General features: G+C 72.6%; 50 protein-coding genes (1 of these 50 running past the window's edge). 26 read left to right on the forward strand and 24 right to left on the reverse strand.

Going from position 1 to position 56,489, the window contains the following annotated elements; genetic code table 11:
- Positions 1-123: 123 nt before the first annotated feature.
- The 9 genes from ACIHEI_RS05415 to ACIHEI_RS05455 form a co-directional block, all read right to left on the reverse strand.
- A complete protein-coding gene (locus ACIHEI_RS05415; protein WP_396605697.1) occupies positions 124-2,421 on the reverse strand; it encodes an SDR family oxidoreductase in 2,298 nt (765 codons plus the stop codon).
- Between the two features lie 2 nt (positions 2,422-2,423).
- The gene (locus tag ACIHEI_RS05420) at positions 2,424-3,383 is read right to left on the reverse strand and encodes an aromatase/cyclase (RefSeq protein WP_396605698.1); all 960 of its coding nucleotides are present in this window, start codon (positions 3,381-3,383) and stop codon (positions 2,424-2,426) included.
- Positions 3,384-3,431: 48 nt separating this feature from the next.
- Complete coding sequence (gene fabG / locus ACIHEI_RS05425) at positions 3,432-4,217, reverse strand: 3-oxoacyl-ACP reductase FabG (RefSeq protein WP_387636208.1); 786 nt, start codon at positions 4,215-4,217, stop codon at positions 3,432-3,434.
- Between the two features lie 119 nt (positions 4,218-4,336).
- Positions 4,337-4,609, reverse strand: a complete 273-nt coding sequence (locus ACIHEI_RS05430) for an acyl carrier protein (RefSeq protein WP_392950366.1) — start codon at positions 4,607-4,609, stop codon at positions 4,337-4,339.
- A 36-nt stretch (positions 4,610-4,645) separates the two neighbouring features.
- Positions 4,646-5,863, reverse strand: a complete 1,218-nt coding sequence (locus tag ACIHEI_RS05435) for a ketosynthase chain-length factor (RefSeq protein WP_392950363.1) — start codon at positions 5,861-5,863, stop codon at positions 4,646-4,648.
- Positions 5,860-7,128, reverse strand: coding sequence for a beta-ketoacyl-[acyl-carrier-protein] synthase family protein (locus ACIHEI_RS05440; RefSeq protein ID WP_396605699.1), 1,269 nt, complete (start codon positions 7,126-7,128; stop codon positions 5,860-5,862). The genes ACIHEI_RS05435 and ACIHEI_RS05440 overlap by 4 nt, the downstream gene beginning before the upstream one ends.
- 37 nt (positions 7,129-7,165) lie before the next feature.
- Complete coding sequence (locus ACIHEI_RS05445) at positions 7,166-7,495, reverse strand: TcmI family type II polyketide cyclase (RefSeq protein WP_387636218.1); 330 nt, start codon at positions 7,493-7,495, stop codon at positions 7,166-7,168.
- A 30-nt stretch (positions 7,496-7,525) separates the two neighbouring features.
- Positions 7,526-8,182 (reverse strand): TetR/AcrR family transcriptional regulator, encoded by a 657-nt coding sequence (locus tag ACIHEI_RS05450; RefSeq protein ID WP_392950357.1) that lies wholly within the window; start codon positions 8,180-8,182, stop codon positions 7,526-7,528.
- 46 nt (positions 8,183-8,228) lie between these two features.
- Positions 8,229-9,704: an FAD-dependent monooxygenase gene (locus tag ACIHEI_RS05455; protein WP_387636223.1), complete on the reverse strand. Its 1,476-nt coding sequence runs from the start codon at positions 9,702-9,704 to the stop codon at positions 8,229-8,231.
- 277 nt (positions 9,705-9,981) lie between these two features.
- Here ACIHEI_RS05455 and ACIHEI_RS05460 point away from each other — a divergent pair, with 277 nt between their 5' ends.
- On the forward strand, positions 9,982-11,442 hold the full coding sequence (locus ACIHEI_RS05460; RefSeq protein ID WP_396605700.1) for an FAD-dependent monooxygenase: 1,461 nt from the start codon (positions 9,982-9,984) through the stop codon (positions 11,440-11,442).
- A 129-nt stretch (positions 11,443-11,571) separates the two neighbouring features.
- Here ACIHEI_RS05460 and ACIHEI_RS05465 read toward each other — a convergent pair whose 3' ends face one another.
- Positions 11,572-12,261: a ScbR family autoregulator-binding transcription factor gene (locus ACIHEI_RS05465; RefSeq protein WP_392950348.1), complete on the reverse strand. Its 690-nt coding sequence runs from the start codon at positions 12,259-12,261 to the stop codon at positions 11,572-11,574.
- 449 nt (positions 12,262-12,710) lie between these two features.
- Here ACIHEI_RS05465 and ACIHEI_RS05470 point away from each other — a divergent pair, with 449 nt between their 5' ends.
- Positions 12,711-13,391: a response regulator transcription factor gene (locus ACIHEI_RS05470; protein WP_396605701.1), complete on the forward strand. Its 681-nt coding sequence runs from the start codon at positions 12,711-12,713 to the stop codon at positions 13,389-13,391.
- Between the two features lie 105 nt (positions 13,392-13,496).
- A complete protein-coding gene (locus ACIHEI_RS05475) occupies positions 13,497-13,985 on the forward strand; it encodes a nuclear transport factor 2 family protein (protein WP_396605702.1) in 489 nt (162 codons plus the stop codon).
- Between the two features lie 313 nt (positions 13,986-14,298).
- On the opposite strand, the gene ACIHEI_RS05480 is transcribed toward ACIHEI_RS05475, so the two are convergent.
- Positions 14,299-14,466 carry a hypothetical protein gene (locus ACIHEI_RS05480; RefSeq protein ID WP_396605703.1) on the reverse strand — a complete coding sequence of 56 codons (168 nt, stop codon included), beginning with the start codon at positions 14,464-14,466 and terminating at the stop codon, positions 14,299-14,301.
- Between the two features lie 201 nt (positions 14,467-14,667).
- Positions 14,668-15,213, reverse strand: coding sequence for a PadR family transcriptional regulator (locus tag ACIHEI_RS05485; protein WP_396605704.1), 546 nt, complete (start codon positions 15,211-15,213; stop codon positions 14,668-14,670).
- Between the two features lie 115 nt (positions 15,214-15,328).
- Between ACIHEI_RS05485 and ACIHEI_RS05490 the strand changes: the two genes are divergently transcribed.
- Positions 15,329-16,093: an alpha/beta fold hydrolase gene (locus ACIHEI_RS05490; RefSeq protein WP_396605705.1), complete on the forward strand. Its 765-nt coding sequence runs from the start codon at positions 15,329-15,331 to the stop codon at positions 16,091-16,093.
- Positions 16,094-16,186: 93 nt separating this feature from the next.
- On the opposite strand, the gene ACIHEI_RS05495 is transcribed toward ACIHEI_RS05490, so the two are convergent.
- From ACIHEI_RS05495 to ACIHEI_RS05530, 8 genes are read right to left on the reverse strand one after another with little or no spacing between them, the layout of a single operon-like run.
- Positions 16,187-17,476 carry an acetyl-CoA carboxylase biotin carboxylase subunit family protein gene (locus ACIHEI_RS05495; protein WP_396605706.1) on the reverse strand — a complete coding sequence of 430 codons (1,290 nt, stop codon included), beginning with the start codon at positions 17,474-17,476 and terminating at the stop codon, positions 16,187-16,189.
- Positions 17,473-19,113, reverse strand: coding sequence for a condensation domain-containing protein (locus tag ACIHEI_RS05500; protein WP_396605707.1), 1,641 nt, complete (start codon positions 19,111-19,113; stop codon positions 17,473-17,475). The genes ACIHEI_RS05495 and ACIHEI_RS05500 overlap by 4 nt, the downstream gene beginning before the upstream one ends.
- Positions 19,110-20,402, reverse strand: coding sequence for a cytochrome P450 (locus ACIHEI_RS05505; protein WP_396605708.1), 1,293 nt, complete (start codon positions 20,400-20,402; stop codon positions 19,110-19,112). The genes ACIHEI_RS05500 and ACIHEI_RS05505 overlap by 4 nt, the downstream gene beginning before the upstream one ends.
- Complete coding sequence (locus ACIHEI_RS05510) at positions 20,399-22,168, reverse strand: amino acid adenylation domain-containing protein (protein ID WP_396605709.1); 1,770 nt, start codon at positions 22,166-22,168, stop codon at positions 20,399-20,401. The genes ACIHEI_RS05505 and ACIHEI_RS05510 overlap by 4 nt, the downstream gene beginning before the upstream one ends.
- Positions 22,165-22,941, reverse strand: coding sequence for a thioesterase II family protein (locus ACIHEI_RS05515; RefSeq protein ID WP_396605710.1), 777 nt, complete (start codon positions 22,939-22,941; stop codon positions 22,165-22,167). Before ACIHEI_RS05515 ends, ACIHEI_RS05510 begins: the two co-directional genes overlap by 4 nt.
- Positions 22,942-22,943: 2 nt before the next feature.
- A complete protein-coding gene (locus tag ACIHEI_RS05520) occupies positions 22,944-24,206 on the reverse strand; it encodes an MFS transporter (protein ID WP_396605711.1) in 1,263 nt (420 codons plus the stop codon).
- Entirely contained in the window at positions 24,203-24,487 is a 285-nt protein-coding gene (locus ACIHEI_RS05525) for an MbtH family protein (protein WP_396605712.1), read from the reverse strand. Before ACIHEI_RS05525 ends, ACIHEI_RS05520 begins: the two co-directional genes overlap by 4 nt.
- A complete protein-coding gene (locus tag ACIHEI_RS05530; protein WP_396605713.1) occupies positions 24,484-30,222 on the reverse strand; it encodes an amino acid adenylation domain-containing protein in 5,739 nt (1,912 codons plus the stop codon). The genes ACIHEI_RS05525 and ACIHEI_RS05530 overlap by 4 nt, the downstream gene beginning before the upstream one ends.
- Before the next feature lie 696 nt (positions 30,223-30,918).
- Between ACIHEI_RS05530 and ACIHEI_RS05535 the strand changes: the two genes are divergently transcribed.
- Entirely contained in the window at positions 30,919-32,178 is a 1,260-nt protein-coding gene (locus tag ACIHEI_RS05535; protein ID WP_396605714.1) for a helix-turn-helix domain-containing protein, read from the forward strand.
- The gene (locus ACIHEI_RS05540) at positions 32,171-32,860 is read left to right on the forward strand and encodes an alpha/beta fold hydrolase (RefSeq protein ID WP_396605715.1); all 690 of its coding nucleotides are present in this window, start codon (positions 32,171-32,173) and stop codon (positions 32,858-32,860) included. Before ACIHEI_RS05535 ends, ACIHEI_RS05540 begins: the two co-directional genes overlap by 8 nt.
- A gap of 66 nt (positions 32,861-32,926) precedes the next feature.
- Here the strand turns inward: ACIHEI_RS05540 and ACIHEI_RS05545 are convergent, their stop codons facing one another.
- Positions 32,927-33,829, reverse strand: coding sequence for a LysR family transcriptional regulator (locus tag ACIHEI_RS05545; RefSeq protein ID WP_396605716.1), 903 nt, complete (start codon positions 33,827-33,829; stop codon positions 32,927-32,929).
- 175 nt (positions 33,830-34,004) lie between these two features.
- Between ACIHEI_RS05545 and ACIHEI_RS05550 the strand changes: the two genes are divergently transcribed.
- From ACIHEI_RS05550 to ACIHEI_RS05605, 12 genes are all read left to right on the forward strand, one after another.
- A complete protein-coding gene (locus ACIHEI_RS05550; RefSeq protein WP_396605717.1) occupies positions 34,005-34,925 on the forward strand; it encodes a DMT family transporter in 921 nt (306 codons plus the stop codon).
- Between the two features lie 74 nt (positions 34,926-34,999).
- Positions 35,000-35,260 (forward strand): acyl carrier protein, encoded by a 261-nt coding sequence (locus ACIHEI_RS05555; RefSeq protein ID WP_396605718.1) that lies wholly within the window; start codon positions 35,000-35,002, stop codon positions 35,258-35,260.
- Between the two features lie 86 nt (positions 35,261-35,346).
- The gene (locus ACIHEI_RS05560) at positions 35,347-36,468 is read left to right on the forward strand and encodes a beta-ketoacyl-[acyl-carrier-protein] synthase family protein (RefSeq protein ID WP_396605869.1); all 1,122 of its coding nucleotides are present in this window, start codon (positions 35,347-35,349) and stop codon (positions 36,466-36,468) included.
- Positions 36,461-37,045, forward strand: a complete 585-nt coding sequence (locus ACIHEI_RS05565) for a beta-ketoacyl synthase N-terminal-like domain-containing protein (protein ID WP_396605719.1) — start codon at positions 36,461-36,463, stop codon at positions 37,043-37,045. The genes ACIHEI_RS05560 and ACIHEI_RS05565 overlap by 8 nt, the downstream gene beginning before the upstream one ends.
- Positions 37,046-37,058: 13 nt before the next feature.
- Positions 37,059-38,468: a class I adenylate-forming enzyme family protein gene (locus ACIHEI_RS05570; RefSeq protein ID WP_396605720.1), complete on the forward strand. Its 1,410-nt coding sequence runs from the start codon at positions 37,059-37,061 to the stop codon at positions 38,466-38,468.
- A 47-nt stretch (positions 38,469-38,515) separates the two neighbouring features.
- On the forward strand, positions 38,516-39,241 hold the full coding sequence (locus ACIHEI_RS05575; protein ID WP_396605721.1) for a thioesterase II family protein: 726 nt from the start codon (positions 38,516-38,518) through the stop codon (positions 39,239-39,241).
- The gene (locus tag ACIHEI_RS05580) at positions 39,238-40,272 is read left to right on the forward strand and encodes an aldo/keto reductase (protein WP_396605722.1); all 1,035 of its coding nucleotides are present in this window, start codon (positions 39,238-39,240) and stop codon (positions 40,270-40,272) included. The genes ACIHEI_RS05575 and ACIHEI_RS05580 overlap by 4 nt, the downstream gene beginning before the upstream one ends.
- Before the next feature lie 17 nt (positions 40,273-40,289).
- Complete coding sequence (locus tag ACIHEI_RS05585) at positions 40,290-41,051, forward strand: AfsA-related hotdog domain-containing protein (protein WP_396605723.1); 762 nt, start codon at positions 40,290-40,292, stop codon at positions 41,049-41,051.
- A 168-nt stretch (positions 41,052-41,219) separates the two neighbouring features.
- On the forward strand, positions 41,220-41,840 hold the full coding sequence (locus ACIHEI_RS05590; RefSeq protein WP_396605724.1) for a hypothetical protein: 621 nt from the start codon (positions 41,220-41,222) through the stop codon (positions 41,838-41,840).
- Positions 41,837-43,795 carry a GMC family oxidoreductase gene (locus ACIHEI_RS05595; RefSeq protein ID WP_396605725.1) on the forward strand — a complete coding sequence of 653 codons (1,959 nt, stop codon included), beginning with the start codon at positions 41,837-41,839 and terminating at the stop codon, positions 43,793-43,795. Before ACIHEI_RS05590 ends, ACIHEI_RS05595 begins: the two co-directional genes overlap by 4 nt.
- Entirely contained in the window at positions 43,792-44,976 is a 1,185-nt protein-coding gene (locus ACIHEI_RS05600; protein ID WP_396605726.1) for a ferritin-like protein, read from the forward strand. The genes ACIHEI_RS05595 and ACIHEI_RS05600 overlap by 4 nt, the downstream gene beginning before the upstream one ends.
- 47 nt (positions 44,977-45,023) lie before the next feature.
- Positions 45,024-45,710, forward strand: coding sequence for a ribonuclease H (locus ACIHEI_RS05605; RefSeq protein WP_387858917.1), 687 nt, complete (start codon positions 45,024-45,026; stop codon positions 45,708-45,710).
- Positions 45,711-45,722: 12 nt separating this feature from the next.
- On the opposite strand, the gene ACIHEI_RS05610 is transcribed toward ACIHEI_RS05605, so the two are convergent.
- Positions 45,723-46,214 (reverse strand): flavodoxin family protein, encoded by a 492-nt coding sequence (locus ACIHEI_RS05610; RefSeq protein ID WP_396605727.1) that lies wholly within the window; start codon positions 46,212-46,214, stop codon positions 45,723-45,725.
- Positions 46,215-46,334: 120 nt separating this feature from the next.
- Positions 46,335-48,863 carry a glycoside hydrolase family 65 protein gene (locus ACIHEI_RS05615; RefSeq protein WP_396605728.1) on the reverse strand — a complete coding sequence of 843 codons (2,529 nt, stop codon included), beginning with the start codon at positions 48,861-48,863 and terminating at the stop codon, positions 46,335-46,337.
- Between the two features lie 141 nt (positions 48,864-49,004).
- On the opposite strand from ACIHEI_RS05615, the gene ACIHEI_RS05620 reads away from it, so the two are divergent.
- From ACIHEI_RS05620 to ACIHEI_RS05630, 3 genes are all read left to right on the forward strand, one after another.
- Positions 49,005-50,048 (forward strand): zinc-dependent alcohol dehydrogenase family protein, encoded by a 1,044-nt coding sequence (locus ACIHEI_RS05620; protein ID WP_396605729.1) that lies wholly within the window; start codon positions 49,005-49,007, stop codon positions 50,046-50,048.
- A gap of 20 nt (positions 50,049-50,068) precedes the next feature.
- The gene (locus ACIHEI_RS05625; RefSeq protein WP_396605730.1) at positions 50,069-50,752 is read left to right on the forward strand and encodes a pyridoxamine 5'-phosphate oxidase family protein; all 684 of its coding nucleotides are present in this window, start codon (positions 50,069-50,071) and stop codon (positions 50,750-50,752) included.
- A 136-nt stretch (positions 50,753-50,888) separates the two neighbouring features.
- Positions 50,889-51,641, forward strand: coding sequence for an extracellular solute-binding protein (locus ACIHEI_RS05630; RefSeq protein ID WP_396605731.1), 753 nt, complete (start codon positions 50,889-50,891; stop codon positions 51,639-51,641).
- Here the strand turns inward: ACIHEI_RS05630 and ACIHEI_RS05635 are convergent.
- Positions 51,523-52,587: an NAD(+)/NADH kinase gene (locus tag ACIHEI_RS05635; RefSeq protein ID WP_392950298.1), complete on the reverse strand. Its 1,065-nt coding sequence runs from the start codon at positions 52,585-52,587 to the stop codon at positions 51,523-51,525. The genes ACIHEI_RS05630 and ACIHEI_RS05635 overlap by 119 nt on opposite strands.
- A 238-nt stretch (positions 52,588-52,825) precedes the next feature.
- On the opposite strand from ACIHEI_RS05635, the gene ACIHEI_RS05640 reads away from it, so the two are divergent.
- The 5 genes from ACIHEI_RS05640 to ACIHEI_RS05660 form a co-directional block, all read left to right on the forward strand.
- Positions 52,826-52,981: a hypothetical protein gene (locus ACIHEI_RS05640; protein WP_387636306.1), complete on the forward strand. Its 156-nt coding sequence runs from the start codon at positions 52,826-52,828 to the stop codon at positions 52,979-52,981.
- An 87-nt stretch (positions 52,982-53,068) separates the two neighbouring features.
- Positions 53,069-53,407 (forward strand): hypothetical protein, encoded by a 339-nt coding sequence (locus tag ACIHEI_RS05645; RefSeq protein WP_396605732.1) that lies wholly within the window; start codon positions 53,069-53,071, stop codon positions 53,405-53,407.
- 331 nt (positions 53,408-53,738) lie between these two features.
- A complete protein-coding gene (locus ACIHEI_RS05650) occupies positions 53,739-54,902 on the forward strand; it encodes a radical SAM protein (RefSeq protein WP_396605733.1) in 1,164 nt (387 codons plus the stop codon).
- Between the two features lie 50 nt (positions 54,903-54,952).
- A complete protein-coding gene (locus tag ACIHEI_RS05655; protein ID WP_392950287.1) occupies positions 54,953-55,756 on the forward strand; it encodes a class I SAM-dependent DNA methyltransferase in 804 nt (267 codons plus the stop codon).
- 15 nt (positions 55,757-55,771) lie between these two features.
- A protein-coding gene (locus ACIHEI_RS05660; protein ID WP_396605734.1) for an MFS transporter crosses the window boundary here: on the forward strand, positions 55,772-56,489 show its 5' portion. Its footprint extends 545 nt past the window's final position; 718 of the gene's 1,263 nt are visible here — the first part of the coding sequence; the start codon lies at positions 55,772-55,774; the stop codon falls past the right edge of the window.

Here is a 56,489-nt window from a genome sequence, read left to right on the forward strand (position 1 = left end):
GCCGGGGGGGGGGGGGGGGGGGGGGGGGGGGGGGGGGGGGGGGGGGGGGGGGGGGGGGGGGGGGGGGGGGGCCGGCCCGGGGGGGGGGGGCCCCGGGGCCGGCCCCGATGGGGTGGCCCGGCCTCAGCCGAGCAGGGTGCCGCCGGTGGCGTCGACGAACGAGCCGGTGATCCAGCGGGCCTCGTCGGTGGCGAGGAAGGCCACCACGTCGGCGACGTCCTCGGGCTCGCCGACCCGGTTGAAGGCGGACAGCTGCGCCATCGCCTGCACCGCCTCGGGGATGGCGAAGACCGGGTTGCTGTTGCGGGTGATGCCCGGTGCCACCGAGTTGATGGTGATGTTGCGCGGGCCGAGGTGCTTCGCGAAGTGCAGCGCCAGCTGGTCGACGGCGCCCTTGGTCATCGCGTAGGCGATCTCGTCGGGGTTCGCGAACCGGGTGAGGCCGGAGGTGATGTTGATGATGCGTCCGCCGTCGGGCATGTTCTTCAGCGCCCGCTGGATGAGGAAGAACGGCGCCTTGGCGTTGACCGCGAACAGTTCGTCGAACTTCTCCGGGGTGGTCTCCTCGGGCTTGACCCCGCCCATCACACCGGCGTTGTTGACCAGGATGTCCAGGTCGGTGCTGCCGGTGCGCTCGCGCAGTCCGGCCTCCAGGGCGAGGAACAGCTCGTGCACGTCGCCGGGGACACCGAGTTCGGCGCGCACGGTGAAGGCGCGGCCGCCGTCCTTCTCGATGGTTTCGACGACCTCTTCGGCCGCCTCCTGCTTCGCGGTGTAGTGGACGGCGACGAGTGCGCCTTCCCGCGCCAGCCGGATCGCCGTCGCGCGGCCCATGCCGCGGCTGGAACCCGTGACGAGCGCCGTCTTGCCGGTGAGCCTTCCCATGTCTGTACTCCACTTCGTGGCCGGCGCGGTGGCCGGTGTCGTCGTCCTGGTGGTGGCCGCGGGCTTCCCGAACCAGCGGGTCAGCGCCTGCGGCAGGTCGGCGGCGTCGGCGGTGTCGGCCCAGACGACGTAGCCGTCCGGTCGCACCAGCAGGGCGCCGCCGCCCGGCGCGGGGGTGTCGGGCAGCGCGGTCGCGCGGACCGTGCGCACCAGCGGTGCCCACGGTGCGGCGGCGGCCGCCGCGGCCGTGCGGCGCGCTTCGTCGCCGGGCAGGAGCAGTAGCAGGCCCTGCCCGCCGCGCAGTGCCTGCGCGGTGGTCGACGTGCCGTCGTCGGTGGTCAGTTGCCAGTGCGGCAGGCGTCGTCCGAGCAGGGGGTGGGCGCCCGGCCCGACGTCGTAGCGGATGTCGAGGCCGGAGATCATTCCGGCCAGGTGGGTGCGGACGTTCTCGCTGCCGCCGATCAGTTCGGCGAACACTTCGCGGGTGGCGTCGGTCCCGCCGTCGCCGAGCAGCAGCAGGGACTGCGCCCCGATGTTGCCCAGCACCTGCCGGCCGACGGCGTGCCGCTCGGTGTGGTAGCTGTCCAGCAGCCCGTCAGGGCTCCGACCGGCGACCTGTGCGGCGAGTTTCCAGCCGAGGTTGGCGGCGTCCTGGAGGCCGAGGTTGAGGGCCTGTCCGCCGATCGGCATCTGCTGGTGGGCGGCGTCGCCGGCCAGCAGGAGCCGTCCGTCGCGGTAGTGGGTGGCCTGCCGGGAGGCGTCGCCGAAAGAGTTCACCCACAGCGGGGTGCCGCCGCCGATGTCCTCGCCGGTGACGCGCTTCCAGGCGTCGGCGACGTCCGTGAACTCCGGCTGCGTTCCGCGCGGCGCCGCACCGAACTCGTGCACCATCACCCGGGTCACTCCGTCGGGACGCCGGGCGGCGATGGCCAGTCCCCCCGCGAGCCGCTGGAAGCGGCGGTTGGGGATGTCGATGCCCGCCACGTCGGCGCGCAGCAGTTCGCGGCCGGCGTCGGCGCCGGGGAAGTCGAAGCCTCCCAGGCGGCGCACGGCGCTGGTCTCGCCGTCGCAGCCGACCAGGTACGCGGCCCGGAGGAACTCCGTCGTCCCGCCGGCCGTCCGTACCTCGGCCTCGACGTGATCGGCCGTCACGGTGAGGCCGGTCAGCTCGTGGCCGCGCCTGATGTCCGCGCCGAGGTCCGCCGCCCACTGGCCGAGGAGTTCCTCGATGCGGGTCTGCGGGACCTTCCACTGCCCCGGGTGGGGGCCGGGCAGGGTGAGGTCGAGCGGGATGCCGCCGAAGTGGCCCATCGGGTCGGACGGGATCTCGCCGAGCGGCGCGAGCAGGCCGCGGCCGTCGAGGAGTTCCATGGTGCGGGCGTGCAGGGTGGACGCCCGCGATTCGGTGGTCGGTGCGGTGAGCCGGTCGAGGACCACCACGTCCGCGCCTCCGAGCCGGAGCTCGCCGGCCAGGAACAGCCCGACCGGGCCCGCGCCGACCACGACCACCTGGGTCCCGGTGTGGTCCCCGGCCATGGTCAGGCCGCCTTGCTCTTCGCGAGGTTCTCGGCGTGCTCCTTGGCGTGGCCGAGGGTGGCGCGGCTGTTGGTGCTCAGCGCGGTGTGGACGTAGAACCGGGCGTCCTCGACCGTGGCCTGCCCGCCGAGGATCTTCTCGATGTTGGCGGTGTTCAGGGTGACGGTGTGCTGCGAGGAGGCGGCGACGCCGTCGGCGTTCTCGGTGAACGTCCAGTAGCCGGTGTGCAGCGTCATCAGCGCCGGCAGCGTGACCTGCTTGTAGGCGATCTTCTGGTGCGGGAAGGCCACCCGGTACGACTTGGTGGTGTGCACCGAGCCGTCCTTGGCGCGGGTGTCCATCTCCAGCTCCTGGAGGCCCGGGTAGGGCTCCTCGAAGCGGACGGTGGCCACGTGCGGGAGGCGCTCGGACCACAGCTGGGCCTCGTTGACGAAGTCGAAGACGTCCTTGGCCGAGCCGTTGATCTGGACGGTGTCCTCGAAGGAGAACGTCAGGTACTCGGCGGCGTGCGCGGCCTCGACGTTGGTCTTCAGGGCGGCGAGTTCGGAGCGCGAGTTGCGGTCCACGGCCTCGTCGATCCACTTCAGCGACTCGGGGTCGTCGTCGACGGCCCGGTAGTCGTGCAGCAGCCGCACGCGGGACGAGTCGGCGGAGAGCGGTTCGATGATCCAGGTGCCGCCCATGGCGGCGACCGGCGGGGCGGAGACCTCCTGGCGGAAGGTGATCCGGAGGTTCTCCTGGTCCAGGGTGCGGTGCGAAGTCCAGTTCTTGGCCTCGCCGTTGGCGGTGGCCCAGATGCGGATGCGCTCCTCGTTCGCGGACTTCTCCACGTGGTCGACGAAGATCGTCGGCGGGAAGATCCGCGGCCAGTTCTGCACCTCGGCGATCAGCCGGTACACGGCGGCGGCCGGGGCCGAGATCGTGATCTCGTGCTCCACCTCGCGCAGGCCGGGCTGCGACATGCTGGTGACTCCTTGGGTCTGGGGGCGGGTTGGTGGGGGCCTGACGGCTCAGAAGTTGCCGAGGCCGCCGCAGACGTTGAGCGCCTGCGAGGTGATGGAGGCGGCCGTGTCGGAGGCCAGGTAGCCGACCAGGCCGGCCACCTCCTCGGGCGTCGAGTAGCGGCCCAGCGGGATCTTGGCCTGGAACTTCTCGAGGATGGCGTCCTCGGTGGCGTTGTAGGCGGCGGCGTAGCCCTGGCGGACGCGCTGGGCCATCGGCGTCTCGACGTAGCCGGGGCACACGGCGTTGACGGTGATGCCGGTCGGGGCGAGTTCGTTGCCGAGGGCCTTGGTGAAGCCGACCACGCCGTGCTTGGAGGCCGAGTACGGGGCGCCGAGGACGACGCCCTGCTTGCCCGCGGTGGAGGCGATGTTGATGATGCGGCCGCGGTCCTTGTGGCGCAGGCCGCCGGTGGTGAGCACCTCGCGGGTCAGCCGGAACACCGAGTTGAGGTTGGTGTCGATGACGTCGTTCCACAGCTCGTCGTCGATGTCGGCGGTGACCCCGCCGCCGGACCGGCCGGCGTTGTTGACCAGCACGTCCACGGTGCCGAAGCGGTCGACCGCGGCCTGGACGAAGGCCCGGGCGTCGTCCGAGGAGCGCACGTCCAGGGTGGTGCCGTCTACCTCCAGGCCCTCGTCCTGGAGCTGCTTGACGGTCTCGGCGACGTTCTCGGCGTTGCGGGCGCCGATGAACACCTTGTGGTTCTGGGCAGCCAGCAGCCGGGCGACGGCGAGGCCGATCCCGCTGGTGGCGCCGGTGACGAGGGCGACCCGCTTGTCCTGCTGCGACATGGCTTTGCTGCTCCAAACGAAGAAGAGTGGGGTGAGCTGCGGGCCCGCCGGGGCGCAGGACCCCGGCGGGGGGCCGGTCAGGGCTCAGGGCTCAGGGCTCAGGGCTCAGGGCTCAGGGCTCAGGCGGCGTCGACGAGTTCGGTGAAGTAGCCGTTGATCGCGGCGACCAGGGTCCGCGGGGTCTTGTTGTCGGCGAAGATCTCGTCGTCGAGGGATATGCCGTACTCGCGCTCGATCCGGCCACCGGTCTCGAGCAGCGCGAGGGACTCGTAGCCGAGCTCCTCGAAGTCGGTGTCGAGGATGTCGCCGTCGAGGTCGACGTCCTCGTCGGCACCGGCGCCTTCGAGCAGGATGCGCTTGAGGTCCTCGATGGTGAATTCCTGGGCGGACATGGGGGTCCCCTTCGGTAGGTGTGTGTTTGGTGGGGGTCAGTCGAGGGAGCGGACGACCAGGGCGGAGTTGAAGCCGCCGTAGCCGCGGGCGAGCACCAGCGCGTTGCGCACCAGGGCGGTGCGCGGCTGGCCGACGACGAGGTCGATGTCGTACTCGGGCGAGAGTTCGACGTTGGTGGTCGGCGGGATCAGGCCCTCGCGCATGGCGAGGACGGCCGCGACCACGTCGACGGGGGCGGCGCCGGAGTAGAGGCGGCCGATCATCGTCTTGGGCGCGGTGACCGGGACGCCGGAGGGTCCGAACACGGCGATCAGCGCGTCGGCCTCCTCGCGGTCCAGCTGCGGGGTGCCGGCCGCGTCGGCGAAGACCACGTCGATCTCGCTCGCGGTGACACCGGCGTCGGCCAGCGCGGTCTCGATGGCGCGGCGCAGCCCGGGTTCGCGTCCGCTGCCCGGCTTCGGGTCGAACGTCGAGCCGTAGCCGGCGACTTCGCCGTAGATGTTCTGCGCGCCGCGTTCGCGGGCGGTGTCCTCGTTCTCCAGGATCAGCAGCGCCCCGCCCTCACCGGCGACGTAGCCGCCGGCGGCGGCGTCGAACGGCAGGTAGGCGCGGTCGGGCTCGTTGCTGGTGGTCATCCGGCCGCCGGCGATCTGCGCGACCCAGCCCCAGGGGCAGATCGAGGCGTCGAAGCCGCCGGAGAAGATCAGCTTGCTGCCCTTGCGGATCTGGCGGCGGGCCTGCGCGATGGCGTCGAGGCCGCCGGCGTGGTCGCTGACGACGACGCCGCTGGGGCCCTTCATGCCGTTGCGGATCGAGATCTGGCCGCTGTTGACGGCGTAGAACCAGGCGAAGGACTGGTACGCGGAGACGTACTGGCTGCCCTGGCTCCACAGCTTCTGGAGTTCGTTCTGGCCGAACTCGAAGCCGCCGGAGGTGGAGGCGGTGACGACGCCCATGTCGAACTCGGGGATGTCGTCGGGCTTGACGTCCGCGTCGTCGAAGGCGCATTCGGCGGCGACCAGGGCGAGCCGGGTCATCCGGTCTGTCTGCGGGATCAGCCGGCTGGGCAGGTGCTCGGACGCCTCGAAGTTGCGGATCTCGCCCGCGAGTTGCGACGGGTACGAGGACGGGTCGAACCGGGTGATCCGGTCGATGGCGTTCTTGCCGATCCGGGTCGCGGCCCAGAACTCGTCCACGCCGAGCCCGTTGGGCGTGGCGACGCCGATACCGGTGATCACTGTCCTGGCGCTCATGCCACGCTCCTGTCGGGACGGGCCAGCACCATCGCGCTCTGGAACCCGCCGAATCCGCTGCCGACCGTGAGGACGGCGTCGGTGCGGTGCTCGCGCGCGGTGAGCGGCACGTAGTCGAGGTCGCACTCCGGGTCGGGGGTGTGCAGGTTCGCGGTGGGCGGCACCACGTTGTTCTCCATCGCGAGGATCGACGCGGCGATCTCGATCGAGCCGATCGCGCCCAGCGAGTGCCCCACCATCGACTTGATGGAGGAGACCGGGGTGCGGTAGGCGTGCCGGCCGAGGCTCAGCTTGAACGCGGCCGTCTCGTGGCGGTCGTTCTGCTTGGTGCCGGATCCGTGCGCGTTGATGTAGTCGATCTGCTCCGGGTTCATCCGGGCCTCGGCCAGCGCCACGTTGATCGCCTCGGACATCTCGCGGCCGTCGGGGCGCAGGCCGGTCATGTGGAAGGCGTTGCAGCGCGAGGCGTAGCCGGCGATCTCGGCGTAGATGTGCGCGCCGCGCCGCTTCGCGCTCTCGTACTCCTCCAGGACGAACGCCGCGCTGCCCTCGCCGAGGACGAAGCCGTTGCGGGTGCCGTCGAAGGGCCGGGAGGCGTGCGCGGGGTCGTCGTTGCGCGGGGTCGTCGCCTTGATGGCGTCGAAGCAGGCCATGGTGATCGGCGAGATCGGGGCGTCGGTCGCGCCGGTGATCATCACGTCGGCGGTGCCCTCGCGGATCAGCTCGACGGCGTGGCCGACCGAGTCGATGCCGGAGGTGCAGCCGGTGGAGACCACGGTGGCCGGGCCCTCGGCGCCGACCGCCCAGGCCACCTCGGCCGAGAACGAGCTCGGGACGAAGTAGTTGTACAGGTGCGGCACGGCGTAGCGGTGGTCGACCTCGTTGAGCACGCCGTTGTCGCTGACCACCCGGTACTCGTCGTCGAGCCCGGTGGTGGCGCCGACCGCGGAACCGATGGTGACGCCGGTGCGGTGCGGGTCGAAGCCGGCCAGGTCGAGGCCGGAGTCGGCGAGTGCCTCGCGGGCGGTGACCACGCCGAACTGGGCGGCGCGGTCCATCCGGCGGATCTCCTGCGGGGTCAGCCCGTGCAGCTCGGGGTCGAAGTCGGCCTCGGCCGCGACCCGGGAGCGGAAGGAGGACGGGTCGAAGAAGGTGATCCCCCGGGTCGCCGTGCGTCCTTCGCTCAGCAGACTCCAGAAGTTCTTGGCGCCGATTCCGCCCGGCGCCAGCACTCCCACCCCGGTGATGACTACGCGGCGGCTCACTGGCGGTGCCTTTCCCTGGTGTCGGTGGCGGTCGGCGTCACTGGGAGGCCGTCCAGTTGTAGAAGCGGGTGGCCATGGCGTCGGCGGGCGAGCGCCAGGTGGCCGGGTCGAAGGCGCCGATAAACGGCTTGAGGTCCTCGCTGATGCCGACGAACCGCGGGTCGGTCTTGGCCGCCTCGATCAGCTCGCCGCCGTTGTCGCCGTCGAAGTCCTGGAGGTGGAAGTACAGGCCGTTGTAGGCGAACAGCTGGCGGCGGCGGGTGCCCATCCGGTGCGGCATGTCGGTGCCGTCGAACTCGCCGAAGAGCTTGGCGACCTGGGCGCTGGACTCGACGTCCATGCGGGCCACGATCAGGGTGCTGTGCATGGTCTTCTCTCTTCCGTGGGTGTCGGCGCCTCAGGCGGCGCGGGTGGGGCCGAAGAGCCGGATGAAGTCCGCCACGCCCGCGTCGACCAGGGCGTCGCGTTCGAAGTCGGCGAGCGGCAGGGCGCCGTGGAACGAGCGCTGCACGACGCTGCCGGCGACCAGCTGGACGAACCGGCCGGCCGCGTGGTCGGCGTCGGCGATGTCCAGCAGTCCGGCGTCGGCGATCCGCTGGAGCCGGCGGGCCAGTTCGCGCTGGGCCTGCCGGGGGCCGGCGGTCTGCCACATCTCCAGGACGCCGGCAGGCAGCCGGGTGACCTCGGCGCCGATGTGCCGGACGATGGCGAAGTGCTCGGGGAAGGTCGTCATGGGCGTCAGCCAGGCGCGGCCGAGGGCGGCGAGGTCCGCCGCCAGGTCGTCCACCTGGACGAGGTGGTCCTCGGCGATGACGGTCAGCGCGGCGGCGACGGAGGCGGCGCTGTCCAGCAGCACCGACAGCAGCAGCTGTTCCTTGTCCCTGAAGTAGTGCTCCACCGCGGCCGGTTCGAGGCCGGCCTGCTCGGCGATCGCCTCGACGGTGGTGTGGGTCCAGCCCTCGCGGGCGAAGACCGTACGGGCCGCGGTGACGACGTCCCGGCGTTCCTCCGCCGGACCGGCGTGGACCGCGATCGTTGCCTGCAGCGTGGCCATGGGCGTACTCCTCCTTGACGTGCGGTTCGGTGGGGGGGTCGGTCGCTCAGCCGGCGAGCGGCTTGCCGAACCAGCGCTCCAGCGCCATCGGCAGGTCGTGGTGGCTGCCGGGCGCGGCCCAGGCGATGTAGCCGTCGGGGCGGATCAGCACGGCGGTGGTGTCCCCCAGGCCACTGGCGGCGGTGCGGCGGCCGGGCTCGGCGGTGACGATGTCGACCCGGTCGGACCAGCCGGCCGCCCGGGCGCGCAGCCGCGGGTTGTCGGTGAGGTCGAGCAGCAAGCCGCGGGCGGAGTGCAGCAGTTCGGTGCTGGTGGTGACCCGCCTGGCGGTGGTGAGCTCCAGGTTCGGCATGCGCTTGCCGAGCAGCGGGTGGGTGCCCGTGCCCACGTCGTAGGTGATCTCCAGGCCGCTGACCATGGCGGTCAGGTGGGTGGCGACCTCGGGGTACTCGATGAGTTCGGACAGCACGTCGCGCAGCGGCTGCACCTCGGGTCCGCTCAGGAAGAGCAGGCCCTGGGCCTGGGTGTTCATCAGCAGCCGCTTGCCGACCCGGTGCCGCTCGGAGTGGTACGTGTCGAGCAGGCCTTCGGGGGCGGTGCCGTGGACGACGGCGGCGAGCTTCCAGCCCAGGTTCACCGAGTCCTGGATGCTGGTGTTCATGCCCTGGCCGCCGGCCGGCAGGTGGATGTGGGCGGCGTCGCCGGCCAGGATGATCCGGCCGCGCCGGTACTCGGTGACCTGGCGGGTGGCGTTGCCGAAGGCGCTGACCCAGACCGGCTCGGCGTGCGAGATGTCGTCGCCGGTCAGCCGCTTCCAGGCGTCCGCGACCTCCTGCCACGGCGGCGGGGTGTCGCGGCGCTGCGGCGGGTTGCCGCGCTCGCAGACGATGATGCGGGTGGTGCCGCCGGGCAGCGGGCCGACCATCACCATGCCGCCGGGCAGGGTCTCGCCGATCATGCGGGTCTTGAGTTCGACGCCCTTGATGTCGGCGAGGAACATCTCCATCGTCGCCGCGGTGCCGGGGAAGTCGAACCCGGCCGCCTTGCGGACCATCGAGCGGCCTCCGTCGCAGCCGACCAGGTAGGCGGCGCGCAGCGTCTGCTCGCCCTTCGGGCCTCGCACCTTCACGCGGACGCCGTCGCCCTCGTCGGTCACCTCCAGCACCTCGTGGCTGCGCCGGATGTCGGCGCCGAGGCTGGTCGCCCACTCCTCCAGGTGCGTCTCGGTGGCGGACTGCGGAACCGACTTCGCGGCCTGCTGGGCACCTTCCAGAACGGAGAAATCGATCGGCAGACCACCGAAATGACCGAGGTCGCTGGTCTCGACGTCGCCGAAGCGGCCGAGAATTCCGCGCTGGTCGAATATTTCCATGGTGCGGGCGGTGAACCCGAGCCCACGGGATTCTCCGGTGCGCTCCGCGAGACGCTCGAGAACGACGACATCGACGCCGGCGAGCCGCAGTTCGCCCGCCAGCATCATTCCGGCGGGGCCCGCGCCCACAACGATCACTGAAGCGTCCATGTACCTCTCCTCGGCCATTTCCGGGTTCCTTCGGTTCGACACACAACTGCGGCGACGTCAATGAGTCTGTTGGCCCGGAGAAAGGACTTCAAGGCACTTCTGTTCAGGCCTCCGCAGGGTTTCTTCACGGCTCTGTGCGCCCTGTGCAAATACGTCCGGCGAATGTCAGGGAATGGACAGATCACCGGGCGCCCGGCGGCCGGCCGCCCCGAACGGCCGGGCTTTGGCCGGGCTGTGTTAGGTTGCGCGCCGGTTTCGGCGTGATCAGGGGGGCTCCATGCGCAGGGGTGCGGCAACACGGGTCGTGGTGGCCGGAGGCGGTCCGGTCGGGCTGCTGGTGGCGGCGGAACTGGCCGGCTACGGCGTCGACACGGTGGTCCTGGAGGCCCGGGACACCGTCGACGAGCACCCGAAGGCCAACACGCTGCACGCCCGGACGGTGCAGTGCCTGGTGCGCCGCGGTTACCTGGACCTGCCGGTGTCCGCCGAGCGTGCCGGAACGGTGTCCACGCCGTTCCACTTCGGCGGGCTGCACATGCTCGCCATCACCGCGCCCGCGAGCGAGCCGCCCGCCGTGGTCAAGCGCCTCCAGGCCGACCTGGAGCGGGAGTTCGAGGGACGGGCAGCCGCGCGCGGCGCCCGGATCCTGCGCGCGCACCGCGTCATGACGGCCCGCCAGGACGCCGACCGGACCGTGGTGGTGGCCGAAGGCCCCGACGGGGCGGCCGAGTTCACCGCCGACTTCCTGGTCGGGGCGGACGGCGCCCGCAGCACCGTGCGCGAGCAACTCGGCTTCGGCTGCGAGGAGCAACTGCCCACCGTCTCCGCGGCCATGGGCGTCGTCCGGGTCGCCGAGCCGGGCGCGCTGCCGGAGGGCTGGCGGAGCACACCGCGCGGCTGGACGGTCGCCCGCCCGCTGCCGGACGGCCGCCACCTGGTCCGCGTCCTCGACCTGAGCGCCCCGCACCCGGACCGGCGCACGCCGCTGACCCGGCAGGAACTCGAGGCGGAGCTGTCCCGGATCACCGGCCACCCCGTGCCGCTGTCCGAGGCCACCAGCCTCAGCCGGTTCAGCGACTTCACCCGGCTCGCCGACCAGTACCGCCGGGGCCGGGCCTTCCTGGTCGGCGACGCCGCGCACGCCCACTTCCCCATCGGCGGCCAGGGGTTGAGCACCGGGCTGCTGGACGGCCTGAACCTCGCCTGGAAGCTGGCGTTCGCGGTCCGCGGTACCGCGGGTGAGGGCCTGCTCGACACCTACGAGTCCGAGCGCCGGCCCGTCGCCCAGCAGGTCGTGGCCAACACCCGGGCCCAGCTCGCCCTGATGAAGCCCGACCCCGCGCTGCGCGAACTGCGCGAACTGTTCGAGCAGTTGCTGACCCGGGCCGAGGGCGGCCGGCTGGTCGGCGGCATGATCAGCGCCCAGGGCCTGGACCTGCCGGCCCGCGGGCCGGGCGCGTCACCGTGGGAGGGCCGGTTCCTCGACAACGCCGCCCTCGGCGGCACCGACCTCATCGCCCTGCTGGCGGGGGGCCGCCCGCTGCTGCTCACCAGCGACGACTCCCCCGCGCAGGAGGCGGTCGGCTGGGCGCACGTCGTCACCACCGTCCCCGTACCGCGATCCGCGCTGCCGGCTCCGGCACTGCTGGTCCGCCCCGACGGCTACATCGCCTGGGCCCCGGACGGCGGCCGGCTCACCCAGGCACTGCGGAGCTGGTTCGGGGAACCGCGCCCCTGACCCTCCCGCACCAAAAACCGATCGTGCTGTTTGTCAACGCGCTGGCCGGCCCTCAACCAAGGGCCTCTCGGCACGCGCGGACAACGGCGGCCCGACTTTTCCGCTACAAACGGTACCGTGTGGTCGGTTTTACTGGTCCGGCGAGCGCCCGGGCGAAGCGATGTACGGGGCGAACCGCCGGTGGATCTCGGCGATCTGCCCCAGGACCTCGTCGCCGCCCTTCGGGTCGGTCGCGGCCCGGGCCTGCTCGGTGCAGGCAGCGAACAGCATCTGCTGCCAGAAGCCCGTGACCGTGCGGCGCGACAGCCACTCCCGGTCGCGCCGGCCGAGTATCTCCATGCCGAGCGTCGCGCTCGTCACGGTGTTCACCAGGTCCTCCAACTCCGCGTCGGGCCGCAGCGCCCCGTCGGCCGCGGCCCGGGTGACGCGGCTCTGCACGCACCCCTGCCACTCCCGGCGCAGGTCGATCTCGCCCTGCGCCCAGTCGCAGTTGAGGCGGAAGCCCGCGCGGACCACCACGTCCTCCGTCAGCAGGTACGCGAAGCCGTGGGACATGTCCGCCATGGCCTGCACGGCATTGCCCTGCCAGAGGGTGGCCCGGCGCGCGGCCAGGCGCAGGACGTGGACGGCCGACTGCTCGACGGCGCGGGCAACGGCGGCCTTGTTCTCGAAGTGGAAGGTCAGGGCACCACGGCTGACCTCCGCACCCGAACTGATCGCGGTCAGCCCGGTCTGCACATAGCCGTGCTGCTCGAAGAGCCCGGCCGCCGAGCGGATCAGCGCGTTGCGGGTACGGGTCGCCCGTTCTTGTTTGCTCACTCTCTCGGCTCCGTCTTGGGAGGCGCGGCACAGTGCGCCCTACTATAAAACCAACTCCCCGGTATTGAACAATCGGGCGTCCGATTTGATCACGATCGGACCGACCCGACCGGCGTCGCGGCGGCACGCCCGAGCCCGTCCCGGGGGCGCGGAGATCAACTACAGGGGCACGTCAAGTCTGCTGCTGTGCGGCTGCGTTGAGACACCGTCCGAGACCGCGCCCGAGACCGCCTCCGCTCCGGCGCGACGGCCTCGGATCTTTGACAAACCGGCATGCCGGTTTGTATTCTCCTGACGTCTACTCACCATGAGCTCAGCGCCGACTTGCAGGGGGAGAGCAGATGACCAGGTCATCCTCGGATCTTTTGGTGCACCGGGCACACAGTGCGCATCACGACCGTCGCCACCAGGCAGAACAGTCGGTCGCCGGGCCGGTGGTGGAGCAGCCCGTGCGGCCGCAGCGCGAGCCCCTCCGGGTGCTCGTCGTGGAGAACGAGACCAAGGCCGCCGACTCCCTGGTACAGGGCCTGCGCCGCCAGGGCTACCGGTCCGACAGCGTGGCGACCGGGGCCCGGGCCCTGCAGACCTACCGCAGCGCGGACCTGATCCTGCTCGACCTCGACCTGCCCGACATCGACGGCCTCGAAGTCTGCCGCAGCGTGCGCGCCATGTCGGACACCCCGGTCATCGCCCTGACCGCCCGGGACTCCGAACTCGACCGGGTACTCGGCCTGCAGGCCGGCGCCGACGACTACATGGTCAAGCCGTACGGGTTCCGCGAACTGGTGGCCCGGATGGAGGCCGTCATGCGCCGCGTCCGTCCGCCGCACGTCCTCGAACAGGTCATCAAGCACGGCCCGCTGCAGATCGACGCCGGCACCCGCGAAGTGCTGCTCGACGGCGAGCCGGTGGAGATGACCCGCAAGGAATTCGACCTGCTGCACCTGCTCGCGGCCCAGCCCGAGACCGTCGTCTCGCGCCGACAGCTGATGACCCAGGTCTGGGACGACTCCTGGTCGCGCCCCGGCCGCACCATCGACACCCACGTCAGCAGCCTGCGCAACAAGCTGGGCTCCAGCAGCTGGATCATCACCGTGCGCGGCGTCGGATTCCGCCTCGGCCACGCCTGAAACACGCCGCGCGGCGCGGGAGCCGACGCCGGCGCGGTAGCCGACGTCGGCGCCGTCCTCGCCTGCGGCGCCGCCCCCCTCTGCGAGATCAAGGACTGACCCACCATGACGAACACCACCCAGGACCGCATCGGCCGCCTCGAGGACCAGCTGCGCGAACTGACGGACCGCAGCCGGATCGGCGCACTGATCGACCGCTTCGTCTCCGGGCTCGACCACCCGGACCCGCGCTGGTGCGACGAGGCGTGGTATCGCTCGGTGTTCAGCGACGGCATCGTGCTCGACATGCCCAACGGCACCCACACCGGGATCGCCGGCCTCCCCCACTTCTTCGGCGGCCCCAAGTCGCAGTGGGCGCGCACCCACCACGTGACGACCAACCACCTGATCGAGGTGGCCGGCGACACGGCGACGGGCCGGGCGAACGTCCAGGCCACCCACGTCCCGCACGGCCCCGACGCACCGCTCTTCACCGGCGGCGCCCGCTACGACTTCACGGCCGTCCGCACCCCTGCCGGCTGGCGGATCAGCCACCTGGCCACGGCGATCGTCTGGCTCGACCACGGCACCCCCGCCCTGGCCGCGCAGCACTGACGCACAGCGCTGACGCACGTCACTGCCGGGGGCCGGGCAGGTGGAGGCCGTGCCCGCGGCCGCGTTCGCGGGCTTCGGTTTCCGGTGCGGAAGCGCTGCGGGCCCTCGCGGAGGATCTCCTCGGGGTGGCCGGGCCCGTGGTCCCGAACGAACGGTCACGGTGCTGCCGTGGACCGTCACCAACGCCGGCGCCCGGCCGTGCCGTTGGGCGTTGGCGACCAGGTTGGCGACGACGCGGTCGAGGCTCCGGCGCGGGTCGGTGGTGACCACGGCCTCGGAGTGGATCCGCAGCCCGGCCTCGGCGCCGGCGCCTTCAGGGCCTGTCCGGTTCAGGGCCTGTCCGGGCGACCTGGACGGCTATCTCGAACGGTTTGACCACGTGGTCCTCGGCGTCGGCCTCCCGGCCGGAGATCACTGGGCTCGGCGGGGCGGACGCCATCAGGATCGGCAGCCGGCTCTCCTCGCGCGGATCCGCCGGCACCGGCCGACGCCGTCGAGCACGGCGGCATCGCGCCGAGCAGCAGCAGGTCCGGCGGCGCGGCCCGGAAGCGTTCCAGACCCTCCAGGCCGTCCCCGGCACCCCGGGGCGGGTTGGGCGGCTCCACGGATCACCTCGCCGTCCTCGACCGGCGGAATGCGCGGGGGCGGGTGCGGCAGGCTCCGCGGCAGTTCCACCGGCCCGTCAATCGCCCTTTTCCTGCGGGGAGTTGTCGAGCGCGGCGAGCATCTCGCCCAGCCAGGCGAGCTCGGCCTCGGACGTCGCGCGGGCGATCAGCAGGATGCCGCTGCGGAAAGGGTCGGTGATCTCCTCCGCGCGCAGCGGCCGGTCGCGGTCGTAGAAGAAGCTGGCGGGCTCGCTGAGGAACGCCAGCCGCCGGCGCAGCACGGCGGCCTGTTCGGCGGGGTCCTGCAGGTGGCGGAGGAAGGCCAGCACGGTGAACCAGCGGTTCTCGTCGCTGATGTCCAACTGCTCGGGGGAGCGTAGGAGTTCGAGGAGTGCGGCGCGCCCGGCGGGGGTGAGGTGCAGGGTGTGCCGGGGGGCGGCGGCCGAGCCGGGTTCGGTCTCGCGGGCGAGCAGGCCGTCGGCCTCCAGTCGCTTGATCGCCGGGTAGAGGGTGCCGTCGCTGATCGGCCGGATGTGGCCGGTGAGTCCGGCCAGGTGCCGGCGCAGCTCGTAGCCGTGCATCGGCCGGTCGAAGAGGAACCCGAGGATCGCGAGCTTGAGCATGGCCCCATGCTGTCACACCGGCCGCTCGTTGACGCGGTATATCGGTATCGTGATACCTCGACAACGAGGTATGGTCGCCGTCGTCCACGTTCCCCAGCAGACAAGGGAGACGGCCGTGCGCCATGCCCTCGTGACCCCGAACGCCGACCGGATCCGGTGGGTGGAGATCCCCGGCGAGGAACCCGCCCGCCTCTACCTGCATGGCCTCGGCGCCAGCTCGCCGGTGTACTGGGCGGCCGCCGCCGCGCATCCGCTGCTGACCGGCCGCCGCTCGCTGCTGCTCGACCTGCTCGGCTTCGGCATCAGCGACCGCCCGACGGACTTCACGTACACGCTGGAGGCCCACGCGGACGCCGTGGCAACCGCGCTGGAGGCCGCCGGGGTGACGCAGGCCGAGGTCGTCGCGCACAGCCTGGGCGGCGCGGTGGCGATCCTGCTCGCCGCCCGGCACCCGCGGCTGGTCTCGAAACTGCTCCTGGTGGACGCCGTGCTGGACCCGGCCCCGCCGGTTCCGGAGCCCGGCAGCAGCGCCATCCACACCTTCACGGAGCCGGAGTTCCTGGCCGACGGATGGTGGCGGACGGAACAGCGGGTCGGCCCCGAGTGGTGGGCCACGATGCGCCTGGCCGGGCGCCAGGCCCTGTACCGCACGGCGGTCCACCGGGCGCGCGGGACGGCGCCCGCGCTGCGTGAGCAGCTGGAGGGGCTGTCCGTCCCGCGCACCTTCCTGCACCCGGCCGCCGACGGCGCGCCCGCCGGCGCCGAGCGGCTGACGGCCTCGGGCGTGACCATCCGGGCCGTCCCGGACTGCGGCCACAACATCATGCTCGACAACCCCGAGGCCTTCGCCAGCGCGGCCGCCGAAGCGCTCGGCCACTGACGCCGCCTCAGCGCCGCACGGCCGCCCTGTCGATCACCTCCGCCGCCCCGCCGGTCACCATCGGGTCGTGGTCACCACCGGCCCGTGGGGCCGTCAGGCGTCGTCGCGCAGGGCGGCGGCCGTGGTGCGGTGGGGGGTGCCGCCGGTGTCGAAGGTGTAGGTCAGGGTGGTGAGGGCCGTGTCCAGGAGTTCGATCATCGTGGTGTGGTCGTCGCACTGGCCCCAGATCACGTCCATCTCGTGGGTCAGCACGCCGCCGGGGAGGTCGTCCCCGACCCGGACGAAGTTGCGGTAGCCGTCGACGCCGGGGAGTTGACGGACCTGCGGGGTGCCCTCGATGGCCGCCAGGCGGCAGGGTTCGGTGGGGGCGAGGCCGTGGTACTGGAAGTGGACCTTGTCGGGGCGCAGTCGGACGGGCTCGACCGGCCGGCCGAGGGCCAGCAGGGCGGCGACCCGGACCAGGTCGACTCCGCAGGCGGTGCGGGACAGGCCGTTCACGTGGCCGCCGAGCCGGCCGTTGACCTCGATGATGCGCGGGCCGTCGGCGGTCAGCTTGAGCTCGGTGTGGGTCAGGCCGAGTTCCACGCCCAGGGCCTTCAGGGCGCGGGTGGTCAGTTCCAGGATCTCTTCCTGCTCCGCGGCCGGGAGTTGGCTGGGCCAGAAGCGTCCCGCCTCGCGGAACGGGGGCAGCAGCGGGAACTTGCCGGACAGCGCGAGGTGCGCGATGCCGTGCGGGCCGCACATGCTCTCCACCGAGACGTAGTCGCCGAACGGCCGCAGCGGCCGGCCCTGGAGCAACTCCTCGACGATCAGCAGTGGTTCGTCGCCCGCCGGGCCGCCCATCGCGGCGAAGATCTCCGGGAGCAGGCGCAGCGCCTCGGCCTCGTCGGACACCTGGTGGGTGTTGCGGCTGGCCGCGCCCCGGACCGGCTTGATGATGGCGGGCAGCCCGACCGCCGCCAGCGCGGCGGGCCAGTCCTCGGGGGTGCGCAACGGGTGGGTGCGCACGTCGTCGACGCCGGCTTCGCGCAGCAGTTCGCGCTGGCGGACCTTGTCGGTGAGGATCCGGGCGGTCTCCGGCGTGTGGAACGGCAGGCCGGCGGCCCGGGCGAGGTCGGCGGTGGTGCGGAGCATGCGTTCGCTGTACGTCACGACGGCGGCCGGGGCGAGGCCGCGGATCAGCGCGGCGTCGCCCTCGGGCGAGCCGGTGAGCGGCAGGCAGTCGCCCAGGCTCTCCATGACCGGGCGCAGCCGGGTGACGTGCGGGGTGTCGGCGGTGAGGAACACCGGACGGGCGAGGTCGGCCAGGCCGACCGCGATGTCTCCGGGCGAGGCGGCGCCGTCGTCGTAGACCACGGCCAGGATGGGGAGTTCACGGCTCATCCGGCCAGCCCCGCCGCCCCGGCCAGCCCTGCCCCGGAAAGCCCCGTCGCTTCGATCAGCGCCGTCTCGTAGCAGCGCGCGAACGCGGCGGTCCGCTGCTCGGACAGCAGCGCCGGGTCGTAGGTGGCGACCACCCGGCTGCCCTGTTCGGCGCCGTCCAGCTCGAAGTCGACCCGGAACGGGAAGCTGGGCTTGCCCCGGGTCCACCAGGCGCGGGTCTTCAGGCCCTCGAGCTCCTCCAGGTCCTGGTAGACGTGGAAGTTCATGTAGTTGAACACCACGTCGAAGGGCGCCCGGCCGAGCCGGCTCTCGATCTCGGCCAGCGGGTAGCCCCGGTACTGGCTGGCGTCCCGCTCGGCGGCGTGGGCAGCCCGGGCGAGTTCGGCGGCGCCGGAGCGCGGGGAGTCGAAGCGCATCGGGACGGTGTTCAGGTAGAGGCCGACGGTGAGGTCCGAACCTGGCTTCTCGGTACGGGTGTTGACTACCACGCCGGTGACCAGGTCGCGGTCCCGGCCGGTCCAGTCGGCGAGCGCCCGGACGTGGGCGGCGAGCGCCAGCGACTTCAGCGAGACGCCGGCGCGGCGGGCGGCGGCCCGCAGGCCGTCCACGGTGTCCGGGGCGAGCGCGAACTCGACGCTCTCACAGGCGTTGGCGGCGCCGCTGAACTGGCCGCGGTCGAACAGCAGGGCCGGGGCGTCGGCCTGCCGCTGCCAGTACTCGGCCGCCGTCGCGGAGGCCAGCAGCCGCCGCTCGGCCTCGATGAACTCCGCCTCGCCCGCGCCCGGCAGGGCGGGCAGTGCGGCTGCCCGGCCGCGCAGCTTGGCGTCGTACAGCGCGAGCAGGTCGACGATCAGCCGCCCGTAGCTCCAGCCGTCGAGGATGGCGTGGTGGCTGGCCAGCACCACGTGGAAGGAGTCGGGCTGGGCGACCACGTGGCAGCGGAACAGCGGTGCCGTGCTCCAGTCGATCGGCAGCCGGAGCCCGTGCCGGTTCCACTCCTGCACCAGGCTCTGTGCCTTGGCCGGGTCGGCGGTCGGCAGTTCCTCCACGGTGAGCGGCAACTCGACGTCGGCCCACTGGAGTTGCACGGCCTCGGAGTAGGTTCCGAGGTCGAACGAGGTGCGCAGTGCCGCGTGCCGGTCGCACAGCTCGGCGAGGGCTTCGCGGAACAGCGTCTCGTCGAACCGGGCGAGCGTCTCCCAGCCGATCACCGAGTGGTAGAGCTCGGGGTCGCCGCTGGTCTCGCAGAGGTAGATGATGCCGACCTGGAGTGCCGAGGCCGGCAGTGCCTCGCGCACCCCGTGCGGGACCAGGCCGCGGTCGCTGGGGTCGAGCAGCTCGAACCGCTCCCCCACGGGTGCGGCAGGCGCGGCCTGCTGCGGGCCGGACGCGGCGAGGTGGGCGGACAGTTCCCGGACGGTCGGGTGGAAGAGCAGGTCCCGCAGGGTCATCGGGATGCCCTGCTGCTGGACGTCGGTGACCACGCGCAGCGCGATCAGCGAGTCGCCGCCCATGGCGTAGAAGTCGTCGTCGGGCCCGATCGGCTGGTCGCCGAGGTGGGTGCTCAGGACGGCGGCGAGGATCTCGGCCAGCTCCTGTTCGGCCGGGTGCTGCTCCACGGTGTTCCTCCCGTTCATGCGGTCGCCTCCGCGGTGCGCCGGGCCCGGGCCAGGACCGGCAGGCCGGTGAGTCCGGCGACGAAGTTGGATGTCAGGTGGCGGGGTTCCCCGGCCAGGGTGAACTCCTCGACGGTGTCGAGGACTTCCTCGAAGAAGATGCGCAGGGTCAGGCGTGCCACGGTGGCGCCGAGGCAGTAGTGGGCGCCGTAGCCGAAGGCGATGTGCCGGTTCTCCTGCCGGGTGACGTCGAACCGGTACGGGTCCGGGAAGACGTCGGCGTCGCGGTTGGCGGAGCCGACCCAGACGGCCACCGCCCCGCCCTTCGGCACGGTGCCGCCGCTGAGTTCGACGTCCTCGGTGGCGTAGCGCAGGAAGCTGCTGGCCGGGGAGGTCCAGCGCAGTCCTTCCTCGACCAGGCCGGGGATCAGGTCCGGGTTCTCCCGCACCGCCCGGAACTGTTCGGGGCGTTCGATCAGTGCCAGGACGGTGCCGGCCACGGTGTGCGGGGTGGTGGCGTTGGCGCCGAGCAGCAGGCTGTAGCAGTTGACGACGACCTCTTCGCGGGTCAGTTCGCCGTCGCGCATGGTCATCAGCAGCCGGAACGCGTCGTCGCCCTCGGTGCCCTTGCGGGCCTCGTACTGCTGCTCGAAGTACTCGAACAGGCGGTGGTGGGCGATGGCGAGCGTGGCGTGGCTGTTGCGGATCATGAAGACCGGGTCCTGCGGCGCGGCGGCCATGCCCGTCCACTGGACCAGGTCGGCCCAGTCCGGTTCGGGCAGGTCCATCAGCGCCCCGGCGATCGCCATCGGCAGCATGGTGGCCTCACGGGCGAGGTCGAACGGTTCGCCGTCCAGGGAGCGTTCGCCGTCCGGGGCGCGTTCGCCGTCCAGTGCGCGGGCGAGCAGCGCGCGGACGGCCGCCCGGATCCGGTGCTCGCTGCGGGCCAGTCCGCGGCCGGTGAACATCCGGTTCAGCGGGCGGCGCAGTTCGCTGTGCCGGGGCGGGTCGGTGGCGACCAGCATCTTGCCGGCGGCCGCGTCGCCGTGCCCGAGCTGGTTCAGCAGGCTGCCCCGTTCGGAGGTGAACTCCCGGTGGTTGCCGAGGACTTGGCAGGCGTCGTGGTAGCGCGTCACCGAGTGGAAGCTGCGGCCGTCGGGGAGCCGGCTGAGGTGCAGCGGGGCGCGTTCGCGCATCGCGGCCCAGACGGTGTGCGGGTCTCCGCCGGCGTGGAACTCCGGGTCGAACAGGTCGACCTGGGACGGGTCGACGCCTGCCAGCCGCTCGGGGGTGACTTCGGTGAGCCTCACCGGACCACCCCGGCCTTGGCGAGGGAGCGGGCCAGTCCGGCCGGCGAGGCGTCGAGGTAGAAGTCGATCGGCGAGATCCCCACGCCGAACGCCCGTTGCAGCTCCGAGATCAGCGTCACGGCGAGCAGCGAGTGCCCGCCGAGTTCGAAGAAGTCGTCGTCCGCGCCGATGCCGTCCAGGCCGAGGTGGTCGGACCACATGCCGGCGATGGCCTGTTCGAGGGCGCCGTCGGGCTCCCGGTAGTCGGCGTTGACCTCGGGCCGTTCCTGGACGGTGCGCCCCTCCAGGGCGGCCCGGTCCACCTTGCCGTTCGGGGTGAGCGGAAGCTCCTCGACGATCCGCACCAGCGCGGGGACGGCGTAGCCGGGCAGGCGGTCGGCGAGCAGGGTGCGCATCTGGAGGGCGGACAGCTGCGCCCCGTCGGCGGCGACCACGTACGCGATCAGCCGGCGCGAGCCCGACTCCTGGCGCGGGGCGACGACTTCGGCACGGCTGACGCCGGGAAGGGCGTTGAGCGCGGCGACCACCTCCCCGGTCTCGATCCGGAAGCCGCGGATCTTCACCTGCCCGTCGCCGCGTCCGAGGAACTCCAGGGTGCCGTCCGGGCGCCACCGCGCCAGGTCGCCGGTGCGGTACATCCGCTCGCCGGGGACGGTCGGGCGCGGGTGTGCGACGAACCGGCCGGCGGTCAGGCCGGGGTTGTTCAGGTAGCCGTGCGCCAGGCCGGCGCCGGTGGCGTACAGCTCGCCGGTCTCGCCGGGTGCGACGGGCCGCAGGCGGTCGTCGAGCAGCAGCACGCCGGTGCCGGAGACTGGGCGGCCGATCGGCACGCTCGTCCCGTCGAGCGGGGCCGACATCGCGTGCACGGTGGTGAAGGTGGTGTTCTCGGTGGGCCCGTAGCCGTTGCCGACCACCGCGCCGGGGAGCGCGGCGACCGCGCGGTTGACGTGGGCCGCGGAGAGCGTGTCGCCGCCGGCCAGCAGCAGCCGCAACGCGGGCAGGTCCGTCAGGCCGAGGTCGACGGCCTGGTGGAACAGGCCGGCGGTCAGCCACATGACGCTGACCCGCTCCTCGCGGACGAAGGCGAGCAGTTCGGTCAGCGAGAGGTCCCGCGCCGGGGCGACGGCGACCCGGCCGCCGTTCAGCAGCGCACCCCACAGCTCCAGGGTGGAGGCGTCGAACGCCAGCGGCGCGAAGTGCAGGAACACGTCGTCCGGGCCGGCGGGGAGGTAGTCCGCGCCGATCACCAGCCGCAGCACGGCGCGGTGCGGCACACACACGCCCTTGGGCAGGCCGGTCGAGCCGGAGGTGTAGGCGACGTAGGCGACGCGCTCGCCGCCGCCCGCCGATTCGGGTGCGGTGGCGGGCAGTTCGGCCAGCCGCTCGGTCTCCGCGTCCGGCACGATCACGGTGAACGCGCCGTCGAGCTCGTCCGCCGCGAGCTTGTCCGCCAGCACCACCCGCACCGAGGCGTCGCGCAGCACCAGTTCGCGGCGGGCCGCGGGCTGCCTGCTGTCCAGGCCGAGGTAGGCGGCGCCGGCCTTGAGGACGGCGAGCAGCATGACGGCGACGGTGGCGGAGCGCTCGGCGGCGAGCGCGACGACGTCGCCGGGGCGCACTCCGGCCTGCACCAGCCGGTGGGCCAACTGGTTGGCCCTGAGGTCGAGTTCGCGGTAGCTGAGCCTCCCGTCAGGGGCGCTGACCGCGACCCGGTCGGGGAAGGCGGCGGCACGCTCGGCGAACAGGGCGTCGATGGTGTCGGTCATCGGAGCTGTCCTTCCACTGGTGCGTCCGGGAGCGCGAGGGAGTGCAGGAGGGCGGTCAGCTGTTCCGGGGCGGAGAGGAACTCGTAGTGCCCGCCGGGGAGTTCGGTGAAGCGGACGCGATCGGAGTAACGCTCCCAGCCGGTCAGCTCGGCGGGCTCGATCTCCGGGTCCTCGCTCCAGCTCAGCACGGTGATGCCGGAGGGCGCCCGGACGGGCTGGGCCCGGGTGTAGACCCGGTTGGCGTCGAGGTCCTGATGCAGCACGCCCAGGGTCAGCTCGATCAGCATCGGGTGCGGCTCCCCGCCCCGGGCGATCACGATCTGCCCGAGCTCCTCGGCCAGCGCCTCGTCGGTCATCTGCAGGAACCGGTCGCGCGGGCAGTCGTGCGGCGCGGCCTGCGCCGACACCACCACCTCGCGCGGGACGGGGCCGCCGAGTCGGGCCAGTCGCAGCGCGGTCTCGAAGGCGGGCAGCGAGCCGGCGCAGTGCCCGAAGAACACGGCCGGACGGTCGAGGTACGGCGCCAGGTCTTCGGCGAGGGCCTCGGCGAGGTCCTGGTAGGTGCCGTAGTGCGCGTCCCGGATGCGGTTCTCGCGGGCCGGCAGCTGGACGGGGCAGATCTCCAGGCCGCCGATCGTCCGCGGCCACTGGTTGAACATGGAGGCGCCGACGCCGGAGTACGGGAAGCAGAACACCCGGGCCGCGGCCTCCTCGGACGGCTTGCGCAGCAGGCTGCGCGGGAACTTGGCAGGGGCGGTCACGGTCACGGTCATGGTCAGCTCACCTCTGCCGGCGTGCCGACGGCGGCCGCGCGGCTGGTCTCGGGAAGGTCGGTCACCGTGCGCACCGACCGCAGGAGCAGGACGGCGGGGCCGGCCAGCATCATCAGCACGGCGGCGCCGTACAGCGAGGTCCGCAGGCCCAGGGCGTCCGCCGCCGGACCGGCGCCGGCCATGCCGAGCGGGACCAGCGCGAACGAGCCGAGCGACTCGTAGGACATCACCCGGGACAGCGCGTGCGGCGGGATGTGCTTCTGCAGCGAGGTGTCCAGCAGGACCTCGTACACGTCGATGCAGACGCCGGCCAGGAAGGTCGCCGCGGCGACCGCGGCCAGCGGCGCCCCGGTGGCCATCAGCAGCACCGACAGCGGGAAGCCCATGGTGAGCAGTGCCGCCGCGCGGACCGGGAAGTGCGGCCGGACCTTGATGGCGATCGCGCTGCCCACGATGAAGCCGATCGCCTGGGCGATCAGCACCACGCTCCAGGCGCCGGCCCCGCCGAGCGAGCGGTCGGCCGTCACCGGCCCGAGGACGTAGAAGGTGCCGGCCAGCAGCACGTTGACGTAGGAGAGCTGGGTGACCATCACCCAGACCCACTGCCGGGCGGTGAACTCCCGCCAGCCCTCGCGGATCTGCTGGATCAGCGTGGGCGCGGCGGCGGTCTCCGCCGGGGCGTGGGTGATCTTCACGCCCGTCAGGGCCAGCGCCGACAGCAGGAAGGTCACCGCGGGCGCCGCCATGGTGGGGCCCGAGCCGATCGCGGTGACCAGCACGCCGCCGAGGGCCGCGCCGAGGATGCTGCCACCGCGCATGGACAGCTTCAGCAGCGAGTTGGCGGACTGCAGGGCGTCGTCGGACACCAGCTGCGGCATCGCGGCCCGCGAGGCGGGCTCGAAGATCGCCGTCGCCGCGCCGGACAGCGCGGCGAACCCGGCGAGCATCCACGGCGTGGCGTGGTGGGTGATCACCAGGGTGGCGGCCAGGCCCTGGGTGAGTCCGGCAGCCAGGTCGGCGCCGACCATCACCCGCAGCTTCGGCAGCCGGTCGGCGATCGCGCCGCCCAGCAGCACGAACGTCACCTGGCTGAGCATCCGGGCGGCGAGCACGACGCCCAGCATCGAGGCGGAGCCGCCGGGCAGGTGCAGCACGGTGAAGGCGAGCGCGATCGGGGCGATTGCGTTGCCGAGCAGCGAGACGGACCGGGCCGCGAGCAGCGCGCGCACCGAGCGGTTCCTCAGGACGGCGAAGTCGCCCCTCATCGCGCGGAGTTCCCTTCCGCACGGGCGGCCGCTGCGACGCCGGCGGACGCCGCGACACCGGCAGCTGCCGCGACACCGGCGGACGCCGCGACCAGGCCGGCGGGCCGCAGGTCGGTCCAGTTGGCCTCGATCCAGGCCAGGCAGTCGTCCCGGCCGGTGGCCGGCAGCGTCACCGTCCAGCCGGCGGGGACCTCGGCGAAGACCGGCCACAGCGAGTGCTGCCCCTCGTCGTTGGTCAGCACCTGGAAGCGGCCGTCCGGGTCGTCGAAAGGATTCGTCATCGTGGGTTCCCCTGGGTGTGGCTGCGGTCGGCAGCGGTGAGTTCGGCGAGGGCCGCGCCGAGGATCGGTCCCAGCTGCGCGAGCGACTGCGGCTGGTTCATGGCGGTGTGGGTGGTCTCGACGGCGTGCCAGCGGACCTGCCCGCCGACGTACTGCTCCCAGACCTCCGGCATGGGCGCGCCGTCGTTGCGGCCCTCGGTGGCGAGGAAGAACAGCACGTCGCCGTCGAACCGGTCCGGCCGGTGGTCCTTGACGATGTGCCGGTTGTGGGACATCGCGGTGAGCAGCGCGACCAGTTGGTCCTCGGTCAGGCTGGCGAGCGCACCGGTGTCCTGCTTGAGCACGTCGAGGACGTCGGTGATCTCCTTGGAGCCGGCCTGCGGCACCACGCCTGGGCGTTCCGGGTCGAGCAGGGCGGCGACCATGTTCTGCTCGTTGACCCGGTAGTGGTCGGGCACGCCCGGGAAGCAGTCCAGCAGGGTGAGCAGCGCGACCTCGCGTCCGTCGGCCCGGAGCTGGGTGGCCATCTCGAAGGCGACGATGCCGCCGAACGACCAGCCGAGCAGGTGGTAGGGGCCTTCGGGCTGGATCCGCCGGATCTCCTCGACGTAGGCGGTGGCCATCTCGCGGACGGTGGCCGGCATGTCGTCGGGGTGCAGCAGTCCGCGGGCCTGGATCCCGTAGAACGGCATCCCGGCGGGCACGTACTTCATGAAGCTGGAGTAGCTCCAGGCGAGTCCGCCGCCGGGGTGGATGCAGAACAGCGGTGGCAGGTCGCCGCCGGTGCGCAGCGGCAGCACCACTTCCAGGGCCTCGGCGCCGTTGTCGACGCCGGCGCGTTCGGCGAGGCCGGCCACGGTCGGGGCTTCGAAGAAGCTGCGCATGGAGAGTTCGAGGCCGAGGGCGGCGCGAACCTTGGAGATGAGCCGGGCGGCGAGCAGCGAGTGGCCGCCGAGCTGGAAGAAGTCGTCGTCGATGCCGACGTGCGGAACGCCCAGGACTTCGGCGAACAGTTCGCACATCACTTCCTCGCGCGGGCTGCGCGGCGCGCGGGCGGCGGCGGTGGAGGTGACGGACGGGCGGGGCAGCTGGTCCCGGTTGAGCTTGCCGTTGCCGCGCAGCGGCAGGGCGTCGAGCACCACGTACGCGGCGGGGACCATGTAGTCGGGCAGCCGGCCGCCGAGGTGGTCGCGGAGCTCGTCGGGGCCGGGCGCGGCGGCGCCGTCGGCGGGCACCACGTACGCGGCGAGCCGCCGGTCGCCGGGCTGGTCCTCGCGGACGATCACGGCGGCGCGGGAGACGGCGGTGTGTTCGGCCAGCACCTCCTCGATCTCGCCGAGTTCGATCCGGAAGCCGCGGAGCTTGACCTGCCCGTCGACCCGGCTGACGAAGTCCACGCAGCCGTCCCGGCGCCAACGGCCGAGGTCGCCGGTGCGGTACATCCGCTCGCCCGGGCCGCCGAACGGGTCGGCGACGAACCGGGTGGCGGTGAGGCCGGGGCGCCCCAGGTAGCCGCGGCCGACGCCGATGCCCGCGAGGTAGATCTCGCCGGTGACGCCGGGCGGCACCGGGTTGAGGTGTTCGTCCAGGATGTGCACCCGGGTGTGCGACAGCGGTCGCCCGACCGGGATCCGGCCGGTCAGGTCGGCGGGCCGCAGGTGGTGGACGCACGACATCATCGTGTTCTCGGTGGGCCCGTACTGGTTGATCACCTCGCAGCCCCAGGTGTCCAGCAGCGCGCCGGCCTCCGGGGCGCGCAGCGCCTCGCCGCCGGTGCCGACCAGCCGCAGGGAGGCGAACTCGGCCGGGTCGGCGTCCTGGGCGAGTACCGCTTCGAGCAGGGACGGGACGATGAACAGGATCACCGTGGGCCGTACCGAGCGGATCTCCGCGAGGACGGTCTGCGGGTCCTTGGCGCCCTCGGCGGGCAGCAGCGCCACGGTGGCGCCCACGGCCAGCGGGGCGAACAGCTCCCGCACCGAGGGGTCGAAGCCCAGCGCGGTGATCTGCAGGCTGGTGTCGGCCGGGGTGAGCGCGAAGCGGTCGATCACGTCGGCGAGCCGGACGGCGACGCCGCGGTGTTCGATCAGCACGCTCTTGGGCATGCCGGTGGATCCGGAGGTGTAGATGATGTACGCGAGGTTGCGCGGCCCGGCCGTGGGGGCCGGCCGGTGGGTGGCGGCCGCCTCCAGCGCGGGGTCGTCGTCCACCCGCAACAGCCGTACGGTGTCCGGCAGTTCGAGGTCGTCGCTGAGGCCGTCCTCGGTCAGCAGCACCTGGGCGCCGCTGTCGGCGAGCATGAACGCCCGGCGCTCCGCGGGGTGGTCCGGGTCGAGCGGCACGTAGGCCGCGCCCGCCTTCCAGACGCCGAGGATGGCGGCGACGGCCTCGGGCCCGCGGTGCAGGCACAGCGCCACCCGGCTGTCGGGGGCGACGCCGAGGCCGCGCAGCCGGTGGGCGTACCGGTTGGCCCGTTCGTCGAGTTCCCGGTAGCTCCAGCGCCGGTCGCGCTGGACGAGCGCGACGGCGTCCGGCGTCCGGTCCGTCTGTCGTTCGATCAGCTCGACGGTGCCGGCGGTCCCCACGGGCGTGGCGGAGGTGTCGTTCCACTCGGCGAGCAGCCGGTGCTCCTCGCCGGACAGCAGGTCGATCCGGCCGAGCCGGATGCCGGGGTCGGTGACGACGGCGCGCAGCAGCGCGGTGAGCCGGGCGACGATCGACTCGGCGGTCTCCTGGTCGAACAGTGCGGTGGCGAACTCCAGGGCGCCGGTGACGCCGCGCAGTTCGCCGCCGGGGCCGCGCCGCTCGTCGAACTTGAAGGAGAGGTCGAACTTGGCGGCGCCGCTGGTGACGGGGTGCGCGGTGACGGAGAGGCCGGGCAGCGCGAAGTCGTCCGGGATGCTGTTCTGCGCGGCCACCATCACCTGGAACAGCGGGTGGCGGCTCGCCGAGCGGGTCGGGTTGAGCGCCTCGACCAGCCGCTCGAACGGCAGGTCCTGGTGGTCGAACGCGGCCAGGTTGACGGTGCGGATCCGGTTCAGCAGTTCGACGAAGCTCGGGTCGCCGTGGGTGTCCGCCCGCAGCACCAGGCTGTTGACGAAGAAGCCGACCAGGTTGTGCAGCGCGTCGTCGGTGCGGCCGGCCACCGCGTTGCCGATCGGGATGTCGGTGCCCGCGCCGAGCCGGGTGAGCAGGCCCGCGACGGCGGCCTGGAGCACCATGTTGACGGTGCTGCCGGTGCGGCGGGCCAGGTCGGCGAGCGCGGTGTGCAGTTCGGCGTCCAGCGCGAAGTGCGCCATGGCGCCGGCGAAGTCGGAGGTGCCGGGGCGGGGGCGGTCGGTGGGCAGTTCGAGCTCGTCGGGGGCGTCGCGCAGCGCCTCGGTCCAGTAGCCCATCTGGCGTGACCAGAGGCTCTCCGGGTCGTCCTCGGCGCCGAACAGGTCGTGCTGCCACTGCGCGTAGTCGGCGTACTGGACGGGCAGCGGCTCCCGGTCGGGGGCCTGGCCGGCGAGCCGGGCGGTGTAGGCCAGGGCCAGGTCCCGGAGCAGCGGTTCGAGCGACCAGCCGTCTCCCGCGATGTGGTGCAGGACCAGCAGCAGCACGCTCTTCTCCGGTGCGAGCACGAAGAGTTGGGCGCGCAGCGGGAGGTCGGCGGTCAGCTCGAAGGCGGCCCGGGCCGCGCCCGTCACCTCCTCGTCCAGCCGCTCGGGGGTGGTGTCGGTGACCTTCAGTTCGGGCCGGGCCTGCTCGGCGGGGAGGATGCGCTGGTAGGGGGTGCCGTCGCGGTCCGGGTAGACGGTGCGCAGCACCTCGTGCCGCCGCACGACGTCGTGCAGGGCCTCGTGCAGTGCGGCGACGTCGACCTGTCCGGTCAGGTGCAGGGCGTGCGGGATGTGGTAGGCGGCGCTGCCGGTGTGGACCTGCTGGAGGAACCACAGCCTGCGCTGGGCGTACGACAGCGGGGCCTCGCCGTCGCGGGTGCGGGCGGTCACCGGCGGGCGGGTCGCGCCGTCGGTGGCCCTGGCTGCCAGGGCGGCGGGGGTGCGCGCCTCGAAGAGGTCCTTGACGGCGACCTCCAGGCCGAGCACGGCGCGGATGCGGTTGACCAGCCGGATCGCCATCAGGGAGTGGCCGCCGAGGGCGAAGAAGTCGTCGTCGGCGCGCACCGCGGGCTGGTTGAGCACCTGGGCGAACAGTTCGCAGAGCAGTTCCTCGCGCAGCGAGCGGGGCGCCGTACTTCCGGCCGCCGTGCGGGCGCCGGAGGTGCCCGGGGTGGGCAGCGCGGCGCGGTCCAGCTTGCCGTTGACGGTCATCGGGAACTCGTCGAGCGCCTGGAACGCCACCGGGACCATGTAGGCGGGCAGGATCCCGGACAGGTGCCGGCGCAGAGCCGCCTCGTCGAGGCCGGGGCCGTCCGCGGGGACGAGGTAGCCGACGAGTTCCCGTTCGCCGCCGACCTCCTTGACCGCGGCGGCCGCGTGCCGGGTGCCGGGGAAGGACGCGAGGGCGGCTTCGATGTCGCCGAGTTCGATCCGGAAGCCGCGGATCTTCACCTGGTCGTCGCGCCGGCCGCGGTATTCGAGGTCGCCGTCGGGGAGCCGCCGGGCGAGATCGCCGGAACGGTAGCCGCGCACGGGCTCGCCGCCCGGGCCGGTGAAGGTGATGAACCGTTCGGCGGTCAGTTCGGGGCGGCCGAGGTAGCCGCGGGCGACGCCGGGGCCGGTGACGACGATCTCGCCGGTCTCCCCGTCGGCCACCGGCGCGAGGTCCTCGCCGAGCAGTGCGATCTCCAGGTCGGGCAGCGCACGGCCGATCAGGCTGCGCTCCTCGCCGAGGTCGGCCGCGGTCACCCGGCGGTGGGTGGCGTGCACCGTGATCTCGGTGATGCCGTACATGTTGACGAGTTCGGGCGCCGCGTCGCCGTACTTCTCGATCCACGGCCCGAGGTCGGAGAACTTGAGCGCCTCCCCGCCGAAGACCACGCACCGCACGGGCAGCCTGTCCGCGAACCGGTGTTCCTCCGCGACGAGTTGGCCGAATGCCGTGGGGGTCTGGCTCAGCATGGTCACCCGCTCGTCCCGGAGCAGTTCCCGGAATCGCGCGGGGTCCTTGGCGATGTCGCCGGGGACGACGACCACGCATCCGCCGTGGAGCAGCGCACCCCACATTTCCCAGACGGAGAAGTCGAATGCGAAGGAGTGGAACATCGACCAGACGTCCTCGGGCCCGAATCCGAAGAGCGGTTCGGTCTCGCGGAACAGCCGGACCACGTTTCCGTGGGTGACTTCGACGCCCTTCGGCCGGCCGGTCGTGCCGGAGGTGAAGATCAGGTAGGCGCGGGTGCCGGCGTCGATCGTGGGCGGCCGGAACGGCTTGACGGCCGGCTCGCGCCCGGGGCGGTCCAGTGCGAGCACGGCCTGGTCGGCGGGCAGCGCGGGGGCCAGCGCCTCGGTGGTCAGGACCAGGGTCGGGGCGGCGTCCTCCAGGATGGTCCGGAGCCTGGCCTGCGGTGCGGCGGGGTCCAGCGGGACGTAGGAGGCGCCGGTCTTGAGCACGGCGAGGGCGGCGACGGCCATCTCGGGCGACCGTTCCAGCATGATCGCCACCGGGCGGTCGGGCCAGGAGGTCCGTTCCTGGATCTCGGCGGCGAGCCCGGTCGACAGCTCGTCGAGCTCCGCGTAGGTGAGCGAGCGGTTCCCGCACTTCACCGCGACGCGTTCCGGGTACCGCTCCACAGAACCGGCGAAAACACTCAGCAGAGTGCTCTCGGCAGAGTTTCCGGCGGAACTTTTCGGCATGCCTGAATTCCCCGCTCTCGAATGGAAAACTGGTCGGACCAGTGGCGCTTCGCAGTCCTGGCGGCCTGTGCGCTGTGGCGCGGCCGCGGCCTTCGCACTGGTCGGCGCGCCTGGAATGCCTGCTGTGGCGGCATGCCGGAGCTGACGTGTACCGACCGGAACACATGGCAACCTAAGATCGCTTGTCAAGCGTTGTCAACACTTGCCAAAGCCCGGGGCGGCCGCTACCGTGATCGCGCCACCCCGTTCGGTAACCGCCGAGAGGGCGGAGAGCCGGCCGGACCGCGAGCCGATCATCCGAGGGCCGCGGCGAGACAAGGAGCAAACCCGTGCGCAACCCGCTGAAGTACGTCCTGACTGCCCTGACCGCCTTAGTCGTTACTGCCGCCGTGGGGTGCGGCTACCTCCTGGACGCGCGTCAGGCCGCGCCGTCCCCCACTGGCCCGAAGCCCGTCCTGGCCGCACCCGACTCGATCGAGTGGCCGTAGCCGACGCCCCGCGCGGAACACCCCGCGCCGCGTCGGCTTGACCGGCGTGTGAATGGTCGGTGCCGTTGACTTGACTGAACAGTAAATTGCTTGCCAGACTGCGATTGACTGTTAGGCAATGCACTGATCACTTGAGACGGAAAAAATGCTGGCTCAGCCATCTTTCGGTCGCCGACTGAAGCAGCTGCGGCAACAGCAGGGGAAGAGCCAGGCAGAGCTCACCGGGCCCGGCATGTCGGCCGCTTACCTGTCACGCCTCGAATCCGGGGCGCGCCCGCCGACGGAGCGCGCCGTGGCCCTGCTGGCCGAGCGCCTCAAGGTGTCGGTGGACGCCTTCTCCACGGTCGATCCTTCGGACATCATCGATGTGCTCGCCACCGTCCTCACTTCCGCCAGTGCGGACTCCGGCCTCGCCCAGGCGCGGCTGGAGTCCGCACTGGCACACGCGGCGGACGCCGACGCGGGCCTGCGCTGGCAGGCGCACGCGCAGCTGGCCAAGCTGCTCATCGCGAAGGGCGAGCGGGAGGCGGCGTACGCGTCGCTGACCACCCTGGTCGAGCTCGCCGACGAGCTCGGCCAGGCCGTCCTCCAGGTCTACTCCCGGCTCCAACTCGCCCGCTGCCTGCGGGACCTGGGCCGGCTGGAGGACGCCCGGGTCGCCGCGCTGGAAGGCCGCCGGGTCGGCCTGGACGCCTCGCTGAGCGGCCCGGACGTGGTCCGCTGCCAACTGCTGCTGGCCGCCGTCGTCGCGGAACTCGGCGACCTCACCGAGGCGCTGCGGCTGAGCTCCGAGGCCTGCGAGAACCTCGGCCCGGAGCGCGGACCGCTGGCGGCGGAGGCGCTGTGGACCATGGCCACCGTCTCCACCCGGCTCGGCCGCCACGCCCAGTCCGCCGCCCTGCTGGACCGGGCGATGGCCGAGCTCGACAGCCGCGACGACCTGACGCTGTGGATGCGGCTGCGACTGGCCGCCGCCGCACTCGCCCTCCAGGCACTGCCGCCGCGGCTGGAGCAGGCGGAGCAGCACCTGACCACCGTCCGGCCCGCGCTGGACCTGGTGGGCAGCACCAAGCACGAGCAGGAGTACACCTTCCTGCAGGCCCAACTCGCCTACGCGCGAGGCGAATACGGGGTCGCCGCAGAGCTCTCCGACCGGGCGCGGGCCGGTCTGGGCCACCTGAACTTCCGCGACCGGGTGCGGCTGGAGATGCTGCACGAGCAGATCCGGATCAGGCGCGGCGACGCCACGGCGGCCGTGCGGTTGCGGAACCTGGCGGCGGAGGCGCAGCTCCAGGGCATGCTGGACCTCGCCGCGGAGGTCTGGCGGGCGGCCGCCGAGACCACCGCCGAGCCGGCCGGGGCCGACCCCGCGGCCGGTGCTCCCGTATCCTCCCCCCATGGTTGACGAGGAATCGGTCGACGTCGGCGGGATCCGGCTGTCCTACCGGGTGTCCGGCCCGGCGCAGGCCCGGCCGCTCGTGCTGCTGCACGCGCTGGGCGAGAACGCCGGCAGCTGGGACGAGGTGACGCCCGCCCTCACCCGTGACCGGCGGGTGTACGCCCTCGACCTGCGCGGCCACGGCCGCAGCGACCGGTCGGCCCACTACTCGCTCGACCTGATGCAGGCCGATGTGCTGCGGTTCCTGGACGCGCTCGGGCTCGGCGCCGTCGATGTGGTAGGGCACTCGATGGGCGGGATCGTGGCCTACCTGCTCGCCCAGCGGCAGCCGGAACGGGTCCGCGCTCTGGTGCTGGAGGACGTGCCGGTGCCGCGGCCGCGGACGGCGAACCTCCCGGCCCGGCCGGACGGCGAACTCTCCTTCGACTGGGAGCTGGTGGCGCCCGTCCGCCGGCAGATCGACCGGCCGGATCCCCGCTGGCTGGAGCGGCTCGGCGAGATCACCGCGCCGACCCTGGTGCTGGCCGGCGGCCCGTCGAGTCACATCTCCCAGGAGGGCGTCGCCGAGCTGGCCGCCCGGATCCCCGGCGGCACACTCGTCACCATCGACGCCGGGCACCTGATCCACCACGCCGCGCCGGACGCGTTCCTCGAAGCGGTGTCGCCCTTCCTCGCGTCCCTGTCCTGATCACCGAGGTCCTCGGCTCGCTCCCCCGTTCAGGGCCCCGAACAGGGGAAGCGCTCCGGGACGGCGTCAGACGGGGAGGCCGGCGGCGGTCTCGGCCAGCGCCTCGACCACGGCGCGCACCGAAGGGCGGACCACCTCCGGCTGCCACACCGCGTAGATCCGCCGGGTGAGCGCCGGTTCGACGGGGCGGGTCACGACCCCGGGCGCGAGCTGGCCGAGGCCCAGGCTGGGGACCATGGCGAGCCCCACCCCGGCCGAGACCAGGGCGAGTTGGGTGGGATGTTCGGACACCATGTGTGCGATCCGCGGCTCGGCGCCGTGCTCGCGCATGGTGTGCATCAGCCAGGCGTGGCAGGTGGAACGCTGGGAGCGGCTGATCCAGGGCGCCCCGAGTAATTCGCTGCTGTGCACCACCGGGCTTTTCGCGAGCGGGTGGTCGGCGGGCATCGCCACCCGCGCCGTGTCCTCCATCAGCAGTCGTTTCGCCACGCTCGCCGTCCAGGAGATCGGCATGTGTTCCCAGTCCTGCACGATGCCGACGTCCAACTCGCCGCACTCCACCTGGGTCCGGGGCGATTCATGGTCCAACTCCCGGACGATCACCTTCAGTTGCGGCGCCCGTTCGGCGAGAATCCGCAGCGCCCCGGGTATCACGCCGCGCGCGGCCGTGGGGAACGCCCCGAGCGTGAGTTGCCCGACCGGATGGTCGTTGAACGACTGGAGTTCCGCCTCGGTCTCGTTGACCAGGGCCAGAATCTGCCGGGCCCGGTCCACCAGCAGTTCCGCCGTGGGCGTGAGCCGGATGCCGCGGCCGGTGCGCGTCACCAGCTGATGACCGGTCTCCTGTTCGAGCTTGCGCAGGTGTTGGGAGACCGCCGAAGGCGTCAGGTGCAGGACGACGGCGGCCTTGCTGACCGAACTGTGCGCTGCCACTGCTTGCAGCGTGCGAAGTCTGTCCAAAGTGAGCATGATGAAATTCTGCTGCAAACAGACCTCAGGAAAACTCGCTTGTCCCGGATCTGTTATTGATCACATACTGATGGTCATGGACGCAATGTTCTCCAAGTCCAAAGGCGGGAGCAGCAGTTCGGCGTCACCGCTTGTCGCTCCCGGTCCCCGCCCCGCGGATGCGGCATCGCCTTCCGTGATCGCCGAAGCGGACGGGGGCTCGGCTCCCGGGTCCCGCCCCCGCCTCGACTGGCGGATCCGATTCGCCGCACTGGCGCTGGTCTGGGGCCTCAGTTTCCTCTTCGTGAAGGTGAGCGGGGAGGCTTTCGCGCCGCTCCAGGTCGCTTTTGCCCGGGTCGCGTTCGGCGCGATCACGATGCTGGCGGTGGCGGCGGTGAAACGCGAGGCGCTGCCGCGCCGGCCGGGCCTGTGGCTGCACCTCGGCGCGGCCGCGTTTCTGCTCAACGCCCTGCCGTTCACGCTCTTCGCCTACTCCGAGGAGCGCATCACCTCGGCGCTGGCCGGGATCTGCAACGCCACCACGCCGCTGTTCACGCTGCTCGTCGCGGTCAGCGCACTTCCGGGCGAACGGCCCACCCGGAACCGGCTGGCGGGAATGGCCGTCGGTTTCCTCGGTGTCCTCGTGGTGTTCGGAATCTGGAAAGGCATCGACGCCGGCGACCCGGTCGGCGCGGGCCTGGCGCTCGCCGCCGCCCTGAGCATGGGCGCCGGCTGGGTCTACGTCCGCCGTTTCCTCACCGACTCCGGGCACTCCAGCGCGGCCCTGTGCGCGGCCCAACTGTCCGCCGGTGCGGTGGAGTTGGCGCTGGTCACCCCACTGATTACCTCGCTGCCGCAGGCGTTCCCGCCCGGTCCGACCCTGTCGCTCGTCGTCCTCGGCGCGCTGGGGACGGGCATCGCCTTCCTCATCCAGTACGGCCTGGTGCGGGACGCCGGGGCCACGGTGGCGTCGATGGTGACGTACCTGGTGCCGATCGTCTCCACCGTCGCGGGTGTGCTGGTGCTCGGCGAAAGCATCGATTGGCACCAGCCGGTGGGGGCAATGGTGATCCTGGCCGGCGCCGCACTGTCCCAGCGCACCAACCGGTCGAAGTAAGAGAAATCGCTTTCCGAGGCCGTTTTCCGGCCTTCTCCACCATGCCCGAACACACTCACTGAAAGGTGTTTTCCGTGTCCGTTTCCGACACCATCAAGCAGATTCTCGTTTCGCATGTCTACGTCGAGGTCCCGGTGGATCAGATGGGCGAGCAGGACAGCCTGCGGGACGTTTTCGGGGTGGATTCCATCGGATTCGTCGAACTCCGCGTCCAGCTCGAAGAAGCCTTCGAGGTGACCATCTCCGACGAGGAGTTCACGCCCGAGAACTTCGCCACCGTCGCCGCCGCCACCGCTCTCGTCGAAAAGCTGCTGGCCGCACCGGCCGCCGCTTGACGAAACGCCCTCTCACAAAGCACGCCGCAGGGCGTGCGACGCATGGATGGAGCGATGTGACCGGCACCTGTTCGTCAGCCCCGGTCGTGACGGGGATCGGCTGGGAGACACCTCTCGGCAATTCCGTCGACGACGTCTGGACTGCCCTCCTCAAGGGGGAGTCGGGAATCTCCGAACTTCCCTCCGGCGTCCCTCTCCGGAGCCTTCTCGCGGCCGTCGTGACGAGCGTTCCAGTCGACGCGCCTCCCCATGTCCGGCAGCGCGAACTCGCCGCCCGCGCGGTGTACTCGGCGCTCGCCGACGCGGGAATCCCCTCCTGGGACGGCTTCGACGCCGAGCTGATTCTCGGCACGAGTTACGCCGGGAACCTCGACGACCCCGACCTGCCCTCGCTCTACACCTGGGCCCGCGACACGGCCGCCCTGGCGGGTTTCGCCGGTACGCCGCTCTGCGTGACGACCGCCTGTTCGGCCGGCTCGGACGCCGTCCTGATGGGCGCCGAGCTGATCCGCTCGGGGCGCCGTGAGATCTGCGTGTGCGTCGGCGTCGACGTCGTGACGGCCGCCAAGCGGCTGGGGCACTCGCTGCTCGGCACGATGAGCCCCGAGTCCCTGCGCGCCTTCGACGCCCGGCACAACGGCATGCTGCTGGGCGAGGGCGCCGGCGTCCTGGTCCTGGAATCCGCCGGGCACGCCGCCCGGCGCGGCGCCCGGGTGCACGCCGAGCTGCGCGGCGCGGGCTCCGCGAACGACGCGGCGGGCATGACCGCGCCGGACCCGAGCGGCCGCAGCATCCGCCTCGCGGTCGAACGGGCGCTGGCGGCCGGCGGTTTGACCGCCGGGGACATCGCCGTGGTGAGCGCGCACGGCACCGGAACCCCCGTCAACGACGAGGTGGAGGCCACCAGCCTCCGCTCGCTGTTCGGCACCGGGCCGGACGGCCCCGTGGTCTTCGGCACCAAGGGCGCCCTCGGCCACAGCCTCGGCGCCTGCGGAACCATCGAGGCCATCACCCTGATCAAGGCCCTGACCGACCGCCAAGTGCCACCCGTGCACTGCCTGGAGAGCCCGATGGACGGCTTCCCGCTGCCCCTGCCGATTGGCGGGCCGCTGCCCGTCGCGGGCGGCTGCGGCCTGAGCCTGACCCTGGGCTTCGGCGGCTTCAACACCGCGCTCGTCCTCGCCGTCCCCGGGAGCGACCATGAGTGACGTCCGGACCCGCCCCGCGCTGGCCGTCGTCGGGTACGCCGAGACCGTGACGGAGGCGCCCGAGCAGTACTCCCGCAACTCCTCCTCGCTGTTCGCCGATCCGCTGGCCTGGCTGATGTCCGGGGTCTGCCGGGCCGCCGTGGCGGACTGCGACAGCGAACTGGCAGCGGCGGGCGACCTGGTGGGCGTGATCACCGTCAGCGAGATCTGCACGCTCGACACCATGCGCCTGATCGCCCGGGCCACACCCAGGGGGCGCCTGTCGCCGCTGAAGTTCGCCGGCGCCAACCCGGGCTCGCTCGCGGGGCTGACCTGCATCCGCGACGGCTTCCGCGGCCCGTCGCTCACCCTGTCCATGCCACCGGCCGCGGCACTGCCCACCGCCCTCGACCTGGCCGCGAGCTGGCTGGAGCAGGGCACCGCGCGCCACGTCCTGGTCGGCACCCACCAGCGCAAGGGCGACACCCACGCCGTCCGGTGCGCGGTCCTGCGGTCCGCCGACGCCGCCGAGGCGCACCCGGCGCCCGACCTCATCCGCCTCTCGGCGCCGGTCCGCCCGGCTGCCCCGACCAGCTGAACCGGGATCACTCATGCCTGCTCGCACTCTGGCCACCGGTCCGGGCGTCGCCCACGAGGACGTCGTCGCGCTGCTGGCCCGCACCGTGGATCTCGGCCGCCCCGGCGCCGCGTCCGACGAACCGGACTTCGACACGGTCAGGGCCGACTTCGCGCGCCTGGGCCTGAGCGAGGGGACGCCCGTCGTCATCGCCCTGGCCAACGGCACCCACCTGCTCAAGCAGTACTTCGCCGTGCTGCTCGGCGGCTGCGTCCCGCTGGCGGTCAGCCCGTCCACCCCGTCCGCCCGGATCGCCGCACTGGCCGAGCACCTCGGCGCCGGAGCGCTGATCGCCGCGCGCATCGACCCGGCCCGCTACGGCGCCGCCCGGACGCACCGGGTGGGCGGCCAGCAGGCCGTCCACCTGCCGGGCGCCCAGGCGCCGGGGGGGTACGCGCCGGGCCACGTCCTGATGCTCACCTCCGGCACGTCCGGCATGTTCAGCGCCTGCCTGCACCACATCGGGTCGCTGCTGCGCAACGCCCGCCGGCACGCCGCCGCGGTCGGCACCAGGGCCGACGACCGGCTGCTGATCACCCTGCCGCTCTACTTCTCGTACGCGATCGTCGCGCAGGCCATGACCGCCCTGGTGACGGGCGCCGGGCTGGTCGTCTCCGGCCCGCCGTTCAACCCGGCCGGCTACCGCGAGAGCGTCGCCCGGCACGGCGTGACGTCCTCCTCCATCACCCCGACCATCGCCCGCCAGCTCGTCGAGGCCGGCGAGCGGCTGCCGGCCCCGCTGCGCTCGCTGGCCGTCGGCGGCGACCGGATCGACCCCCGGCACGTCGCCGGCCTGCTGGCGCTCAACCCCGGCGGCGAGCTGTACCTCACCTACGGGCTCACCGAGGCCGGCCCCCGGGTCGCCACCCTGGCCGCGCACCGCGAACCGGCGCACCGGCACGCCTCCGTGGGCCTGCCGCTGGACGGCGTCGGCGTCACGGTCCGCGAGCCGGACCGGGACGGCGTGGGCGAGCTGCTGGTGGCCACCGACACCGCGCTGCTGCGCAAGGTCGGCCCGTCCGTGCGCCAGCCCCTGCTGGAGCCCGGGCTGATCGCGACCGGCGACCTGTTCCGCCTGGACGACGCGGGCTACCTCCACTACCGGGGCCGGCTGTCGGACTTCGTCGTCGTCCGCGGCGAGAAGGTCTCGCTGTTCACGATCCGGCAGGCCGCGCAGAGCATCCCGGGCGTCGCCCGCGCCGTCCCCAAGGTCACCCGCGGCGACGACGGCGAGCCCCGGATCGAGCTGGAGGTGCACGTCTCGGAGCCGGTCCTGGTCACCGAGGCCATCCTGCACGACGCGCTGCGGCAACTGCTGCTGCGCAGCGAGCAGCCCGCGCAGGTCTCCGTCGTCCCGCTCTCGCTGACCGCACAGCACAAGTGACACACCACTCCCCGACCCCGACCCGCCGAGAAAGGCAGGGTGACACCGTGGCCCCCGCGCGCACGCAGGTGTTCTGCATCCCCCACGCCGGGGGCTCCGCCGGCGTCTTCCGGCCCTGGCAGCGCACCTTCCCCGCCGGCATCGAGGTGGTCCCCCTCGAACCCGCCGGCCGCGGCACCCGCCGCTCCGAGCCCTTCGCCACCGAACTCCCGTACGCCGCAGTCGACTTGGCGGGCGTGCTGGTCGACCGGCTGGACGGCGACGAGTTCCTCGTGCTCGGCCACTGCATGGGCGCCCTGATCGCCTACGAGCTGGTCTGCCACCTCGAACGCAGCGGCCTGAAGACCCCGCGCACGCTGATCGTCTCCGGCCGCAACCCCCCGCACCTGCAGACCGACTGGGGCAGGCGCGTCGCCAAACTCCCCGACGACGAGCTGTTCGCCGAGCTGAGCGCGGTCGGCGGCGTCCCCAGGGGGCTCAGCCGGGCGATGGCCGAGGGCTTCCTGCACATCATCCGCAACGACCAGCGCATGGTGCACGCCTACACCCCGGCCGACCCGCCGCACCGCATCAGCGTCCCCGTGCACGTCCTGGCGGGCCGGGAGGACGGGATGACGCACACCGAGCAACTGCCGCGCTGGGCGGCCTACACCTCGGGCCCCGTCGAGGTCGAGTACCTCCCCGGCGGCCACTACTTCCTCTACGACAAGCCGGACCGCGTCGCCGCCCTGATCGCCGGCCGGTCCGCGGCGCAGCAGGCGGTCACCGCATGAAGTACCGACACCTCGGCTCCACCGGGATCCGGGTCAGCCAACTCTGCCTCGGCACCCTGATGTTCGGGTCCTGGGGCAACCGGAGCGCCACCGACTCCATCGCCATCCTGAACCGGGCGATGGAGGCCGGCGTCAACTACATCGACACCGCCGACTCCTACTCGCGCGGCGAGTCGGAGGAGATCGTCGGCAAGGCGCTCGCGATGTCGGGCCGCCGGGACCGCGTGGTGCTGGCCACCAAGGTGCACTCGCCCATGGGCGCCGACCCCAACTCCCGCGGCAACTCCCGCCGTTGGATCCACCAGGCGGTCGACAACAGCCTGCGCCGCCTCGGCACCGACTGGATCGACATCTACCAGGTCCACCGCCCGGACCCGCACACCGACATCGACGAGACACTCGGCGCGCTCACCGACCTCGTCCGGGCCGGGAAGATCCGCTACCTCGGCAGCTCGACGTTCCCCGCCCACCACATCGTCGAAGCCCAGTGGACCGCCGAACGCCGCCACCGCGAACGCTTCGTCTGTGAACAGCCCCCGTACTCGCTGCTCGCCCGCGAGATCGAGGCGGACGTGCTGCCCACCTGCCAGAAGTACGGGATGGGCACCGCCACGTGGAGCCCGCTGGCCGGCGGCTGGCTGACCGGCCGCTACCGCAAGGGCCAGGACATCGACACCACCGGCCGGGCCGGCCGCTGGGCCAAGCGCTACGACCTGTCCACCGAGGCCAACCAGCGCAAACTCGACGCCGTCGAGCAACTCGCCCACCTGGCCGAGGAGTCGGGCATCAGCCTGATCCACCTCGCCCTGGCCTTCGTCACCGAACACCCGGGCGTGACCTCCGCCATCATCGGCCCCCGCACCATGGAGCAGCTCGAAAGCCAACTGGGCGCCGTGAACGTCCGCCTCACCCAGGACGTGCTCGACCGCATCGACGCGATCGTGCCCCCGGGCCGCACCCTCAACCCGGAGGACGGCGGCTGGACACCGACGGAACTCACCACCGCGGCACTGCGCCGACGCGGCCACTGACCGAAGGGACGAACCGGATGCCCGCCCCGCACACCGAGGCCCCCTCGGCCGTACCCGAGGACCTTCACGACCCGAACTACGGCGTGAGACTGACCAGTTGGCGTAGCCTGGACGAACACCGCACCGTCGTCGAGGCCCGCCACGACGGCGGCGACCACCCACTGCTCCTGGTCCACGCCGTACGCCAGGCCGCCCTGCTGACCGCCCACGAATCGTACGGCGTACCCCGCACCCACCACTGCGTCTTCCGCTCGCTCACCACCACCCCCGACCGCCGCCCCCTGCCGCCCGGCGGACCGCTCACCGTCGACCTCGCCTGCCTGGAGCCGGACCTGCGCCGGGGCCAGCTCCTCGGCGCCACCTTCCGGGGCGAAGTCCGCACGGCGGAGCGGACGTTGGGCACCGCGGAGGTGAACTTCGCCTTCCTCTCCCCCGCCGTCCACCGATTCGTCCGCAGCTCCCCGCGGACCCCGCCCGAGGACCCCCCGCCCTGGCCCGACGCCCGCACCCGGGAGTTCCGCCCGGCCGAAGACCAACTGCTCTTCCGCGGCACCCGGACCGACCACATCCCGGGCATGACCCTGGCCCGGGAACTGCTCGACCCGGCCCACACCCGACAACCGGACCGGCTGAAGCAGTTCACCCTCACCTTCACCGGCTGGACCACCCCCGACGACCCGTGCGTGCTCCAGGTACGCACCTCCTCCGCACACCGTCTCGACGTACGGGCGCTCCAGTCGGGCCGCACGGTCTGCGAGGGCGCGATCGCCCTGACTTGAGCCGCCGGACGGGTGAATCCCGGGCCTCCGTTCGGCGGAAACCGCCACGCGGCCCCGATGTGGGCGAAGAATCAAGGCAGTTAGCCCGAGGACTGTCCGCGTGCACGGCATCCCGCCCCGGGCCCGGCGACCTCCCCGCGAGGAAGGAACGTGATGACAGTTCCCGCTGTGACGAAAGAGGTTGAGGACTTCGTCGAGCTGTCCGTGCCGCTGACCGGGTTCTCCGCGTTCGACCTGTACGGCACCGGCATGGCCGAACGCTACTTGGAGACCACCCAACAGCAGGTCGGGGCCGAGCAGTTCGGCGAGTTCTGGGCCGCCTGGAAGGCCGCCGTCGCGGACGGCGGCGGCCCGCAGGGCCTCTCCCCCGTCCACCTGGAGGTGGCCCGGGCGCTCACCTACCTGTGGCTCACCGGCGCCTGGCCCCGCCTGGCACCGGCCGCCCACGCGGCGCTGCGCCGCCAGGTGGCCAACGAGGAGTTCGTGGTCGCCCCGGAGTCCTACGTCGAGGGCCTGGCCTGGCGCACCTTCCACGGGCACCCGTCCGGCGCCAAACCGCCGGGCTTCGGCACCTGGGCGGTCAAGCCGCCCGCCCAGCCCGACACCGCGGCGCTGCGCGAGGGCCTCGGCCTCGCCGAACTCCCCTTCCGCACCGGGCTGACCGCCGAGGTCGCCCTGGACGCCGTCCCCGGGCACCTGCTGCCCGGGCTCCGCGCCGCCCGCCACATTCCGCCGTCCGCCGTCCCCACCGCCGCCGAACGGCCCGGCAGTTCGAAGGAGGACGCATGACCGAGACCGTCAGCGCGGACGAGGCGGTCCGCCGCCGCTACGACGTCGTCATCGTCGGCGGCGGCTGGGCCGGCAGCCTGCTCGCCAAGGACCTCGGCGACCGGGGCTGGCACGTGCTGGTCCTGGAGGCCGGGAACGGCGGCACCGAGACCTGGCCCGGCTACCTGGGCTCCTTGTCCACCTTCTACTCGGCCGTCGCCAAGGTGCCCAACTCCGCCTACCGGCGCAGCACCGCCGCCCCCTTCCCCGACGTCCTCGACCTCGCACCGGTGACCGACCCGGAGCCCGGTGAGCGGGAGTACACCGCAGGCGGCTACTTCGTGCAGAACGGCCGGCTGCCCTACGGCACCGACTACCTGCGGGAGTTGGGCGGCGCGGCGATGCACTGGCTCGGGGCGGTGCCGCGCATGCACCCCGAGGACTTCGCCACCAAGGAACACTTCGGCTACGGCCGCGACTGGCCGATCGACGCGGCGGACCTGCAACCCTGGTACGCCCGGGCCGAGTTGGAGATCGGCGTGGCCGGGGACGCCGCCGATCAGCGCGAGCTCGGTGTCGTCACGGACCCCGACTACGTCTACCCGATGCACCGGATCCCGCCCAGCTACATCGACCAGTACTGCACCGGCCTCGACGGCACCCCGATCCCGGACCAAGTCGCCCACGACACCTATCCGTTGAAGATCCACAGCCTGCCGCAGGCCCGCAACTCCACCCCGAACCCGGACTACAAGCCGGAACCGTACCGGCCGGCGAGCGCCGTGGGCCTGCCCAACTACGGCGAGCGCTGCGTGGGCAACGCGAGCTGTGTGCCGATCTGCCCGGTGCAGGCCAAGTCCCACCCGCTGCGCCAGCAGGCCCGCTTCCCGAGGACGGTCACGCTCGCCACCCGCTGCGTGGCGACCCGGGTCCGCCTGGCGGGGCCGACCATGGGCGGCCGGGTGAGCGGCGTCGAGTTCCGCGCCTACACCGACCCGGTCTCGCCGGTCGGCCGGTCGTACGTGGTCGAGGCGAACACGGTGGTGCTCGCCGCGCACGCCATCGAGAACGCCCGCCTGCTGCTGTTCTCCGGGCTCGCCAACGGCAGCGACCAGGTCGGCCGCAACCTGATGGACCACCCCACCATCCTCAACTGGGCGCTCGCCGACGAGAAGAGAGGCCCGGTCGGCCCGTTCCGCGGGCCCGGGCACACCTCCGGCTGGGAGGTCTTCCGGTTCGGGGACGGACGCCGGCGCCGGGCCCCGTTCCGGATCGAGATCGGCAACTGGGGCTGGGGCTGGGCCACCGGCGCCCCGATGAGCAACGTCGCCACCGCGCTCGGCATCGGCGGCGACAGGAACGGCGAGGTCCGCCCCGACGGCGTCTTCGGCCCCGAACTGCGCCGCCTGCTCGGCTCCACCATCGGCCGGCAGCTCCAACTCCAGGTCGCCGTCGAGCAGTCCGCGAACCCGGCCAACCGGGTCACCGTCGACCGCCGCTACCGCGACGCGATGGGCAACCTGCGCCCCGTCCTCACCTACGACCTCGACCAGCACACCCGCGACGGGATCTACGCGGCCCGCCTGGTCGCCGGGCAGATCTTCCAGCACCTCGGCGCCACCGACTACACCGACTTCGCGCCGCGCGACGGCGTCCCCCCGCTCGGCCACTTCACCCACACCGTCGACGGCACCACGATGGACCTGGGCTACAGCGGCGCCGGGCACGGCGCCGGCACGCACATCATGGGCAGTTCCCCGAAGGACTCCGTGGTCGACGGCTTCCAGCGCACCTGGGAACACCCCAACCTGTACGCCGTCGGCTGCGGCAGCATGCCGTCCGTCGGCACCAGCAACCCCACCCTCACCATGCTGGCCCTCGCCCTGCGCAGCGCCGAGCAGATCCACACCGACCTGCTCCTCGACCGGCGCCCGGCCGACATCCGGGGCGCCGACGAAGCGGAGGTACCCGCATGAGGACCGCCCTGGCAGTGGAGAAGGCCGGCTTCGCCGTCCCGAAGACCCTGGACGAGCTGCGCACCTACCTCCAGGCGGCGCTGGAGGTCGAGCACCTCACCATCCCGGTCTACATGACCGGCATGTACACCATCCGCCCCGGCACCAACACGCCCGCCTACTACGGGATCCGCGCCGTCCTGATGGAGGAGATGCTCCACATGACGCTGGCCGCCAACCTGCTCAACGCCGTCGGCGGCACCCCGGTCGTCGACTCCCGGGTCGTCGCCGAGTACCCGGCGAGGCTGCCGTTCAGCGGCGAGTCTGTCCCGTCGATCGGCCTGCGGCACTTCTCCCCCGAGGCGCTGAAGACCTTCCTGCGGATCGAACAGCCGAAGAGCATGACGGCCCCGGCCACCCCCGGCGACGGCTGGACCTCCATCGGACAGTTCTACGACACCATCCGCCAGGGCCTGGAGTACCTCGTCCGCACCCTCGGCCACGACCGGGTCTTCACCGGCGGCCCCGAACGCCAGGTCGGCCCCGAGGACTTCTACAACTCCGGCGGCGAAGTCTTCCCGATCGGGGACCTGGCCACCGCGCTGCTGGCGATCGAGACCATCACCGAACAGGGCGAGGGCGTCCACGACACCATCTGGAACAGCAACGAGGTGTTCGGCGAGGAACGCGAACTCGCCCACTGGTTCCGCTTCAACGAGATCTACACCGGCCGCGGTTACGGCCCGCACGACCGCCCCAAGGACCCGCCCAGCGGTCCGCTGATCGACGTCTCCTGGGACGACGCCTACCCGATCCACGGCGACTCCAAGGTCGCCGACTACCAGCGGTACGAGCAGACCAGCGGCGTCTACGAGCAGGCCGTCGCCTTCAACTCCCGCTACGCCGTCCTGCTCCGCTACCTCGCCTCCGCCTTCGACGGCTGCCCCCGCCACCTGGCCCTGGCCATCCCCACCATGCTCGAACTCCGCGACCGCGCGGCCCAGTTGTCCCGCAACCCGCACCCCGACCCGGCCCTCGCCGCCCAAGGCCTCTTCGCCAGCGCCACCTTCGAGATCACCGCCCCCCAGTTCGACGCCGCCACCACCGAAGTCACCCACAACCTCCGGGCCACCACCCTCCACCCGGGCGCCCCCATCGACCTGTCCGCCGCCCGCTCCCCCTCCCCCGAGGCCTTCGCCTGACCAACCACCCGCCGCCGCCCCGGTGCGGCGCCTGGCATGATCGACACATGCTTGAACGAGTGATCGCCGCATGTGACGGCGCAGCCAAGGGCAACCCCGGGCCGGCGGGCTGGGCGTACGTGGTCGCCGACAGTGCGGCCGTGCCGCAGCGCTGGGAGTCCGGGGCGCTCGGCCACAGCACCAACAACATCGGCGAGTTGACCGCCCTCCAGCAGCTGCTGGCCTCCACCGACCCGGGCGTGCCGCTGGAGGTGCGGCTGGACAGCACCTACACCCGCGACGCCGTCACCAAGTGGCTGGCGGGGTGGAAGCGCAACGGGTGGAAGACCGCCGCGGGCAAGCCGGTCGCCAATCAGGAGCTGATCCAGCGGATCGACGCGCTGCTGACCGGCCGGGACGTCACCTTCGTCTACGTCGCGGCGCACCAGGTGGACGGCGACCCGCTGAACGCCATCGCGGACAAGGCCGCCAGCGACGCCGCCCGCACTCAGCAGGGCGCGTCCGGCACCGCGGCCGACCTGCCCGAGCCCGACCCGCAGAGCTCGGCCGCCAAGCCCGCGAGCAAGCCCCGCCGGGCCACCGCTGCGAAGAGCACCACCAAGTCCGCCGGAGGCCGCACCCTCGCCGCCCGCTTCCCGGGCACCTGCCCGTGCGGCACCGCGTACCCGAAGGGCGCGACCATCACCAAGGTCGGCTCCGGCTGGGGCCACCCGGACTGCGCCGCCGCCCACTGACGGCCGCGCCCGTCAGGCGAGCGCCGCACCCCACTCCTTGGCCCGGTCCAGCTCGCCGTCGCGCAGCGGTCCACCGACGTCCTCCACCAGGAAGCCGACGGGCTCGGCCGTGAGGTCGTAGTTGTGGCGGGTGAGGCGCGCGGCGATGCCGTCGGCCGCCGCTCCGGAGTGCTTCCCCTCGACCCGGGTGTCGAACGCGGCGGCGCGGGTGCCCGCGCCCTCGGCCGGCAGGGACCGGAACCAGGAACGCAGGCCGGGGCTCTCCTCCGGTGCGCCGGTCTTCGCGGCGACGGTACGGCTGAGACCGGTGGACATGCCCCGCATGTGTGTGGGGCCGCCGACCACCAGCAGGTCCGCGTCCCCGACGGCCTCGGTCTCGGCCTCGGCGACCGGCAGGCACCGCACGTCGGCGTCCGGCTTGGTCGTCCGGATGCCGTGGGCGATCGCCTGGGCGACCTGCCCGGTGTTGCCGTACATGCTTTCGTAGACGATCACGGCACGCATCGTTGCTTCCTTCCTCCGTCGGCGGCTCGAACGGCCGCACACCGGCAATTTCCACGGTAGGCGTGCCCGGTGGGACGGGCGAGGGCCGACCGGCCCTGGCCCGTGGGGCATCGGGCCCGGTCAGAGCGTGAAGGTGCGGCTCTCGCCGGGCCGCACCGGGACGGCCGTGCCGCGGAAGCGCACCGTGACGGGTTCCGGCCGGTCCGTGCCGAGGGCGACGGTCGCGGTCTGCCGGTCGACGGTGATCCGCACGCCCCAGTGGCCGCGGTAGTGCAGGTCGAGGGCGAGGCCGCTGAGCGCGGCGGGCAGCCTCGGGTCGAGCCACAGGGCGTCCTCGCGCAGTTCCAGGCCGGTGTAGCAGCGTTGCAGCAGGTCGGCGGCGCCGGCCATCGCGCCGAGGTGGATGCCCTCGCGGGTGGTGCCGCGCTGGCTGTCGCGCAGGTCGGCGGTGAGTGCGTCGCGGAAGTGCTTCCAGGAGGCGCGGCGGTCGCAGCGGGTCAGTACCCAGGCGTGCACGACGGAGCTCAGGGTGGAGCCGTGGACGGTGCGGTGCAGGTAGTGGGAGACGGTGCGGCGCATCAGTTCGTGTTCGGCGGGGTGGCCGAGGCGGCGCAGCAGGTCGCGGACCTCGTGGGCGGAGAACAGGTACCAGAGCATCAGCACGTCGGCCTGTTTGGAGGCCCGGTAGCGGTTGACGGTGTCGCCCTCGGCCTCCAGGATCCGGTCGAGGCGGCGCAGGTCGGGGTAGCGGCGGCGGTAGGTCGCCCAGTCGAGTTCGGCGAGGTGTTCGTAGCCGTCGAACTGGCTGATCACTCCGTCGTGGAAGGGCACGTGCAGGTGCCGGCCGACGTCCTGCCAGTGCTGGAGTTCGGCGGCGTCCAGGGCGAGGCGCTCGGTCAGTTCGCCGCGGCGGCGGTCGGGCAGCAGGTCGAGGGTGTCCTGGGCGCGGGCGAGGACCCAGGAGGCGAGGACGTTGGTGTACGCGTTGTCGTCGAGCCCGGGCCGGTCCGCCCAGGGGTAGGCGTCGTGGTACTCGTCGGGGCCGAGCACCCCACGGATCGACCAGTGCCCGCGGGACGGCACGTGCTCGGCGGCCGACGCCCAGTAGCGGGCGATCTCCAGCAGCGTCTCGGCGCCGGTCTCGGCGAGGAAGCCGAGGTCGCCGGTGGCCTGGTAGTGCTGCCAGATGTTGTAGGCGACGGCGGAGCCGATGTGCCGTTGCAGGTGGCTGTGGTCGGGCAGCCAGCGGCCGGACAGCGGGTTGAGGTGCACCTGGGCGGACTGTTCCCGCCCGTCGCTGCCGCTCTGCCAGGGGTAGCTGGCGCCGCGGCGGCCCTCCGCGCGGGCGGCGCGCCGGGCGGCGTCGAGGCGGCGGTGGCGGTAGCGCAGGACGGCGCGGGCGAGTTCGGGGAAGCGCAGGTCGAGGACCCGCAGGACGAACAGTTCGTCCCAGAAGACGTGGCCGCGGTACGCCTCGCCGTGCAGGCCGCGGGCCGGTACGCCGACGTCCAGGTCGGCGGAGTGCTCCGACCAGGTCTGCAGCAGGTGGAACAGGTCGAGGTGCAGCGGCCCGCGGCCCGGGAAGTCCGCGTCGATCCGGCAGCGCCGCCACAACTGCGCCCAGCGCAGGGCGTGTTCGGTCAGCAGGTGGTCGAAGTCCTCGGCTTCGGCGACGAGTTGGCGGGCGGCGTCGAGCGGGTCGCCGGTGGCCGGGTCGTGCGAGGTGTGGACGGCGACGGCCTTGTCGACGGTGACGGCCGTGCCGGCGGACGCCTGCACGGCGAAGGTGGTGGCGGCCAGGCCCTCGCCGGCCAGGCCCTCGCCGGTCAGGCCGGCGGACGCGGCCTCGACGGACGCGACTTCGGCGGACGCAACCCCGGCGGACGCGACTTCGACGGACGCGGCCTCGGCGGGCGCGGCCATGGCGGACGCGACTTCGGCGGGCCGGCCGCCGACCCGGACGCGGTGCCGGGCGGCGAGCGCGATGCGCCGGCCCGCGCCGGTGGACACCTCCAGCCACAGCGTGCCGTCCGGGTCGAGGCCCTGGCGCAGCGGGGTGAGGTGCCGGCTGGTGAGTCCCGCGTAGCGTGGCACGCCGCTGTTGGTGACGGTGCCGTCGAGCGCGGAGCGGACCTCCAGCCGGCCGGACCAGTTCTCGGCGGTGAGGACGGTCTCCAGCGCCACCAGGTGCGGCCGGGCCTGGCTGGCGATCCGGCGCTGGACCAGCCGGGTGCGCCGCCCCGCGCCGTCCACGCACAGGGCGCGGCGGGTCAGGACGCCGCGGCGCAGGTCGAGTTCGAGTTCCTGCTCGGCGGGCGGGCCGGTGAACCAGTCGCCGTCCGCGCAGCGGAAGGTCACGGGCAGCCAGTTCGGGCAGTTGACCAGGTCCTCGTGGGTGAACACCCGCCCGCCGACCTGGGAGGCGGTGCGGTCGTAGCAGCCGGCCAGGTAGGTGCCGGGGTAGTGCACGCCGTCCGCGACGGCCTCGGGCGCGGCCCCGCGGGTGACCAGGTAGCCGTTCCCGACGGCGCACAGCGCCTCGCGGAGCCCTTCGTCCAGTGGCGCGATGCCGCGGTGGCGCAGCGTCCACGCGTCCGGCATCAGCCGGTGCAGGGCCTCGGCCCGCCGCTGCGGGGTGTCGGACTGCACGCGTCCACCTCCGTCCGTGTGCGTCGCCCGGTTTCCAGTGTGCGCACGGGGTCGGCGGCCGTGCCGCTCCGGCAACCGTGGCGGGGGCGGCCGGAACCGCCCAGGCTGGTAGGGGAAGCGACAGCGGAGGGCGTGAGAGCGATGAAGGCACTGACCTACCACGGGCCCGGCCGGCGCACCTGGGGCGAGGTCCCCGACCCGGTGGTCCGCGACGCGGAGGACGCGGTCGTCCGGGTGGACGCCGTCACCATCTGCGGCACCGACCTGCACATCCTCAAGGGCGACGTGCCCGAGGTCACCGAGGGCCGGGTGCTCGGCCACGAGGCCGTCGGCACGGTCGTCGAGACCGGCAGCGCGGTCCGCACCGTCGCGGTCGGTGACCGGGTGCTGGTCTCCTGCATCTCGGCCTGCGGGCGCTGCGGGTACTGCCGGCAGGGCAGGTACGGGCAGTGCACGGGCGGCGGCGGGTGGATCCTGGGGCATCTGGTCGACGGGACCCAGGCCGAGTACGTGCGCACCCCGTTCGCCGACAACTCGCTGCACCCGCTGCCGGACACCGTCGACAACGAGACCGCGCTGATGTTCGCCGACATCCTGCCCACCGCGTACGAGGTGGGGGTGCTGAACGGCCGGGTGGGGCCCGGCGACACGGTGGCGGTGATCGGTGCCGGGCCGATCGGCCTGGCCGCGATCACCACCGCCCGCCTGTTCAGCCCGCGCCGGATCGTCGCCGTCGACCTGGCGCCGGGCCGGCTGGCCGCCGCCGAGCGGGCCGGGGCCGACGAGGTGCTGCCCGGCGACGGCGCCCCGGAGGAGGCGGTGCGGGCGCTCAGCCCGGACGGGCTCGGTGTCGACGTGGCGATCGAGGCGGTCGGCGTCCCCGACACCTTCGAGCTCTGCACCCGGCTGGTGCGGCCCGGCGGGCACGTCGCCAATGTCGGCGTGCACGGCAGTCCCGCCGTGCTGCACCTCGAAGACCTGTGGATCAAGGACATCACCATCACCACCGGCCTGGTCGACACCGACAGCACCCCGCTGCTGCTCGACCTGCTGGCCGCCGGGCGGCTCGACGTGACCGGCCTGGTCACCCACCGGTTCGGGCTCGACGAGATGCCGGACGCCTACGACGTCTTCGGCAACGCCGCCGGGACCGGGGCGCTCAAGGTCGCCCTGTTCCGGGCCTGACCGCCAGGAGGTGGAAATCCATGGAACCGCACCCCCGGACCGGCCCGTCGGCCGCCGCCGCGGTCGCCCACCGGATCGCCGACCGGCAGGCACAAATCGGCCTCGGTCCGGACGCGCTGGCCCACCGGGCCGGCATGTCGCGCCCCTACCTGGAGCTGCTGACCGCGGCCGGTCCGGGCTTCGACCCCAACGGCTTCCTGCGGATCGCCGCCGCGCTCGGCCTGACCTACCACGAGCTGGTCGCCGGCCGCGCCGACCCGCCTCCCGGGCAGGCACCGCCCGCTCCCCGGCCGGTGCTGGTGCGGCTCACCGAGGAGGAGTGCTGGGACCGGGTGGGCACCCGGGGTGTCGGACGGATCGGGCTGCCCGGCGAACACGGCCCGGCGATCCTCCCGGTGAACTACGCCGTCGACCGGCACACCGTCGTCTACCGCACCCACCACCACAGCGCCGCCGACCCGCCGCCCGGCACCGACGTCTCCTTCGAGGTCGACCGGACCGACGACCACCGGAGCAACGGCTGGAGCGTGCTGGTCACCGGCACCGCCGAGCGGATCGACGACGAGCCGACGCTCCAGCGGCTGATGCGCGACCTCGCCGTCCAGCCCTGGGCGGGCGGGCCGCGCACCAGCTGGATCCGCATCCGTCCGGTGTCCGTCACCGGCCGCCGGATCACCAGCATGCCCGCCGAGGACGAAGACTGAGCCGGCGACCCCGGGGCGCCGCACCTCCGTGGGACACCGGCCGTCGTCTTCCGGCCAAATGTCTAGACCTTTGCAAGCTCCGGCCCGCCTGAGGGGTAGTCAGGAAACAACCCCCACAGTGCAGTTGGAGACCCCCATGACCACTCGCCCGTTCATTCGCCCTGCCGTCCTGGCATTACTCCTCCTGTCCCTGGCCGCGGCCGGGTGCGGCTCCGGCTCCGGCTCGGGAGGAGGTTCCGAGTCGGGCGGCAAGCTCACGGTGTGGCTGGCCGTGGACGCCCAGGAGAGCTGGCCACAACTGGTCCAGTCCACCAATGACCGGTTCGCCAAGGCCCACCCCGGGGTCAAGGTCGAGGTCCAGTACCAGCAGTGGACGACGAAGAACCAGAAGCTGGATGCCGTCCTCGCCGGGAAGAACGTGCCCGACGTGGTGGAGATGGGCAACAGCGAGACCACCAACTACATCGTCAACGGCGCCTTCTCCGCGCTCGACCCGGCCCGCTTCGACCAGTCGGACGCCTGGCTTCCGGCGCTGGCCGACGCGTGCCGCAACGACGGCAGGACCTACTGCGTGCCCTACTACGTCGGGGCCCGGGTCGGCATCTACCGCACCGACCTGTTCACTCGGGCCGGCGTCCCCGGGGCGCCGAAGACGTACCCCGAACTGACCTCCGCCTTCGACAAGTTGAAGAACACCTCCTCGTCGTCCAGCGCAGAATCGCCTCCGGCCTCGCCGCCGGTGCCGTCAAGGGCTGACCCCGACGCTTGTCTCAGCGGGCCGCGGCCGGCGGCGTCAGGCGCAGGCCGGCCAGGTCCGGGGGGACGCAGGAGTCGGGGCGGAAGAACGGGGCGGCCGCCCCGTCGGCGGAGGTGGCGGGGGCGTCGGTGAGCCGGAAGCGGTCGCGGAGCCGGCCGTAGAAGTCGGTGGGGTGGAGCCGGACCAGCCGTACGCGCTGCGGGGCCCGGTAGACGCCGATCCAGTCGCCGGGGTCGAGCACGCCCCGGAGCTGGCCGTCGACGCTGACCGCGGCGCGGCCGGAGTTCGGCAGGATGCGCAGCGCGACCGGTTCGTCGGGGGCGGCGACGACGGTACGGCTGAAGGTCATGTGGGCGGCGATCGGGGTGAACACGACGGCGTCCATGTGCGGGGAGAGCACGGGCCCGCCGGCGGAGAAGCTGTACGCGGTGGAGCCGGTGGGCGTGGCGACCACCAGGGCGTCGGCGGAGTAGGCGGCCAGCAGCCTGCCGGAGATGTAGACGCCCGCGCCGACCTGGTGGTCGCGGGCGAGTTTCTCCACCACCACGTCGTTCAGGGCGTTGACGTCCAGCGGCACGCCCCAGCCGTCCCCGACGATGCCCTCCGGCCGTGCCTGCGGGGGCGGCAGGGTGGGGCCGCGTCCGTGGCTGAGGAACGGCTCCAGCTCGGCGGGGACCTCCGGCGGCCGGGAGGCGCGCATGGTCAGCGTCATCCGCTCCTCGACGGGGGCGTGGCCGGCGTGCACGGTGTCGAGGGCGGTGGCGAGATCGTCGGCCGGCACTTCGGTGAGGAAGCCGACCTTCCCCAGATCGACCCCGAGCACGGTGGCGCCGGTCTTCACGGCGATCCGGGCGCCGCGCAGGAAGGTCCCGTCCCCGCCCAGGGTGACGACCAGGTCCGGGTTCCCGGCCGCGCGGGCCTCCTCCCGCCCGGAGCGGCGCTGTTGGTGCGGCGACCACACGTCGATCTCGGTGCACGGAACCCCCCGCGCCGCGCACCACCCGCGCACGACCCCCGCCGCCTCCCGCGCGGCGGCCCGCCCCTGGTGAACAACCAGCCCGACGTGCTGCACGGCCATGCTGGACCTCGTCCCGTTCGGCGGCCCCTCCCGCCGGAGTGCGGGCGCCGCATGCTGTCATCCGGCCAATCCTCGGATCCCCGCGCACGATCGGTCCGCCGACATGCCGCCGACGCGGCCTTGACCTGTGCATTAGCCGGTAATTAAGCGATGACGGACCGCTTTTGAACCGGACCCGCCAATGCTGGTGCCGCGCTGGTACGGCAATCCGCCGCACAGCCGACGCGGGAGGCGCCAGATGATCGAGAAGTTCGAAATCGGGTCCGACCTGATGGGCTGCAAGCTCTACATGGAGCCCCTCGGCGTCTCGGACGACGAGGTCGTGGCCCACGGCATCGACCTGCCTGAACCGGCCCCCGAGCCGGACGGCGAGCGCACCGAAGACCCGGCCTGACGGCCCGTCCGGCAGTCGCTCCGAGGCTGCCCGGGCACTGGCGAACGACACCCGGAACATCCGCTTCCACCCCCCCTGGAGAGACTCATGTCCGAGAAGTCCGAGAAGTTCGAGACCCCCGAGGTCGTCTGCGGCATCTACGACAAGGCGTCGCCCCTCGGCAACGCCGACGACGTCCTCGCCCACACCGCCGAGAAGCTCGAGGCCCCCGAGGTCGTCTGCGGCGTCTACGACAAGGAATACCCCTCCAACTCCGAGGACGTCCTCGCCCACACCGCCGAGATGCACGAGGGCGCCGAGGTCGTCTGCGGCATCTACGACAAGGAATACCCCTCCAACTCCGACGACGTCCTCGCCCACACCGCCGAGATGCACGAGGGCGCCAAGGTGATCTGCGGCGTCTACGACACGGACCTCGAGGGCTAGTGCCGCGTCAGGCAACCTTCGCCCCGTCGCGACGCGCCCCCAGCCCTTGGGGGCTGGGAGGTACCCCCAGGCACGCACTCTCGCCGCACCGGTCGAAAACCCAAGTACATCCAGTACGAGGGCTTCCGTCCGGCACGCCGATAGCACGCACCGGACGCCGCTCCTTGACGGGCAAAGGCTGCCTGACGCGGCACTGGTACCGCGTGGCCGGATCCGTGGAGCCGCGCCCGGGTTCCGGCCACGCGCCCCGTTTCCGCTCGGATGCCCGTCCGACTCGTCGCAGGAAGCACTCGCCGCAGCAAGCCCCCGTCACAGGAAGCGCAGGCCAACCGTGAGAATCATCGAAGGCAGGTCCGGCGTCTGGCACCTGGGCCCCGGCGGGACGCTGCTGCTGCCCCACCGCTACTACCGGGACGGTGTGCTGACCGAGGAGGGCGCGCGGGAGCTGGAGCAGGCGGACCTCACGCGGCGCGCGCCGAAGAGCGACTACAGCCTGACGGTGGTCACCTCGACGGCCTGCAACCTCGGCTGCCCGTACTGCTTCCAGAACACCGACGCCGCCCAGCCGGGGCGCTTCGACCCGCCGCGGATCGACAGGCAGGTGCTCGACGGCCCCACCATCGACCGGATCGTCGAGTTCACCCGGCCCCGGATGGAACGCGCGGGCGCCCGGCGGCTGTTCGTCCTGCTGTTCGGCGGCGAGCCGCTGCTCAACCCTTGGGCGTGCCGTGAACTCCTGGTCCGCCTGGCCGCGTTGGGGCCGGTCGCCGCCTCGATGGTCAGCAACGGGGTGCTGCTGACGCCCCGCCGGGCCGAGAAGCTGGAGCAGGTCGGGCTGCGCTCGGTGCAGATCACCCTGGACGGCCCGAAGGAGCTGCACGACTCGCTGCGCGCGACCCGGTCCGGTCGCGGCACTTACGAGTCGATCCTCGACAACCTCGCGGCCGTCCAGGGCGCCACCGCCCTGCGGTTCGGCCTGCGGCTCAACACCACCGCCGAGGGCCTGCCCCACCTGGAGGGCCTGGTCCGGTCGCTGGCCGAACGGGTGGACCCGTCGCGCTGCACCCTGGACATCGCCCCGGTGCTCAACTACGAGGGCATGTTCGGCGACGTGCTGGACCGCTCCGGCGGCGAGGTGGAGACCATCCTGGCCGCCTACACCGCCGCCCTGGAGGCCGGGTTCACGGTGAACTGGCCCGGCGGCGGCGAGTGCGGCTTCTGCGGCGAGCAGGACGGCACCTCCGGCGCGGTCGTCAACGCGGACGGGACGCTGTACAGCTGCTGGGAGACGATCGGCAAGCCCGGGTACGAGGTCGGGGACATCGACGGCGGCTACACCTCCTACCCGCAGGAACGCTGGGTCAGCTGCGGCGAGTTCGCCCAGCAGTCGGCGACCGAGGCGGCCTCCCGGGCGTTCGACGACACCCTCTCGGTGGGCCTGCTGGAACTGCTGCGCACCCACAAGCGCCGCACCGAGGCGCTCGCGGCCGGGTGAGGACCCCGGCCGGCACGCCCCACCGCACCCACCCCGAACAGGAGTCGCTCATGAGCACCGTCCCCACCGACCACGCGGCCGTCGCCTACGACGCCACCGCCCCGTTCTACGACGCGCTGACCCGCGAGGACAACTACACCCTCTTCGGCGACCTGCTGGAGCAGCTGATCAAGCGCGCCACCCCGCCCGGGGACCGCCTGCTGGACGCGGGCTGCGGCACCGGTCGCAGCACCGTGGCGTTCGCGGAGCGCGGCTTCCGGCCGACGGGGACGGACATCAGCCCCGCCATGATCGCGATCGCGCGGACCACCCACGCGGACACCGGCATCGACTTCCACGTGCACGACATCCGGCTGCCGTTCGCGCACGGCGGGCCCTACGACGTGGTGCTGTGCATGAGCGACATCGCCAACTACCTCGCCGACCCCGCCCACTTGGCCGAGGCCCTGGTCAGCCTGGGCCAGGTGATGAGCCCGGGCGGTGTGCTGGTCTTCGACGCCAACACCCGGCACGGCTATCGGCTGATGCACGAGCCGCACGTCTTCGAGTCGGAGGGCCTGCACGTGACCCTGCGCGGCCGCTTCCTGCCCGAGGACGGCGACCCGGAGCGGTTCCGGCTGAACATGACCGCCTTCCGGCGGTCCGCCGAGGCCCCCGGGGTGTGGTCCCGGGAGAGCATCGACCACCTCCAACGGCACCACTCCGTCGAGGAGTTCACCCGTCTCCTGGACGCGGCCGGCCTGGACCTGGTCGCGGCGCACGGCCTGAACCGCGACGGCAGCATGGCCGACTCGGTGGACGAGGACAGCCACACCAAGGGCCTGTACGTCGCCGTTCGCCGCACCGCCGGCTGACACCGGGACCGGGCCGTGATCAGCAGGAGTTACACGCTCATCTGGGTCAGCCAGGCGATGTCCGACATGGCGAGCGAGATGACCTCGCTCGCCCTGCCGCTGGCGGTGCTGGCCTCCACCAGGTCGGCGGTGGACGCGGCCCTGGTGGCCACGGCCGTTGGTGTCGCCCAGCTGGTCGCCAAGCTGCCCAGCGGTCTGATCGCCGACACGGTCAACCGCAAGTCGCTGATGCTGCTCTGCGACGCCGGCCGGGCCGTGATCGCGCTGCTGCTCGTGCTCACCCTGGCGATGGGCCATCTGACCACGGTCGTCGCGGTGGCCGCCGCGGCGGCGACGGCCGTAATCTCGACGCTGTTCTCCTCGGCCGAGTCGGGGGTGCTGCGGCAGTCCGTCCCGGTCGAGCGGCGGCGGGAGGCGATCACCCGCACCATCGTCCGCACCAACATCGCCATCGCCGTCGGCCCGCCACTGGGCGGGCTGCTGCTCACCCTAGGCGCGCCGATCGCCTTCCTGGTGGACGCCGTCTCCTACCTGCTCTCCCTGGCCCTGCTCTCCCAGGTGGTGTATGAGCACCTGCCGCGCCCGCCGTCCGACCGGAACGGCGCGGGTCCGGTGCGCCACACGGCCGGGGAGCTCACCCGGGGTTTCGGCTGGGTGGCCCGACGGCGTCCGCTGCTGTTCCTGGTGGGCGTCGTCGCCTACATCAACCTGCTGGGCCGCGCCATCGAACTGC

This window comes from Kitasatospora sp. NPDC051984 (assembly GCF_044593455.1).
Lineage (GTDB): Bacteria > Actinomycetota > Actinomycetes > Streptomycetales > Streptomycetaceae > Kitasatospora.

What these genes read in the sequence shown, in the direction of transcription:
- ACIHEI_RS05415 (WP_396605697.1), bottom strand. Translation starts at nt 2,421, where the DNA reads ATGGCCGGGGACCACACCGGGACCCAGGTGGTCGTGGTCGGCGCGGGC.
- ACIHEI_RS05420 (WP_396605698.1), bottom strand. Translation starts at nt 3,383, where the DNA reads ATGTCGCAGCCCGGCCTGCGCGAGGTGGAGCACGAGATCACGATCTCG.
- fabG (WP_387636208.1), bottom strand. Translation starts at nt 4,217, where the DNA reads ATGTCGCAGCAGGACAAGCGGGTCGCCCTCGTCACCGGCGCCACCAGC.
- ACIHEI_RS05430 (WP_392950366.1), bottom strand. Translation starts at nt 4,609, where the DNA reads ATGTCCGCCCAGGAATTCACCATCGAGGACCTCAAGCGCATCCTGCTC.
- ACIHEI_RS05435 (WP_392950363.1), bottom strand. Translation starts at nt 5,863, where the DNA reads ATGAGCGCCAGGACAGTGATCACCGGTATCGGCGTCGCCACGCCCAAC.
- ACIHEI_RS05445 (WP_387636218.1), bottom strand. Translation starts at nt 7,495, where the DNA reads ATGCACAGCACCCTGATCGTGGCCCGCATGGACGTCGAGTCCAGCGCC.
- ACIHEI_RS05450 (WP_392950357.1), bottom strand. Translation starts at nt 8,182, where the DNA reads ATGGCCACGCTGCAGGCAACGATCGCGGTCCACGCCGGTCCGGCGGAG.
- ACIHEI_RS05455 (WP_387636223.1), bottom strand. Translation starts at nt 9,704, where the DNA reads ATGGACGCTTCAGTGATCGTTGTGGGCGCGGGCCCCGCCGGAATGATG.
- ACIHEI_RS05460 (WP_396605700.1), top strand. Translation starts at nt 9,982, where the DNA reads ATGCGCAGGGGTGCGGCAACACGGGTCGTGGTGGCCGGAGGCGGTCCG.
- ACIHEI_RS05475 (WP_396605702.1), top strand. Translation starts at nt 13,497, where the DNA reads ATGACGAACACCACCCAGGACCGCATCGGCCGCCTCGAGGACCAGCTG.
- ACIHEI_RS05485 (WP_396605704.1), bottom strand. Translation starts at nt 15,213, where the DNA reads ATGCTCAAGCTCGCGATCCTCGGGTTCCTCTTCGACCGGCCGATGCAC.
- ACIHEI_RS05495 (WP_396605706.1), bottom strand. Translation starts at nt 17,476, where the DNA reads ATGAGCCGTGAACTCCCCATCCTGGCCGTGGTCTACGACGACGGCGCC.
- ACIHEI_RS05500 (WP_396605707.1), bottom strand. Translation starts at nt 19,113, where the DNA reads ATGAACGGGAGGAACACCGTGGAGCAGCACCCGGCCGAACAGGAGCTG.
- ACIHEI_RS05510 (WP_396605709.1), bottom strand. Translation starts at nt 22,168, where the DNA reads ATGACCGACACCATCGACGCCCTGTTCGCCGAGCGTGCCGCCGCCTTC.
- ACIHEI_RS05515 (WP_396605710.1), bottom strand. Translation starts at nt 22,941, where the DNA reads ATGACCGTGACCGTGACCGCCCCTGCCAAGTTCCCGCGCAGCCTGCTG.
- ACIHEI_RS05520 (WP_396605711.1), bottom strand. Translation starts at nt 24,206, where the DNA reads ATGAGGGGCGACTTCGCCGTCCTGAGGAACCGCTCGGTGCGCGCGCTG.
- ACIHEI_RS05525 (WP_396605712.1), bottom strand. Translation starts at nt 24,487, where the DNA reads ATGACGAATCCTTTCGACGACCCGGACGGCCGCTTCCAGGTGCTGACC.
- ACIHEI_RS05535 (WP_396605714.1), top strand. Translation starts at nt 30,919, where the DNA reads ATGCTGGCTCAGCCATCTTTCGGTCGCCGACTGAAGCAGCTGCGGCAA.
- ACIHEI_RS05540 (WP_396605715.1), top strand. Translation starts at nt 32,171, where the DNA reads ATGGTTGACGAGGAATCGGTCGACGTCGGCGGGATCCGGCTGTCCTAC.
- ACIHEI_RS05545 (WP_396605716.1), bottom strand. Translation starts at nt 33,829, where the DNA reads ATGCTCACTTTGGACAGACTTCGCACGCTGCAAGCAGTGGCAGCGCAC.
- ACIHEI_RS05565 (WP_396605719.1), top strand. Translation starts at nt 36,461, where the DNA reads ATGAGTGACGTCCGGACCCGCCCCGCGCTGGCCGTCGTCGGGTACGCC.
- ACIHEI_RS05570 (WP_396605720.1), top strand. Translation starts at nt 37,059, where the DNA reads ATGCCTGCTCGCACTCTGGCCACCGGTCCGGGCGTCGCCCACGAGGAC.
- ACIHEI_RS05580 (WP_396605722.1), top strand. Translation starts at nt 39,238, where the DNA reads ATGAAGTACCGACACCTCGGCTCCACCGGGATCCGGGTCAGCCAACTC.
- ACIHEI_RS05585 (WP_396605723.1), top strand. Translation starts at nt 40,290, where the DNA reads ATGCCCGCCCCGCACACCGAGGCCCCCTCGGCCGTACCCGAGGACCTT.
- ACIHEI_RS05595 (WP_396605725.1), top strand. Translation starts at nt 41,837, where the DNA reads ATGACCGAGACCGTCAGCGCGGACGAGGCGGTCCGCCGCCGCTACGAC.
- ACIHEI_RS05600 (WP_396605726.1), top strand. Translation starts at nt 43,792, where the DNA reads ATGAGGACCGCCCTGGCAGTGGAGAAGGCCGGCTTCGCCGTCCCGAAG.
- ACIHEI_RS05605 (WP_387858917.1), top strand. Translation starts at nt 45,024, where the DNA reads ATGCTTGAACGAGTGATCGCCGCATGTGACGGCGCAGCCAAGGGCAAC.
- ACIHEI_RS05610 (WP_396605727.1), bottom strand. Translation starts at nt 46,214, where the DNA reads ATGCGTGCCGTGATCGTCTACGAAAGCATGTACGGCAACACCGGGCAG.
- ACIHEI_RS05620 (WP_396605729.1), top strand. Translation starts at nt 49,005, where the DNA reads ATGAAGGCACTGACCTACCACGGGCCCGGCCGGCGCACCTGGGGCGAG.
- ACIHEI_RS05625 (WP_396605730.1), top strand. Translation starts at nt 50,069, where the DNA reads ATGGAACCGCACCCCCGGACCGGCCCGTCGGCCGCCGCCGCGGTCGCC.
- ACIHEI_RS05630 (WP_396605731.1), top strand. Translation starts at nt 50,889, where the DNA reads ATGACCACTCGCCCGTTCATTCGCCCTGCCGTCCTGGCATTACTCCTC.
- ACIHEI_RS05635 (WP_392950298.1), bottom strand. Translation starts at nt 52,587, where the DNA reads ATGGCCGTGCAGCACGTCGGGCTGGTTGTTCACCAGGGGCGGGCCGCC.
- ACIHEI_RS05640 (WP_387636306.1), top strand. Translation starts at nt 52,826, where the DNA reads ATGATCGAGAAGTTCGAAATCGGGTCCGACCTGATGGGCTGCAAGCTC.
- ACIHEI_RS05645 (WP_396605732.1), top strand. Translation starts at nt 53,069, where the DNA reads ATGTCCGAGAAGTCCGAGAAGTTCGAGACCCCCGAGGTCGTCTGCGGC.
- ACIHEI_RS05655 (WP_392950287.1), top strand. Translation starts at nt 54,953, where the DNA reads ATGAGCACCGTCCCCACCGACCACGCGGCCGTCGCCTACGACGCCACC.